This is a genomic window from Nonomuraea sp. NPDC049784 (assembly GCF_040659615.1).
GTDB lineage: Bacteria > Actinomycetota > Actinomycetes > Streptosporangiales > Streptosporangiaceae > Nonomuraea.
Window position 1 is genome coordinate 1 of the sequence record NZ_JBFAMX010000023.1, and the last position, 47,985, is coordinate 47,985.

58 protein-coding genes are annotated in these 47,985 nt (G+C 67.8%); 49 read left to right on the forward strand and 9 right to left on the reverse strand.

Going from position 1 to position 47,985, the window contains the following annotated elements; translation table 11 throughout:
* Positions 1-140: 140 nt before the first annotated feature.
* From AB0J09_RS08555 to truA, 39 genes are all read left to right on the forward strand, one after another.
* Entirely contained in the window at positions 141-4,016 is a 3,876-nt protein-coding gene (locus AB0J09_RS08555; protein WP_360687268.1) for a DNA-directed RNA polymerase subunit beta', read from the forward strand.
* Between the two features lie 763 nt (positions 4,017-4,779).
* Positions 4,780-5,154 carry a 30S ribosomal protein S12 gene (gene rpsL / locus AB0J09_RS08560; protein ID WP_020542315.1) on the forward strand — a complete coding sequence of 125 codons (375 nt, stop codon included), beginning with the start codon at positions 4,780-4,782 and terminating at the stop codon, positions 5,152-5,154.
* 2 nt (positions 5,155-5,156) lie between these two features.
* Positions 5,157-5,627, forward strand: coding sequence for a 30S ribosomal protein S7 (rpsG, locus tag AB0J09_RS08565; RefSeq protein ID WP_138670613.1), 471 nt, complete (start codon positions 5,157-5,159; stop codon positions 5,625-5,627).
* Between the two features lie 33 nt (positions 5,628-5,660).
* A complete protein-coding gene (gene fusA / locus AB0J09_RS08570) occupies positions 5,661-7,760 on the forward strand; it encodes an elongation factor G (RefSeq protein ID WP_360687273.1) in 2,100 nt (699 codons plus the stop codon).
* Between the two features lie 181 nt (positions 7,761-7,941).
* Positions 7,942-9,135 carry an elongation factor Tu gene (gene tuf / locus AB0J09_RS08575; RefSeq protein WP_360687276.1) on the forward strand — a complete coding sequence of 398 codons (1,194 nt, stop codon included), beginning with the start codon at positions 7,942-7,944 and terminating at the stop codon, positions 9,133-9,135.
* A gap of 252 nt (positions 9,136-9,387) precedes the next feature.
* Positions 9,388-9,696, forward strand: coding sequence for a 30S ribosomal protein S10 (gene rpsJ, locus AB0J09_RS08580; RefSeq protein ID WP_012887830.1), 309 nt, complete (start codon positions 9,388-9,390; stop codon positions 9,694-9,696).
* A gap of 14 nt (positions 9,697-9,710) precedes the next feature.
* Positions 9,711-10,364: a 50S ribosomal protein L3 gene (rplC, locus tag AB0J09_RS08585; protein ID WP_360687279.1), complete on the forward strand. Its 654-nt coding sequence runs from the start codon at positions 9,711-9,713 to the stop codon at positions 10,362-10,364.
* Positions 10,361-11,011 (forward strand): 50S ribosomal protein L4, encoded by a 651-nt coding sequence (rplD, locus tag AB0J09_RS08590; RefSeq protein ID WP_360687282.1) that lies wholly within the window; start codon positions 10,361-10,363, stop codon positions 11,009-11,011. Before rplC ends, rplD begins: the two co-directional genes overlap by 4 nt.
* Entirely contained in the window at positions 11,011-11,313 is a 303-nt protein-coding gene (gene rplW / locus AB0J09_RS08595) for a 50S ribosomal protein L23 (protein ID WP_080043238.1), read from the forward strand. The genes rplD and rplW overlap by 1 nt, the downstream gene beginning before the upstream one ends.
* A 103-nt stretch (positions 11,314-11,416) precedes the next feature.
* A complete protein-coding gene (gene rplB / locus AB0J09_RS08600) occupies positions 11,417-12,253 on the forward strand; it encodes a 50S ribosomal protein L2 (RefSeq protein ID WP_080043237.1) in 837 nt (278 codons plus the stop codon).
* Positions 12,254-12,264: 11 nt separating this feature from the next.
* On the forward strand, positions 12,265-12,543 hold the full coding sequence (rpsS, locus tag AB0J09_RS08605; protein WP_026214153.1) for a 30S ribosomal protein S19: 279 nt from the start codon (positions 12,265-12,267) through the stop codon (positions 12,541-12,543).
* Between the two features lie 24 nt (positions 12,544-12,567).
* Positions 12,568-12,921: a 50S ribosomal protein L22 gene (gene rplV, locus AB0J09_RS08610; protein WP_020542306.1), complete on the forward strand. Its 354-nt coding sequence runs from the start codon at positions 12,568-12,570 to the stop codon at positions 12,919-12,921.
* Positions 12,921-13,766 (forward strand): 30S ribosomal protein S3, encoded by an 846-nt coding sequence (rpsC, locus tag AB0J09_RS08615; RefSeq protein ID WP_185070622.1) that lies wholly within the window; start codon positions 12,921-12,923, stop codon positions 13,764-13,766. Before rplV ends, rpsC begins: the two co-directional genes overlap by 1 nt.
* A gap of 2 nt (positions 13,767-13,768) precedes the next feature.
* Entirely contained in the window at positions 13,769-14,188 is a 420-nt protein-coding gene (gene rplP, locus AB0J09_RS08620; RefSeq protein ID WP_344997584.1) for a 50S ribosomal protein L16, read from the forward strand.
* On the forward strand, positions 14,188-14,424 hold the full coding sequence (rpmC, locus tag AB0J09_RS08625) for a 50S ribosomal protein L29 (RefSeq protein ID WP_106253417.1): 237 nt from the start codon (positions 14,188-14,190) through the stop codon (positions 14,422-14,424). The genes rplP and rpmC overlap by 1 nt, the downstream gene beginning before the upstream one ends.
* Positions 14,417-14,710: a 30S ribosomal protein S17 gene (gene rpsQ, locus AB0J09_RS08630; protein WP_360687291.1), complete on the forward strand. Its 294-nt coding sequence runs from the start codon at positions 14,417-14,419 to the stop codon at positions 14,708-14,710. The genes rpmC and rpsQ overlap by 8 nt, the downstream gene beginning before the upstream one ends.
* A 192-nt stretch (positions 14,711-14,902) precedes the next feature.
* Positions 14,903-15,274 carry a 50S ribosomal protein L14 gene (gene rplN / locus AB0J09_RS08635; RefSeq protein WP_043623452.1) on the forward strand — a complete coding sequence of 124 codons (372 nt, stop codon included), beginning with the start codon at positions 14,903-14,905 and terminating at the stop codon, positions 15,272-15,274.
* Between the two features lie 8 nt (positions 15,275-15,282).
* Positions 15,283-15,576, forward strand: coding sequence for a 50S ribosomal protein L24 (rplX, locus tag AB0J09_RS08640; protein ID WP_360687383.1), 294 nt, complete (start codon positions 15,283-15,285; stop codon positions 15,574-15,576).
* Positions 15,576-16,151: a 50S ribosomal protein L5 gene (gene rplE, locus AB0J09_RS08645; RefSeq protein ID WP_125644668.1), complete on the forward strand. Its 576-nt coding sequence runs from the start codon at positions 15,576-15,578 to the stop codon at positions 16,149-16,151. Before rplX ends, rplE begins: the two co-directional genes overlap by 1 nt.
* A 4-nt stretch (positions 16,152-16,155) precedes the next feature.
* Positions 16,156-16,341 carry a type Z 30S ribosomal protein S14 gene (locus tag AB0J09_RS08650; protein ID WP_020542298.1) on the forward strand — a complete coding sequence of 62 codons (186 nt, stop codon included), beginning with the start codon at positions 16,156-16,158 and terminating at the stop codon, positions 16,339-16,341.
* A gap of 217 nt (positions 16,342-16,558) precedes the next feature.
* Positions 16,559-16,957 (forward strand): 30S ribosomal protein S8, encoded by a 399-nt coding sequence (gene rpsH / locus AB0J09_RS08655; protein WP_360687295.1) that lies wholly within the window; start codon positions 16,559-16,561, stop codon positions 16,955-16,957.
* A 16-nt stretch (positions 16,958-16,973) separates the two neighbouring features.
* Positions 16,974-17,516, forward strand: coding sequence for a 50S ribosomal protein L6 (rplF, locus tag AB0J09_RS08660; protein WP_360687298.1), 543 nt, complete (start codon positions 16,974-16,976; stop codon positions 17,514-17,516).
* A 2-nt stretch (positions 17,517-17,518) separates the two neighbouring features.
* On the forward strand, positions 17,519-17,902 hold the full coding sequence (gene rplR, locus AB0J09_RS08665; RefSeq protein WP_185070632.1) for a 50S ribosomal protein L18: 384 nt from the start codon (positions 17,519-17,521) through the stop codon (positions 17,900-17,902).
* 25 nt (positions 17,903-17,927) lie between these two features.
* The gene (gene rpsE, locus AB0J09_RS08670; protein WP_091090115.1) at positions 17,928-18,557 is read left to right on the forward strand and encodes a 30S ribosomal protein S5; all 630 of its coding nucleotides are present in this window, start codon (positions 17,928-17,930) and stop codon (positions 18,555-18,557) included.
* Positions 18,558-18,559: 2 nt separating this feature from the next.
* Entirely contained in the window at positions 18,560-18,742 is a 183-nt protein-coding gene (gene rpmD / locus AB0J09_RS08675; protein ID WP_080043226.1) for a 50S ribosomal protein L30, read from the forward strand.
* 2 nt (positions 18,743-18,744) lie between these two features.
* Positions 18,745-19,200 carry a 50S ribosomal protein L15 gene (gene rplO / locus AB0J09_RS08680; protein ID WP_357616913.1) on the forward strand — a complete coding sequence of 152 codons (456 nt, stop codon included), beginning with the start codon at positions 18,745-18,747 and terminating at the stop codon, positions 19,198-19,200.
* Positions 19,201-19,367: 167 nt separating this feature from the next.
* The gene (gene secY / locus AB0J09_RS08685; RefSeq protein ID WP_360687303.1) at positions 19,368-20,672 is read left to right on the forward strand and encodes a preprotein translocase subunit SecY; all 1,305 of its coding nucleotides are present in this window, start codon (positions 19,368-19,370) and stop codon (positions 20,670-20,672) included.
* Entirely contained in the window at positions 20,672-21,322 is a 651-nt protein-coding gene (locus AB0J09_RS08690) for an adenylate kinase (RefSeq protein ID WP_360687306.1), read from the forward strand. The genes secY and AB0J09_RS08690 overlap by 1 nt, the downstream gene beginning before the upstream one ends.
* Positions 21,323-21,434: 112 nt before the next feature.
* Positions 21,435-22,244 (forward strand): type I methionyl aminopeptidase, encoded by an 810-nt coding sequence (gene map, locus AB0J09_RS08695; RefSeq protein ID WP_360687386.1) that lies wholly within the window; start codon positions 21,435-21,437, stop codon positions 22,242-22,244.
* Positions 22,245-22,262: 18 nt separating this feature from the next.
* Positions 22,263-22,694, forward strand: coding sequence for a DUF1707 domain-containing protein (locus AB0J09_RS08700; RefSeq protein WP_360687309.1), 432 nt, complete (start codon positions 22,263-22,265; stop codon positions 22,692-22,694).
* Positions 22,695-22,797: 103 nt separating this feature from the next.
* Positions 22,798-23,193, forward strand: a complete 396-nt coding sequence (locus AB0J09_RS08705; protein WP_360687312.1) for a hypothetical protein — start codon at positions 22,798-22,800, stop codon at positions 23,191-23,193.
* Positions 23,194-23,477: 284 nt separating this feature from the next.
* Positions 23,478-23,699 (forward strand): translation initiation factor IF-1, encoded by a 222-nt coding sequence (gene infA / locus AB0J09_RS08710; protein ID WP_012887858.1) that lies wholly within the window; start codon positions 23,478-23,480, stop codon positions 23,697-23,699.
* Positions 23,700-23,723: 24 nt separating this feature from the next.
* Positions 23,724-23,837, forward strand: a complete 114-nt coding sequence (rpmJ, locus tag AB0J09_RS08715; RefSeq protein ID WP_003956441.1) for a 50S ribosomal protein L36 — start codon at positions 23,724-23,726, stop codon at positions 23,835-23,837.
* A gap of 222 nt (positions 23,838-24,059) precedes the next feature.
* Positions 24,060-24,440 carry a 30S ribosomal protein S13 gene (rpsM, locus tag AB0J09_RS08720; protein ID WP_043623489.1) on the forward strand — a complete coding sequence of 127 codons (381 nt, stop codon included), beginning with the start codon at positions 24,060-24,062 and terminating at the stop codon, positions 24,438-24,440.
* A 42-nt stretch (positions 24,441-24,482) separates the two neighbouring features.
* Positions 24,483-24,887 (forward strand): 30S ribosomal protein S11, encoded by a 405-nt coding sequence (rpsK, locus tag AB0J09_RS08725; RefSeq protein ID WP_020542285.1) that lies wholly within the window; start codon positions 24,483-24,485, stop codon positions 24,885-24,887.
* Positions 24,888-24,910: 23 nt separating this feature from the next.
* Positions 24,911-25,537: a 30S ribosomal protein S4 gene (rpsD, locus tag AB0J09_RS08730; protein WP_360687316.1), complete on the forward strand. Its 627-nt coding sequence runs from the start codon at positions 24,911-24,913 to the stop codon at positions 25,535-25,537.
* A 98-nt stretch (positions 25,538-25,635) separates the two neighbouring features.
* On the forward strand, positions 25,636-26,652 hold the full coding sequence (locus AB0J09_RS08735; RefSeq protein ID WP_138670590.1) for a DNA-directed RNA polymerase subunit alpha: 1,017 nt from the start codon (positions 25,636-25,638) through the stop codon (positions 26,650-26,652).
* 156 nt (positions 26,653-26,808) lie between these two features.
* Positions 26,809-27,351, forward strand: coding sequence for a 50S ribosomal protein L17 (gene rplQ / locus AB0J09_RS08740; protein WP_360687319.1), 543 nt, complete (start codon positions 26,809-26,811; stop codon positions 27,349-27,351).
* A gap of 73 nt (positions 27,352-27,424) precedes the next feature.
* Complete coding sequence (gene truA, locus AB0J09_RS08745; protein ID WP_360687322.1) at positions 27,425-28,324, forward strand: tRNA pseudouridine(38-40) synthase TruA; 900 nt, start codon at positions 27,425-27,427, stop codon at positions 28,322-28,324.
* Here the strand turns inward: truA and AB0J09_RS08750 are convergent.
* The 3 genes from AB0J09_RS08750 to AB0J09_RS08760 all read right to left on the reverse strand — a co-directional run bounded on the left by AB0J09_RS08750 (position 28,289) and on the right by AB0J09_RS08760 (position 32,644).
* The gene (locus tag AB0J09_RS08750; protein ID WP_360687325.1) at positions 28,289-30,541 is read right to left on the reverse strand and encodes a hypothetical protein; all 2,253 of its coding nucleotides are present in this window, start codon (positions 30,539-30,541) and stop codon (positions 28,289-28,291) included. The two genes, truA and AB0J09_RS08750, sit on opposite strands and share 36 nt — an antisense overlap.
* A gap of 105 nt (positions 30,542-30,646) precedes the next feature.
* Positions 30,647-31,810, reverse strand: a complete 1,164-nt coding sequence (locus AB0J09_RS08755) for a hypothetical protein (RefSeq protein ID WP_360687328.1) — start codon at positions 31,808-31,810, stop codon at positions 30,647-30,649.
* A gap of 75 nt (positions 31,811-31,885) precedes the next feature.
* A complete protein-coding gene (locus AB0J09_RS08760) occupies positions 31,886-32,644 on the reverse strand; it encodes a CAP domain-containing protein (protein ID WP_360687331.1) in 759 nt (252 codons plus the stop codon).
* Positions 32,645-32,950: 306 nt separating this feature from the next.
* Between AB0J09_RS08760 and rplM the strand changes: the two genes are divergently transcribed.
* The 3 genes from rplM to glmM are packed head-to-tail and all read left to right on the forward strand — an operon-like array spanning position 32,951 to position 35,294.
* Complete coding sequence (rplM, locus tag AB0J09_RS08765; RefSeq protein WP_360687334.1) at positions 32,951-33,394, forward strand: 50S ribosomal protein L13; 444 nt, start codon at positions 32,951-32,953, stop codon at positions 33,392-33,394.
* A 26-nt stretch (positions 33,395-33,420) separates the two neighbouring features.
* Positions 33,421-33,945 carry a 30S ribosomal protein S9 gene (gene rpsI / locus AB0J09_RS08770; RefSeq protein WP_360687340.1) on the forward strand — a complete coding sequence of 175 codons (525 nt, stop codon included), beginning with the start codon at positions 33,421-33,423 and terminating at the stop codon, positions 33,943-33,945.
* A gap of 2 nt (positions 33,946-33,947) precedes the next feature.
* Positions 33,948-35,294 (forward strand): phosphoglucosamine mutase, encoded by a 1,347-nt coding sequence (gene glmM / locus AB0J09_RS08775; RefSeq protein WP_360687343.1) that lies wholly within the window; start codon positions 33,948-33,950, stop codon positions 35,292-35,294.
* Positions 35,295-35,339: 45 nt separating this feature from the next.
* Here glmM and AB0J09_RS08780 read toward each other — a convergent pair whose 3' ends face one another.
* From AB0J09_RS08780 to coaA, 6 genes are all read right to left on the reverse strand, one after another.
* Complete coding sequence (locus AB0J09_RS08780) at positions 35,340-36,056, reverse strand: ABC transporter permease subunit (protein WP_360687346.1); 717 nt, start codon at positions 36,054-36,056, stop codon at positions 35,340-35,342.
* Positions 36,056-36,970, reverse strand: a complete 915-nt coding sequence (locus tag AB0J09_RS08785) for an ABC transporter ATP-binding protein (RefSeq protein WP_360687349.1) — start codon at positions 36,968-36,970, stop codon at positions 36,056-36,058. Before AB0J09_RS08785 ends, AB0J09_RS08780 begins: the two co-directional genes overlap by 1 nt.
* On the reverse strand, positions 36,967-37,827 hold the full coding sequence (locus AB0J09_RS08790; RefSeq protein WP_360687352.1) for an ABC transporter permease: 861 nt from the start codon (positions 37,825-37,827) through the stop codon (positions 36,967-36,969). Before AB0J09_RS08790 ends, AB0J09_RS08785 begins: the two co-directional genes overlap by 4 nt.
* Complete coding sequence (locus AB0J09_RS08795) at positions 37,820-38,728, reverse strand: ABC transporter ATP-binding protein (RefSeq protein ID WP_360687355.1); 909 nt, start codon at positions 38,726-38,728, stop codon at positions 37,820-37,822. The genes AB0J09_RS08790 and AB0J09_RS08795 overlap by 8 nt, the downstream gene beginning before the upstream one ends.
* 39 nt (positions 38,729-38,767) lie before the next feature.
* Positions 38,768-39,694 carry a DUF389 domain-containing protein gene (locus tag AB0J09_RS08800; protein WP_360687358.1) on the reverse strand — a complete coding sequence of 309 codons (927 nt, stop codon included), beginning with the start codon at positions 39,692-39,694 and terminating at the stop codon, positions 38,768-38,770.
* A gap of 187 nt (positions 39,695-39,881) precedes the next feature.
* The gene (coaA, locus tag AB0J09_RS08805) at positions 39,882-40,784 is read right to left on the reverse strand and encodes a type I pantothenate kinase (RefSeq protein WP_360687389.1); all 903 of its coding nucleotides are present in this window, start codon (positions 40,782-40,784) and stop codon (positions 39,882-39,884) included.
* 195 nt (positions 40,785-40,979) lie between these two features.
* On the opposite strand from coaA, the gene AB0J09_RS08810 reads away from it, so the two are divergent.
* The 7 genes from AB0J09_RS08810 to AB0J09_RS08840 all read left to right on the forward strand — a co-directional run bounded on the left by AB0J09_RS08810 (position 40,980) and on the right by AB0J09_RS08840 (position 47,937).
* A complete protein-coding gene (locus tag AB0J09_RS08810; RefSeq protein ID WP_360687361.1) occupies positions 40,980-42,383 on the forward strand; it encodes an alkaline phosphatase PhoX in 1,404 nt (467 codons plus the stop codon).
* Between the two features lie 13 nt (positions 42,384-42,396).
* Entirely contained in the window at positions 42,397-42,747 is a 351-nt protein-coding gene (locus tag AB0J09_RS08815; RefSeq protein WP_360687364.1) for a holo-ACP synthase, read from the forward strand.
* A gap of 116 nt (positions 42,748-42,863) precedes the next feature.
* A complete protein-coding gene (locus AB0J09_RS08820) occupies positions 42,864-44,375 on the forward strand; it encodes an NAD(P)H-hydrate dehydratase (protein WP_360687367.1) in 1,512 nt (503 codons plus the stop codon).
* A 29-nt stretch (positions 44,376-44,404) separates the two neighbouring features.
* Entirely contained in the window at positions 44,405-45,538 is a 1,134-nt protein-coding gene (alr, locus tag AB0J09_RS08825) for an alanine racemase (protein ID WP_360687370.1), read from the forward strand.
* A 45-nt stretch (positions 45,539-45,583) separates the two neighbouring features.
* Positions 45,584-46,714 carry an alpha/beta hydrolase gene (locus AB0J09_RS08830; protein ID WP_360687373.1) on the forward strand — a complete coding sequence of 377 codons (1,131 nt, stop codon included), beginning with the start codon at positions 45,584-45,586 and terminating at the stop codon, positions 46,712-46,714.
* On the forward strand, positions 46,711-47,169 hold the full coding sequence (gene tsaE, locus AB0J09_RS08835) for a tRNA (adenosine(37)-N6)-threonylcarbamoyltransferase complex ATPase subunit type 1 TsaE (protein ID WP_360687377.1): 459 nt from the start codon (positions 46,711-46,713) through the stop codon (positions 47,167-47,169). Before AB0J09_RS08830 ends, tsaE begins: the two co-directional genes overlap by 4 nt.
* Positions 47,170-47,337: 168 nt before the next feature.
* A complete protein-coding gene (locus tag AB0J09_RS08840; RefSeq protein ID WP_360687380.1) occupies positions 47,338-47,937 on the forward strand; it encodes a hypothetical protein in 600 nt (199 codons plus the stop codon).
* Positions 47,938-47,985: the final 48 nt, after the last annotated feature.

Sequence of the window (47,985 nt, forward strand, 5' to 3'; positions counted from 1 at the left end):
GTGCTCTCCAGCGACGGCATGTCCATCGAGATGCGCGACACCGACGAGGACGTCTTCCGCGCCGCGGAAGAGCTCGGCATCGATCTGTCCCGGCGTGAGCCGAGCAGCGTGGAAGAAGTCTGAGGGGGAGATCGCACAAAATGCTAGACGTCAACTTCTTCGACGAGCTCAGGATCGGCCTCGCGACGGCCGACGACATCCGTCAGTGGTCGCACGGCGAGGTGAAGAAGCCCGAGACCATCAACTACCGCACCCTCAAGCCGGAAAAGGACGGACTCTTCTGCGAGAAGATCTTCGGTCCGACCCGCGACTGGGAGTGCTACTGCGGCAAGTACAAGCGCGTCCGGTTCAAGGGCATCATCTGTGAGCGCTGTGGCGTCGAGGTGACTCGCGCCAAGGTGCGCCGCGAGCGGATGGGCCACATCGAGCTGGCCGCGCCGGTCACGCACATCTGGTACTTCAAGGGCGTCCCGTCGCGCCTCGGCTACCTGCTCGACCTCGCCCCGAAGGACCTGGAGAAGGTCATCTACTTCGCGGCGTACATGATCACGCATGTCGACACCGAGATGCGTGAGCGTGACCTGCCCTCGCTGGAGGCGAAGATCTCCGTCGAGCGGCAGCACATCGAGCAGCGCCGCGACGCCGACGTCGAGGCCAGGCAGAAGAAGCTCGAGGGCGACCTGGCCGAGCTCGAGGCGGCCGGCGCCAAGGGCGACCAGCGCCGCAAGGTCCGCGAGGGCGCCGAGCGCGAGATGCGTCAGCTCCGCGACCGGGCCCAGCGTGAGCTGGACCGGCTCGAGGAGGTCTGGAGCCGCTTCAAGAACCTCAAGGTCCAGGACCTCGAGGGCGACGAGCTGCTCTACCGCGAGATGCGCGACCGCTTCGGCCGCTACTTCAAGGGCGGCATGGGCGCGCAGGCGATCCAGGACCGCTTGATCTCCTTCGACCTCGACGCCGAGGCCGAGAACCTGCGCGAGACCATCCGCAGCGGCAAGGGCCAGAAGAAGGCCCGTGCGCTCAAGCGGCTCAAGGTCGTGTCGGCGTTCCTCAACACCACCAACTCGCCGCGCGGCATGGTGCTCGACTGCATCCCGGTCATCCCGCCGGACCTGCGCCCGATGGTGCAGCTCGACGGTGGCCGGTTCGCGACCTCCGACCTCAACGACCTCTACCGCCGGGTCATCAACCGCAACAACCGCCTCAAGAGGCTTCTCGACCTCGGCGCGCCCGAGATCATCGTGAACAACGAGAAGCGGATGCTGCAGGAGGCCGTCGACGCGCTGTTCGACAACGGCCGCCGCGGTCGCCCGGTCACCGGTCCCGGCAACAGGCCGCTGAAGTCCCTGAGCGACATGCTCAAGGGTAAGCAGGGCCGTTTCCGCCAGAACCTGCTGGGCAAGCGAGTCGACTACTCCGGCCGTTCGGTCATCGTCGTCGGTCCGCAGCTCAAGCTGCACCAGTGCGGTCTGCCCAAGCAGATGGCGCTGGAGCTGTTCAAGCCGTTCGTGATGAAGCGGCTGGTTGACCTCAACCACGCCCAGAACATCAAGTCGGCCAAGCGGATGGTCGAGCGCGCCCGCCCCGTGGTGTGGGACGTGCTCGAAGAGGTCATCACCGAGCACCCGGTGCTGCTCAACCGTGCTCCGACGCTCCACCGCCTGGGCATCCAGGCGTTCGAGCCGCAGCTGGTCGAGGGCAAGGCCATCCAGATCCACCCGCTCGTCTGCACCGCGTTCAACGCGGACTTCGACGGCGACCAGATGGCCGTGCACCTGCCGCTGTCGGCTGAGGCCCAGGCCGAGGCACGCATCCTGATGCTCTCGACCAACAACATCCTCAAGCCGGCCGACGGCAAGCCCGTGACGATGCCCACCCAGGACATGGTCATCGGCCTCTACTGGCTGACCACCATGAAGGAGGGCGCGCAGGGCGAAGGCCGTGTGTTCGGCTCGATCGCCGAGGCGCAGATGGCCTTCGACCGCCGCGAGCTGGAGATTCAGGCGAAGATCCAGATCCGGCTGAAGGACGTTCTGCCGCCGCGCGAGTGGGTTGCGCCCGAGGGCTGGGAGCAGGGCGACCCGATCAGGCTGGAGACGACGTTCGGCCGGTGCCTGTTCAACCAGACGCTGCCCGACAGCTACCCGTTCGTCGACTTCCAGGTCGGCAAGAAGCAGCTGTCCACGATCGTGAACGAGCTGGCGGAGACCTACCCCAAGATCGAGGTCGCCGCGTCGCTCGACGCGCTCAAGGACGCCGGCTTCCGCTGGGCGACGCGCTCCGGTGTCACGATCTCGATCGAGGACGTCGTCGCGCCCCCGAACAAGACCGACATCATGGAAAACTACGAGCGCCGGGCCGACAAGGTCCAGCGTGAGTACGAGCGCGGTCTGATCACCGACGAGGAGCGCCGTCAGGAGCTCATCGAGATCTGGACGCACGCGACGGCCGACGTCGAGACCGACATGGTCAACGCCTTCCCGGCGACCAACCCGGTCTGGATGATGGTCAACTCCGGCGCCCGTGGTAACAAGATGCAGGTCCGGCAGATCGCCGGCATCCGCGGCCTGGTGTCCAACACCAAGGGTGAGACGATCCCGCGGCCGATCAAGGCCTCGTTCCGCGAGGGCCTGTCGGTGCTGGAGTACTTCATCTCAACCCACGGTCAGCGGAAGGGTCTGGCCGACACCGCTCTGCGTACCGCCGACTCGGGTTACCTGACCCGTCGTCTGGTGGACGTGGCGCAGGACGTCATCGTGCGCGAGATCGACTGCGGCACCGACCGTGCGGTCCCGCTGCACGTGGGTGAGCGCGACGGGTCGGGCAACCTGGTCAAGGCCGAGAACGCCGAGTCCAACGTGCACGGCCGCATCCTGGCCGAGGACGTCGAGGTCGACGGCAAGGTCATCGCGGCGGCGGGTGTCGACATCAACGACATTCACGTGACCAAGCTGGTCGAGGCCGGCGTCGAGACCGTGCGCACCCGTAGCGCGCTCGTCTGCGAGGCCAAGATCGGTGTCTGCGCGACCTGCTACGGCCGCTCGCTGGCCACCGGCAAGCTCGTGGACGTCGGCGAGGCGGTCGGCATCATCGCCGCCCAGTCGATCGGTGAGCCCGGCACGCAGCTGACCATGCGTACGTTCCACACCGGTGGTGTGGCCGGCGCCGACATCACCCACGGTCTGCCCCGTGTCACGGAGCTGTTCGAGGCGCGCATCCCCAAGGGTGTCGCCCCGATCTCCGAGGCCGAGGGCCGGGCCCGCATCGACGAGACCGACAAGACCAGGAAGATCGTCATCACTCCGGACGACGGCTCGGAAGAGATCGCCTACCCGGTGTCGATGCGCTCGCGCCTGCTCGTGCAGGACGGTCAGCGGGTCACGGTCGGGCAGCAGCTCGTCGCCGGTGCGGTCAACCCCAACGAGGTGCTGCGCATCCTCGGCCCGCGGGCCGTGCAGCTGCACCTGGTGGCGGAGGTCCAGCAGGTCTACCGGTCGCAGGGTGTGTCGATCCACGACAAGCACATCGAGATCATCGTGCGGCAGATGCTCAAGCGCGTGAACGTGCTGGAGTCCGGTGACACCGACCTGCTGCCCGGCGAGCTCGTGGAGCGGCCGCGCTTCGAGCTGATGAACCGCGAGACGGTGGCGGAGGGCGGCTCGCCGGCCGCCGGTCGTCCGGTGCTCATGGGCATCACGAAGGCGTCGCTGGCCACCGAGTCGTGGCTGTCGGCGGCCTCCTTCCAGGAGACGACCAGGGTGCTGACGGACGCGGCGATCCACGCCAAGTCCGACTCGCTGCTGGGCCTGAAGGAGAACGTCATCATCGGTAAGCTCATCCCGGCCGGCACCGGCATGCCGCAGTACCGGAACATCCGGGTCGAGCCGACCGAAGAGGCGAAGGCCGCCATGTACACCGTGGGTGGCTACGACGGCTCCGCCGCCGACTACACCTTCGGCACCGGCAGCGGCGAGGCGGTTCCTCTCGAGGAATACGACTTCGGCCAGTACAACCGGTGATGCCCTACTAGGTCGCCGTAGCGCGCCCGGGCCCTGTCTTACAGAGGCCCGGGCGCACTGCTTTCTCCGGCCCTATCCGTTACGGCTGCGCCACCGTGGCGCCACCCGCCGTACGGGGCTGAGGGCCCTCCAGGAGACGCCTACTGACCTTCACCGGCCGGCCGCCGTAACGGCGCATCGTTGACCGGCTCCGTGGTTTCCCGTCGTGCTCGTTGCGCTGAGCTCCGCCGTTCCCCCTCCCGCCGCCGTTCCACCCGCTGGCCTCGCTGTGCGTGGGGGCCGTTGTGCGGGCGCATGGGGCCCCGCGAAACGTCGGTAGGTCCCGATTACGCCCGATGGCCGCCGCGCCGGCGTAGGGAGGGTTTGGGAAGGGCGCAGGAGGGTTTGGGAACGTCGTGCGGAGTGGTCGGGTGGCCCGATATCATGGCGTCCGGAGCTGTAGATGGGCTGGATGAAGTAGGCCCCAGCGGTATGGAGTGGCAAGGCTTGTCCGCTTTGTCGCGCCGTTTTGACGTGTCGCATGGGCCTGGGTAGTCTTGTGCATCGTGCCCGTCTCTATGCGGGCTCTCGACCGTGCGCTCATTACGGGCGTAGGACGGCTTCCTGGCTCGTAAACCTCGCGGGACGTCTGCGTGAACAGCGCGACACGCCCGAGCGCGGGGGCGCCGAGTCGAGAAACAATCAGCAGGTCATGACACCGGCAGCACCTGCGAAATGCACCACAACTGACGTAGCACCGGCCAAGGCACGAAACGGAGTGGCAGTGCCCACTATTCAGCAGTTGGTCCGCAAGGGCCGGCAGGACAAGGTCTCCAAGACCAAGACTCCTGCCCTCAAGGGGAGTCCGCAGCGGCGCGGCGTGTGCCAGCGCGTTTACACCACGACCCCGAAGAAGCCCAACTCGGCACTGCGCAAGGTGGCCCGCGTTCGGCTCACGAACGGCATTGAGGTCACGGCCTACATCCCCGGTGTGGGTCACAACCTGCAGGAGCACTCCATCGTGCTCGTGCGTGGCGGTCGTGTGAAGGACCTGCCTGGTGTTCGCTACAAGATCATCCGCGGTTCGCTCGACACCCAGGGTGTCCGCAACCGCAAGCAGGCCCGTAGCCGCTACGGCGCGAAGAAGGAGAAGAGCTAACAATGCCTCGTAAGGGTTCTCCTGGCCGTCGTCAGCTCATGTCTGACCCGGTTTACAGCTCGCCGCTGGTGACCGCCCTGATCAACAAGGTGCTTCTGGACGGCAAGCGCTCCATCGCGCAGTCGATCGTCTACGGCGCCCTCGAGGGCTGCAGGGACAAGACCGGCAACGACCCGGTCGTCACCCTGAAGCGCGCGCTTGACAACGTCAAGCCGACCCTCGAGGTCCGCAGCCGTCGCGTCGGTGGCGCGACCTACCAGGTGCCGGTCGAGGTGCGCGCCGCGCGCAGCACCACCCTGGCCCTGCGCTGGCTGGTGCAGTACTCCCGCGCCCGCCGCGAGAAGACCATGACTGAGCGCCTCATGAACGAGCTCCTCGACGCCAGCAACGGCCTTGGGGCGAGCGTCAAGAAGCGCGAGGACACCCACAAGATGGCCGAGTCCAACAAGGCCTTCGCCCACTACCGCTGGTAGTGGATCCGACGAGACGACGAGGACGCGAGAGAAGTGGCCACCACGACCGCTCTTGACCTGGCCAAGGTCCGCAACATTGGGATCATGGCCCATATCGACGCGGGCAAGACCACCACGACCGAGCGCATCCTGTTCTACACCGGTATCAACTACAAGATCGGTGAGGTCCACGAGGGCGCTGCCACGATGGACTGGATGGAGCAGGAGCAGGAGCGCGGCATCACGATCACGTCTGCCGCGACGACCTGTGAGTGGCTCGGTCACACCATCAACATCATCGACACTCCGGGTCACGTCGACTTCACCATCGAGGTGGAGCGTTCGCTCCGCGTCCTCGACGGTGCCGTCGCCGTGTTCGACGGCGTGGCGGGTGTCGAGCCGCAGTCGGAGACGGTGTGGCGCCAGGCTGACCGCTACGACGTCCCCCGCATCTGCTTCGTGAACAAGATGGACCGGGTCGGCGCGGAGTTCCACCGCTGCGTCGAGATGATGATCAGCCGTCTGGGTGCGACCCCGGCTGTCGTCCAGCTTCCGTGGGGCGTTGAGGCCGACTTCAAGGGCGTCATCGACCTCATCAAGATGAAGGGCTACATCTGGAGCGCCGAGGCGGCCAAGGGCGAGATGTACGACACCGTCGACATCCCGGCCGACCACGCCGAGGCCGCTCGCGAGTGGCGTGACCGCCTCATCGAGACGGTCGCCGAGAACGACGACGAGCTGATGGAGCTCTTCCTCGAGGGCGTCGAGCCCACCGAGGAGCAGCTGATCGCGGCCATCCGCCGCGCGACGCTGTCCAGCGCCATCAACCCGGTGCTGTGCGGCACGGCGTTCAAGAACAAGGGCGTTCAGCCCCTGCTCGACGCGATCGTCGCCTTCCTCCCCGCGCCGACCGACATCCCGGCCTTCAAGGGCCACGCGGTCGGCAACGAGGACAAGGTCGTCGAGCGGCACGCCGACCCGACCGAGCCGTTCTCCGCTCTGGCCTTCAAGATCGCCAGCGACCCGCACCTGGGCAAGCTCACCTACATCCGCATCTACTCGGGCACGCTCGAGACCGGTTCACAGGTCGTCAACTCTGTGAAGGGTAAGAAGGAGCGGATCGGCAAGATCTACCAGATGCACGCCAACAAGCGCGAGGAGCGCCCGACGGCGATCGCCGGCCAGATCGTCGCGGTCATGGGTCTGAAGGACACCACGACCGGCGACACGCTGTCCGACCCGTCGAACCAGGTCGTGCTCGAGTCGATGACGTTCCCGGCTCCGGTCATCAACGTCGCGATCGAGCCCAAGACCAAGGGCGACCAGGAGAAGTTGTCGACTGCCATTCAGCGGCTGGCCGAGGAGGACCCGTCCTTCCAGGTGCGCCGCGACGAAGAGACCGGTCAGACGGTCATCTGGGGCATGGGCGAGCTTCACCTGGAGATCCTCGTCGACCGTATGCGTCGCGAGTTCAAGGTCGAGGCCAACGTCGGCCGTCCGCAGGTGGCCTACCGCGAGACCATCCGCCGCAAGGTGGAGAAGCTCGACTACACCCACAAGAAGCAGACCGGTGGTTCCGGCCAGTTCGCGCGGGTGATCATCAACCTCGAGCCGCTGGGTGAGGGCAACGACGGTTACGAGTTCGAGAACAAGGTCACGGGCGGCCGTGTGCCGAGGGAGTACATCCCCTCGGTCGACGCGGGTGCTCAGGAGGCCGCCGAGTTCGGCGTGCTGGCCGGCTACCCGATGGTGGGCGTGAAGGTGACGCTCATCGACGGTGCCGCGCACGACGTCGACTCCTCTGAGATGGCGTTCAAGATCGCCGGCTCGATGGCCTTCAAGGAGGCCGCGCGCAAGGCCGACGCAGTGCTTCTCGAGCCGATGATGGCCGTTGAGGTCACCACGCCCGAGGACTACATGGGTGACGTCATCGGTGACCTCAACGGTCGCCGCGGGCAGATCCAGTCCATGGACGAGCGGGCCGGCGCCCGTGTCGTCACGGCGCTCGTGCCGCTGTCTGAGATGTTCGGCTACGTGGGTGACCTGCGTAGCAAGACGCAGGGGCGCGCGAGCTACAGCATGCAGTTCGACTCCTACTCGGAGGTGCCTCCGGGCATCGCCAAGGAGATCGTCGCGAAGGCCCGGGGCGAATAACTCCAGGTCCCGAGGTGGCTGGGCTCGGCGGAGATCGTCGCCCCGCTGCCGAGGGGCCCGGGGCGAATAGTCCTGGGGTCCCTGGTGGGGTGGTGTGAGCCACCCCGCCGCCAAGGGGTTCGGGAGTTCCCGGGCCCGAGTGTGTAGACGAAAGTCAGTCAGATTCTCAAGGAGAGAACCAGTGGGCAAGGCCAAGTTCGAGCGGACTAAGCCGCACATGAACATCGGCACCATTGGACACATCGACCACGGCAAGACCACGCTGACCGCGGCGATCACCAAGGTGCTTCACGACCGTTACCCCGAGCTGAACAAGGCGACCCCGTTCGACAAGATCGACAAGGCGCCCGAGGAGAAGGCTCGCGGCATCACGATCTCGATCGCGCACGTCGAGTACCAGACCGAGAAGCGTCACTACGCTCACGTTGACTGCCCCGGTCACGCCGACTACGTGAAGAACATGATCACCGGTGCCGCTCAGATGGACGGCGCCATCCTGGTGGTCGCCGCCACCGACGGCCCGATGCCGCAGACGAAGGAGCACGTCCTCCTGGCCCGCCAGGTCGGCGTTCCCTACATCGTCGTGGCCCTCAACAAGGCCGACATGGTCGACGACGAGGAGATCCTCGAGCTCGTCGAGCTTGAGGTCCGTGAGCTCCTGTCCGCTCAGGAGTTCCCCGGCGACGACCTGCCCGTCGTCCGCGTCTCCGCGCTCAAGGCTCTTGAGGGCGACGAGAAGTGGGCCGACAGCATCGTCGAGCTGATGAACGCCGTGGACGAGAACGTGCCCGAGCCTCCGCGTGACACGGAGAAGCCGTTCCTCATGCCGGTCGAGGACGTCTTCTCGATCACCGGTCGCGGCACCGTTGTCACCGGTCGTATCGAGCGCGGCATCGTCAAGGTCAACGAGCAGGTCGACATCATCGGCATCAAGCCGGAGAAGACGACCACCACCGTCACCAGCATCGAGATGTTCAACAAGATGCTCGACGAGGGTCACGCCGGCGACAACGCCGCCCTGCTGCTCCGTGGCATCAAGCGCGACGACGTCGAGCGCGGCCAGTGCATCATCAAGCCGGGCACGACGACGCCGCACACCGAGTTCACCGGCCAGGTCTACATCCTGTCCAAGGACGAGGGCGGCCGCCACACGCCGTTCTTCAACAACTACCGCCCGCAGTTCTACTTCCGTACGACTGACGTGACCGGCGTCGTGAACCTCCCCGAGGGCACGGAAATGGTCATGCCGGGCGACAACACCGAAATGCGCGTTGAGCTGATCCAGCCCATCGCCATGGAGGAAGGCCTCAAGTTCGCGATCCGTGAGGGTGGCCGCACCGTCGGCGCCGGTCGGGTCACGAAGATCATCAAGTAGCTAGACCGTCGGGGCGGCGGTCGGCCCCGAGTCTCGGAGCCGACCGCCGAACCACGTTCGAGCCTCACGGATAGCGCCGTGATCCAGCAGTTGCTTCGGCCGAGTGACCGAAGTCACTGCCGGATCACGGAAGAAATGGCAGATCGACTGTGTCTGCCTCGTGGGGTCACGCAGGCTTCGACCTGCACCAATACAGCGGCAAAAGGCCGCACGATACTTTTTCAGACGACAGCGAAGGACACCGAGGCCACTATGGCGGGACAGAAGATCCGCATCCGGCTTAAGGCCTATGACCACGAGGTCATCGACAGCTCGGCCAAGAAGATCGTCGAGACGGTGACGCGGACTGGCGCGAAGGTCGCGGGCCCGGTGCCGCTGCCGACCGAGAAGAACGTGTACTGCGTCATCCGCTCGCCGCACAAGTACAAGGACAGCCGCGAGCACTTCGAGATGCGCACGCACAAGCGGCTGATTGACATCATCGACCCGACCCCCAAGACGGTTGACTCGCTCATGCGGCTCGACCTCCCCGCGGGTGTCGACATTTCGATCAAGCTCTGAGGGAACGCACTGACATGGCTAAGACGATCAAGGGCGTCCTGGGCAAGAAGCTCGGCATGACCCAGGTCTTCGACGCGGACAACCGGATGGTTCCGGTGACCGTGGTCGAGGCCGGTCCGTGCGTGGTGACCCGCGTCCGCACTCCTGAGAAGGACGGCTACTCCGCCGTTCAGCTCGGCTTCGGGCAGGTCGACCCCAGGAAGGTCAACAAGCCGCTCGGCGACTACCTGCGTAAGCACGACATCACCCCGCGCCGTTACTTCGCGGAGATCCGCACCGACGACGCGAACGACTACACCCTGGGCCAGGAGCTGCTGGCCGACACCTTCGAGGCCGGCCAGTTCGTCGACGTGACGGGCAAGAGCAAGGGCAAGGGCTTCGCCGGTGTCATGAAGCGGCACGGCTTCGGTGGTCTGGGCGCGTCGCACGGTACGCAGCGCAAGCATCGTTCGCCGGGTTCCATCGGTGGCTGCGCCACCCCGGGCCGCGTTTTCAAGGGTCTGCGCATGGCTGGTCGGATGGGTAACGTCCGCACCACTGTGCAGAGCCTCAAGGTTCACTCCGTCGACGTCGAGAAGGGTCTCATCCTGATCAAGGGTGCGATCCCCGGCGCCAACGGCAGCCTGGTCCTCGTCCGCACCTCTGCCAAGAAGGGGGCTGCCAAGTGAGCACCACCATTGACGTCCTCGACGCGAGCGGGGCGAAGGCCGGCACCGTAGAGCTGCCGGACGACGTGTTCGGCGCCAAGGTCAACGTGCCGCTGATCCACCAGGTGGTCGTGGCCCAGCTCGCCGCTCGCCGGCAGGGCACGCACAAGGCCAAGACCCGCGGTGAGGTCTCCGGCGGTGGCAAGAAGCCGTACCGCCAGAAGGGCACCGGTCGCGCCCGCCAGGGCTCGACCCGTGCGCCGCAGTTCACCGGCGGTGGCACCGTCCACGGCCCCGTGCCGCGCGACTACTCCCAGCGCACGCCCAAGAAGATGAAGGTCGCCGCTCTGCGCGGGGCCCTCTCCGACCGGGCCGGCGGCGGCCGCGTCCACGTGGTCAGCTCGCTGATCGCAGGCGAGACGCCCAAGACCAAGGCCGCCCTCGAGGCGCTGCGCAAGGTCACCCAGGCTCCGCGCGTCCTCGTCGTGGTCGACGAGGCCGACGAGCTGACCTGGCTGAGCCTGCGCAACGCGCCTGAGGTCCACCTGCTGGACGCCGGGCAGCTCAACACGTACGACGTGCTCGTGGCCGACGACGTGGTCTTCACCCAGGAGGCGTATGACCAGGTCATCGCTCGCCTGAGCAACAGCGGGAAGGAAGAGGCCTGATGGAGAAGATCGCCGACCCGCGCGACATCATCATCAAGCCGGTCGTCTCTGAGAAGAGTTACGGCCTGATCGATGAGAACAACAAGTACACGTTCCTGGTGAAGAAGACCGCGAACAAGACCCAGGTCAAGATCGCCGTCGAGCAGATCTTCGGGGTCAAGGTCACCAGCGTGAACACGATCAACCGGCAGGGCAAGCGCAAGCGTACCCGTACCGGTTACGGCAAGCGTCCCGACACCAAGCGCGCGATTGTGAGCCTGGTCGAGGGCGATCGGATCGACATCTTCGGTCAGATCGGCTAGCAGCCATAGATAGTGAGCGGGCCGCTAGGCCCGCGGGGCTGAGACCGTCGCACTTCGGTGCGGCGGGCTCACCCATGTAACCGACGAAGGATGAACGAAAAAGATGGGCATCCGTAAGTACAAGCCGACGACTCCGGGTCGCCGCGGGTCGAGTGTCTCGGACTTCTCCGAGATCACCCGCAGCACGCCTGAGAAGTCGCTGCTTGCGCCCCTTCACAGCAAGGGCGGCCGCAACGTACACGGCCGAGTCACCGCTCGCCACCAGGGCGGCGGTCACAAGCGCGCCTACCGGATCATTGACTTCCGTAGGCATGACAAGGACGGCATCCCGGCCAAGGTCGCTCACATCGAGTACGACCCGAACCGCACCGCCAATATCGCTCTGCTCCACTACGCCGATGGCGAGAAGCGCTACATCATCGCGCCGACGGGCCTCAAGCAGGGCGACCGAATCGAGAACGGCCCCGCTGCCGACATCAAGCCGGGCAACTGCCTGCCGCTGCGCAACATCCCGACCGGTACCTTCATCCACGCGGTGGAGCTCCGTCCGGGCGGCGGCGCCAAGCTCGGCCGCTCCGCGGGCGCTCAGATCCAGCTGCTCGCCAAGGAAGGCCAGTACGCCACCCTGCGTATGCCGTCCGGTGAAATGCGCATGGTCGACGTGCGCTGCCGGGCGACGGTCGGCCAGGTCGGCAACGCCGAGCAGGCCAACATCAACTGGGGCAAGGCCGGCCGTATGCGGTGGAAGGGCAAGCGCCCGACCGTTCGCGGTGTCGCGATGAACCCCGTCGACCACCCGCACGGTGGTGGTGAGGGCAAGACCTCTGGTGGTCGCCACCCGGTGAACCCGAAGGGCAAGCCCGAGGGCCGCACCCGTCAGGCCAACAAGGCCAGCGACCGGCTGATCATCCGGCGTCGGAGCAAGAGGAAGAAGCGGTAGGAGCAGCCGAAATGCCACGTAGCCTTAAGAAGGGTCCCTTCGTGGACGATCACCTTCAGAAGAAGGTCGACGTCCAGAACGAGAAGGGCACCAAGAACGTCATCAAGACGTGGTCGCGGCGCTCCATGATCGTTCCCGACATGCTCGGGCACACGATCGCCGTGCACGACGGCCGCAAGCACGTCCCGGTCTTCATCACCGAGTCGATGATCGGCCACAAGCTCGGAGAGTTCGCTCCCACGCGGACGTTCCGCAGCCACGTCAAGGAAGACCGCCGCAGCCGGCGGTAAGCGTCCCGGAAGTAGGAGAAAGCGATGGAAGCCAGGGCTCAGGCGCGGTTCGTCCGCGTCACGCCCCAGAAGGCCCGCCGTGTGGTGGACCTCATTCGCGGGCTGCCCGCTTCGGAGGCGCAGGCCGTGCTGCAGTTCGCTCCCCAGTCGGCGAGCGAGCCGATCTACAAGGTGCTCAGCAGCGCCATGGCGAACGCGGAGCACAACTTCGACCTCGACCCGCAGACGCTCGTCGTCAGCCGGGCATGGGTCGACGAGGGCCCGACGCTGAAGCGGTTCCGTCCGCGTGCACAGGGTCGTGCCTATCGGATCAACAAGCGGACGAGCCACATCACTGTGATCGTGGAGTCCCGCGAGCCGAAGGGAAGGACCCGATAGTGGGCCAGAAGGTTAACCCGCACGGGTTCCGCCTCGGCATCACGACCGACTTCAAGAGCCGGTGGTACGCCGACAAGCTGTACAAGTCGTACGTCGCCGAGGACGTGGCGATCCGCCGCATGCTGCAGAAGGGCATGGAGCGGGCCGGCATCTCCAAGGTCGAGATCGAGCGCACGACGGACCGCGTGCAGGTGGACATCCACACCGCGCGTCCCGGCATCGTGATCGGCCGCCGCGGCGCCGAGGCGGACCGTATCCGTGGCGACCTGGAGAAGCTGACCAAGAAGCAGGTTCAGCTCAACATCCTCGAGGTCAAGAACCCGGAGATTGACGCGCAGCTCGTCGCGCAGGGCGTGGCCGAGCAGCTGTCCAGCCGTGTCTCGTTCCGCCGTGCCATGCGCAAGGCGATGCAGTCCGCCATGAAGTCGGGCGCCAAGGGCATCCGTGTCCAGTGCTCCGGCCGTCTGGGCGGCGCTGAGATGTCGAGGTCGGAGTTCTACCGCGAGGGCCGTGTGCCGCTGCACACGCTCCGCGCGGACATCGACTACGGCTTCTACGAGGCCCGCACGACCTTCGGCCGCATCGGCGTGAAGGTCTGGATCTACAAGGGCGAGGCTCCGACCAGCCGCGCCGAGCGCGAGGCGGCCGCTGCCGGCGCCCGTGCCGGCCAGCGTCGCGAGCGTGACGACCGTCGTGGTGGCGGCGGCGACCGTCCGCGTCGTGGTGGCGGTGACCGTCCCCGTCGTGGTGGCGGTCGTGGCGACCGCGCCCCCCGCACTGAGGCGGCCTCGCAGGCCGCCCCCGAGACCGGCCCGGCTGCGCAGCCGGGTGCTGAAGGGAGCTGACCATGCTGATCCCGCGCAGGGTCAAGCACCGCAAGCAGCACCGGCCCGACCGCAGCGGAGCCGCCAAGGGCGGCACCAGGGTCACGTTCGGCGAGTTCGGCATCCAGGCGATTGAGCACTCCTACGTGACCAACCGCCAGATCGAGTCCGCACGTATCGCCATGACCCGTCACATCCGCCGTGGCGGCAAGGTGTGGATCAACATCTACCCCGACCGTCCGCTCACCAAGAAGCCTGCCGAGACCCGCATGGGTTCCGGTAAGGGTTCGCCGGAGTGGTGGATCGCCAACGTCAAGCCCGGACGCGTGATGTTCGAGCTGTCCGGCGTGGCGGAGCCGATCGCCCGCGAGGCGCTTCAGCGTGCGATCCACAAGCTCCCGATGAAGTGCAAGATCGTTAAGCGTGAAGTGGGTGAGGCGTGATGGCTAAGGGCCTGACCGCCGGCGAGCTGCGGCTCGAGGACGAGGACACCCTCGTCCAGAAGCTGAAGGAGGCGAAGGAGGAGCTGTTCAACCTCCGCTTCCAGGCGGCGACCGGTCAGTTGGAGAGCCACGGGCGGCTGCGCGCCGTCCGCCGCGAGATCGCCCGTATCTACACCGTGATGCGCGAGCGCGAGCTGGGCATCGTCACGGTCGAGAAGGAGACGAGCGATGGCTGAGACCGAGACCACCGAGACCACCGAGACGGCGAACCAGCGGAACTTCCGCAAGGTTCGTGAGGGCCTCGTCGTGAGCGACAAGATGGACAAGACCGTCGTCGTCGCCGTCGAGGACCGCGTCAAGCACCGTCTGTACGGCAAGGTCATCCGCCGTACGACCAAGTACAAGGCGCACGACGAGGCCAACGCCTGTGGCGTGGGTGACCGCGTGCTGCTCATGGAGACCCGCCCCCTCTCCGCCACCAAGCGGTGGAGGGTCGTGGAGATCCTCGAGAAGGCCAAGTAAGCCCTCTCGACATATACCGCGCCTCGTGGGGGCTCTCAGAGCCCCCATGACGGCGTCCAAGGACGCGGGGCCAACGGCCTCGCGTCGCCTGCGGTGCGGCTCTCTGAGGAGGGCTGTGGCCGTGGGAACAAGACAACGACAGGTTCCGCCAGGCTCAGAAATGAGAACCGGCGCGACTAACAGGAGTTCAACGTGATCCAGCAGGAGTCGCGGCTCAAGGTCGCCGACAACACAGGGGCGAAGGAAATCCTTTGCATCCGTGTGCTCGGCGGCTCGGGCCGACGCTACGCCGGTATCGGCGACGTCATCGTCGCCACTGTCAAGGACGCGCTGCCCGGCAGCACGGGCGTCAAGAAGGGCGACGTGGTCAAGGCCGTCGTCGTCCGCACGGTCAAGGAGCGCCGCCGGCCCGACGGCTCCTACATCCGCTTCGACGAGAACGCCGCCGTCATCATCAAGGACAGCGGTGACCCTCGCGGCACTCGTATCTTCGGCCCGGTCGGCCGTGAGCTGCGTGACAAGAAGTTCATGCGCATCATCTCGCTCGCTCCGGAGGTGCTGTGATGTCGAAGCTGTCCGTGAAGAAGGGTGACCTGGTTCAGGTCATCGCCGGCAAGGACAAGGGTGCCAAGGGTCGCGTCATCGCCGCGCTCCCGCGCGAGGACCGCGTGGTGGTCGAGGGCGTCAACATGATCAAGAAGCACACGAAGGAGACCCACCAGGGTCCGCGCGGCGCCAAGACCGGCGGCGTGCAGACCATGGAGGCTCCGATCCACGTTTCGAACGTGAAGAAGCTCAAGGACGAGAAGCCCGCCGACAAGAAGGCCGACGAGAAGAAGGCCGACGAGACGGGTGAGGACAGCTGATGACTGCCACGACCACTGAGACCGAGCGCCCGACGCCGCGACTCAAGACGAAGTACCGCGAGGAGATCGCGGCCCAGCTTCGCGAGCAGTTCGGCATCGAGAACGTCATGCAGATCCCCGCGCTGACCAAGATCAAGGTCAACATGGGCGTCGGCGAGGCGGCTCGCGACTCCAAGCTCATCGAAGGTGCCGTCCGCGACCTCACCGTGATCACCGGCCAGAAGCCGGCCGTCGTCCGGGCGCGCAAGTCCATCGCCCAGTTCAAGCTGCGCGAGGGCATGCCGATCGGTGCGCACGTCACGCTGCGCGGCGACCGCATGTGGGAGTTCCTCGACCGGCTGCTGGCGCTGGCCCTGCCCCGTATCAGGGACTTCCGCGGCCTGTCGCCCAAGCAGTTCGACGGCAACGGCAACTACACGTTCGGTCTGACCGAGCAGGTCATGTTCCACGAGGTCGACCAGGACAAGGTGGACCGTCCGCGGGGCATGGACATCACGATCGTGACCACCGCGACGAACGACGACCAGGGCCGGGCGCTGCTGAAGCTCCTCGGCTTCCCCTTCAAGGAGGCCTGATCCAATGGCGAAGAAGTCGCTGATCGCCAAGGCGGGGCGCAAGCAGAAGTTCGAGGTCCGGGCGTACACCCGGTGCTCGCGTTGTGGCCGGCCGCGCGCCGTCTACCGCAAGTTCGGGCTCTGCCGCGTGTGCTTCCGCGAGATGGCGCACCGGGGCGAGCTGCCCGGCATCACCAAGTCGAGCTGGTAGATAACCTAAGGGGCGGCCTCGAGTCGCCCCTTGGGGTGATCGCCCGCCACACATATTCATGTAGGAAAAGGACGCACCCGCGTCCGTGACCACGCCGAAGGTCCACCGGCAGAGCACGGAGAGGTAGCCGAAGCGGCCCCCTGGGGCGAGCTGAGGCGGACTCGACCATGAACGCTGCTTGGCCGACTGGAAACCGCGGCGAGGAAGGCCACTGGCCATGACGATGACCGACCCGATCGCAGACATGCTGACACGTCTGCGTAACGCGAATTCGGCATACCACGACAGCGTGACGATGCCGTACTCGAAGATCAAGGCGCACATCGCCGAGATCCTCCAGCAGGAGGGTTACATCCAGTCCTGGAGCGTCGAAGACGCCAAGGTTGGTAAGAACCTCGTGGTGGAGCTCAAGTTCGGGCCTACCCGTGAGCGTTCGCTCGCGGGCCTGCGCCGGGTTTCCAAGCCCGGTCTGCGGGTTTATGCGAAGAAGGACAATCTGCCTCGAGTCCTGGGCGGGCTGGGCGTCGCGATCATCTCGACGTCCGCCGGGCTCATGACCGACAAGCAGGCCGGCAAGCGTGGTGTGGGCGGGGAAGTCCTCGCCTACGTCTGGTAGAGGGGAGGAACACAGCATGTCGCGAATCGGACGGCTGCCCATCCCTGTGCCCGGCGGCGTAGACATCACGATCGACGGTCAGGATGTCCAGGTCAAGGGCCCGAAGGGCACGCTCAATCACAGGGTCGCCGACCCCATCACGGTCGCTCGTGACGAGGACGGCGCCATCGCCGTCGCCCGCCCGAACGACGAGAACAAGGTCCGTGCGCTGCACGGCCTGTCCAGGACGCTGATCGCCAACATGGTGCAGGGCGTCACCCAGGGGTACTCCAAGTCCCTGGAGATCGTCGGAGTCGGTTACCGCGTCCAGGCCAAGGGCCCGACGCAGCTGGAGTTCTCACTGGGCTTCAGCCACCCGGTCATCGTGGACGCCCCCGAGGGCGTCACCTTCCGCGTCGAGAAGCCGACCCTGTTCCACGTGGACGGCATCGACAAGCAGAAGGTCGGCGAGGTCGCGGCCAACATCCGCAAGCTGCGCAAGCCCGACCCGTACAAGGGCAAGGGCGTGCGCTACCAGGGAGAACAGATCCGCCGCAAGGTCGGAAAGGCTGGTAAGTAGGCATGGCTCCGAAGACTGCGTTCAGCAAGCACACGGCTGCCCGCACCGTCTCGCGGGCCCGCCGTCACCGCCGCGTCCGCAAGTTCGTCGTCGGTACGGCCGAGCGTCCGCGCCTGGTCGTCAACCGCTCGACGCGTCACATGTTCGTCCAGATCGTGGACGACTCCGTCGGCCACACGCTGGTGAGCGCGTCCACCATGGACGCGGCGCTGCGCACGCTGGAGGCGGACAAGACCGAGAAGGCGAAGAAGGTCGGCGAGCTCCTCGCTCAGCGGGCCAAGGAAGCCGGGATCACCAAGGTCGTCTTCGACCGCGGTGGCAACCGCTACGCCGGCCGTATCGCGGCTCTGGCGGACAGCGCCCGCGAAGGCGGGCTCGAGTTCTGATGGCAACTGAGAAGAGGAACCACTGATGGCTGCAGCTCCGCGTCGCGGTGGCGGCACCGGTGGCGAGCGGCGGGACCGTCGTGACGATCGCCGCGGTGGCGCCGCCGACAAGGGCGTCTCGTACATCGAGCGCGTAGTGAAGATCAACCGAGTGGCCAAGGTCGTGAAGGGTGGTCGTCGCTTCAGCTTCACCGCCCTCGTCGTCGTCGGTGACGGCAACGGCCTGGTCGGCGTCGGCTACGGCAAGGCCAAGGAAGTGCCCGCGGCCATCGCCAAGGGCGTCGAAGAGGCCAAGAAGCACTTCTTCAAGGTGCCTCGGATCCAGGGCACCATCCCGCACACCGTGCAGGGCGAGGAGGCGGCCGGTGTCGTCTTCCTGCGTCCGGCCTCGGCCGGTACCGGCGTCATCGCCGGCGGTCCGGTGCGTGCGGTGCTGGAGTGCGCCGGCATCCACGACGTGCTGTCGAAGTCGCTCGGCTCCGACAACCCGATCAACATCGTGCACGCCACCGTGGCGGCTCTGAAGGGCCTCTCGCGGCCCGAGGAGATCGCCGCCCGCCGTGGCCTGCCGATCGAGGACGTCGCCCCGGCCCGGATGCTGAAGGCTCAGCGCGAGGGTCTCGCCGAGGCGGCGGCCGCGAAGGCGGTGAGCTAGTCATGGCACGCCTGAAGATCACTCAGGTTCGCTCGAAGATCGGTGGCAAGCAGAACCAGCGTGACTCGCTGCGTTCGCTTGGCCTGAAGCGAATCGGCGACGTCGTCGTCAAGGAGGACCGGCCCGAGATTCGCGGGATGGTCTCCGTGGTGACGCACCTCGTCGAGGTGGAAGAGGTCGACTAGTCATGACTGACAAGGCTCCGCTCAAGATTCACGACCTGCGTCCCGCCCCCGGCGCCAACAAGGCCAAGATCCGCAAGGGTCGTGGCGAGGCGTCGAAGGGCAAGACCGCCGGTCGCGGCACCAAGGGCAGCCACGCCCGTACGACGGTCCCCCTCGGCTTCGAGGGTGGCCAGGTGCCGCTGCAGAGGCGTCTGCCGAAGCTCAAGGGCTTCTCCAACGCGCTGTTCAAGACGACCTACCAGGTCGTCAACCTGGACAGGCTCGGCGAGCTGTTCCCCGAGGGTGGCGAGGTCACCGTCGAGGCGCTGGTCGCCAAGGGTGCTGTCCGTAAGAACCAGCTCGTGAAGGTGCTCGGCACCGGCGAGATCTCCGTTGCGGTGAACGTTCAGGCTCACGCCTTCTCGTCCTCCGCGAAGGAGAAGATCGCGGCTGCCGGTGGTTCCGTTACCGAGCTGTAAGAGCTATTACGCGGCGTGGGGGCTTTGACAAATGCCCCCACGCCCGTAGTGCGTTAGAGTTCGCGAGACGGCAGGCTTCTGTCCGGCTCGTTAGACCTAAGACTTGAGATGGCAGATCCCCGCACCATCGCATACTCACACCGCCGTAAAGGCGCGCAGGAGGGACCGTGCTGACCGCGTTTACCCGGGCGTTCCGGACACCGGACCTGCGCAAGAAGTTGCTCTTCACGCTGGGCATCATCGCGCTTTTCCGTCTCGGCTCGGTTCTTCCGACTCCGGGAGTTCACGTCCAGAACCTCGCGGCCTGTTTCGAGCAGGCCCGTAACGGAGCCGCCGGCAACATCTACGGGATGGTGCAGCTTTTCAGCGGTGGTGCGCTCCTGAAGCTGTCGGTGTTCGCGCTGGGCATCATGCCGTACATCACCGCGAGCATCATTCTCCAGCTGCTCGTCGTCGTGATTCCACGCCTCGAGGCATTGAAGAAGGAGGGGCAGGCCGGCCAGGCCAAGATCACGCAGTATACGCGTTATCTGACCATCGGGCTCGCCGTCCTGCAGTCGACCGCCTTCATCGCGCTGGCCCGCACCGGCCAGCTCTTCCCGAACTGCCAGCAGGACGTCCTGCGCGACCCCGACAACATCTTCTCGATCGTCACGATGGTGGTCATCATGACCGCCGGCACGTCGGTGATCATGTGGCTCGGTGAGCTCGTCACCGACCGCGGCGTCGGCAACGGCATGTCCATTCTGATCTTCACGCAGGTCGTCGCGGTCTTCCCGTCCGAGCTGACCAACATCTTCCAGGCGAACAAGTTCACCTTCACGGTGGTCATGGTCGTCGGCATCTTCATGATCGCCGCGGTGGTCTTCGTCGAGCAGGCGCAGCGTCGCATCCCCGTCCAGTACGCCAAGCGGATGGTCGGGCGCAGGATGTACGGCGGCACGTCCACGTACATCCCGCTGAAGGTCAACCAGGCCGGCATCATCCCGGTCATCTTCGCGTCCTCGCTGCTCTACCTGCCGCAGCTGCTCACGTCGCTCTTCCAGTCCACCGACAACGCGGCTATCCGCTGGATCTCCCAGAACCTGGCCACGGGCGACACCCCGATCTACATGGGCACGTTCTTCGTGCTGATCATCTTCTTCACGTACTTCTACGTGTCCATTACGTTCAACCCCACTGAAGTCGCCGACAACATGAAGAAGTACGGTGGTTTCATTCCGGGCATCCGCCCCGGCCGGCCGACGGCTGAATACCTGAACTTCGTGCTCACTCGTCTGACCGCGCCGGGCTCGCTCTATCTGGGTCTGATCGCCATGGTCCCGATCATCGCGCTGGCGGTGTCCGGTGCGAGCCAGAACTTCCCGTTCGGAGGGACGAGTATTCTGATCATGGTAGGCGTCGGTCTGGACACCGTTAAGCAGATCGAGAGCCAGCTGCAGCAGCGTAACTACGAAGGTTTCCTGCGGTAGTGCGTCTCGTTCTGGTCGGGCCCCCCGGAGCGGGTAAGGGGACGCAGGCCCAGTACATCGCATCGAACCTGTCTATCCCGAAGATCTCGACAGGTGACATTTTCCGTGCCAACGTCTCGGGGGGCACGGAGCTTGGCAAGCTGGCCAAGACGTACATGGACCGTGGCGACCTGGTGCCCGACGAGGTCACCATCGCCATGGTCCGTGACCGTCTGGGCGAGGAGGACGCGCAGGACGGGTTCCTGCTCGACGGCTTTCCGAGGAACGTGGCGCAGGCCGAGATCCTGCGCGACATGCTCAAGGACTGGGGCCTGGCGCTCGACCTCGTGCTCGAGCTCGTCGTCGACGACGACGAGGTGGTCAGGCGGCTGGCGGGCCGGCGCACCTGCAGCCAGTGCGGCCGTATCTGGCACGTCGAGTTCGACGACAAGAAGGACGACAAGTGCGACGCGTGCGGGGGCACGCTCTTCCAGCGTGACGACGACAAGGAGGAGACCGTCAGGCATCGCCTGGAGGTCTACCAGGAGCAGACGGCGCCCTTGGTCTCCTACTACGCCGACGAGGACATTCTCGTGGGTGTGGACGCGACGGGCCCGGTCGAGGAGGTCACTCAGCGGGCCATGGAGGCGATCCGCCCGTTCATGGGTTAGTACCAAGTACGACCGATTTGCGGAGGTGGCACGGGTTTCCGTGCCACCTCGCGGTTATTGTGGGGGAATTGGGCTCCCAGGTGGCCCGTTGAGTGACCCAGGGGGGCAGAAGATGTTCAAACGCAACAAACACGGCATCCAGATCAAGTCGCAGGAGCAGCTGGAGAAGATGCGGGCGGCGGGCCTGGTGGTCGGGCGCACGCTCGACCTGCTCAGGCGCTCGGTCGAGCCCGGCATGACGCCGCTCGACCTCGACGTCATCGCCGAGAAGGCGATCAGGGACGAGGGAGCGGTCCCGTCGTTCAAGGGCTACCAGGGCTTTCCCGCGACGATCTGCGCGTCGGTCAATCACGAGGTGGTGCACGGCATCCCGACGAACGCCCGCAAGCTGTGCGAGGGCGACATCATCTCGATCGACTGCGGCGCGATCCTGGACGGCTGGCACGGCGACTCGGCCGTCACCGTCCCGGTCGGCGAGGTGGACACGAAGCTCACCGAGCTGATGCGGATCACGGAAGAGGCCATGTGGCGCGGCATCGCCGCGCTGAAGATCGGCCGCAACCTCTCCGACATCGGCTACGAGGTGGAGCGGTACGTCAAGTCGCAGGGCCGCTACGGCATCCCTCCGGAGTACGGCGGCCACGGCATCGGCACCGAGATGCACATGGACCCGTGGATCGCCAACCACGGCAGGCCCGGCCGGGGCCCGGCGCTGGAAGAGGGCATGTGCCTGGCGATCGAGCCCATGGTGAACCTGGGCACCGAGCGCACCCGCGTGCTGGCCGACGACTGGACCGTGGTGACGATCGACGGCAAGCACTCCGCACACTTCGAACACAGCGTCGCGGTGACACATAATGGTCCTTGGGTGCTAACCGCCCTGGACGGGGGCAAAGAGCGCCTGTCCCAACTGCAGAACTGACCCCCGGGAGTGGGTGGGATGGCGAACAGCCCCGAGATGCGAGCCTCCGACGCCGATCGCGACCGCGTCGCCGCCATCCTCCGCGAGCACGCCGCGCAGGGCCGCATCACGATGGACGAGTTCAACGAGCGGCTCGAACAGCTCTACACGAGCAAGACGTACGGGGAGCTGGCCAAGCTGACGTCCGACCTGCCGGACGTGGACCTGCGCCACCCGCCCGCCAAGGTGTCCAAGAGCCCCGAGCGGCGCGGCGGCATGCATCCCGGCATGAAGGCCGCCTGGGGCGCCTGGGCCACGGCCAGCGGCGTCAACTGGGTGATCTGGCTGATCGTGAGCATCACGGCGGAGCACGTGATCTATCCCTGGCCGCTGTGGGTGATGGGCCCGTGGGGCGTCATCCTCCTGGTCAGCACCGTCTTCGGCGGTCCTCCGCCCAAGAAGCACCGGTAGGGCTTTGTGCACTAGTGCACTGTGTGCATTCCTCCGCAGTACGGATATGTCTGGATTTCTAACGTGAGTGGTGTCGAGAACACGACTCACGGAGGAAATCCAAATGCGCAAGGTCCTCGCAGCCGCCGCCCTCGCCGGCTCGATCGCCGTCACCGGCCTCGCCGTCGCCCCCGCCGCCCAGGCGGCCACCCAGTCGACCACCGGGTCGATCAGCAGCTGGGGCAAGTACTACTCGAGCAACCACAAGGCCTACACCTACGGCAAGACCTGGAAGCAGAACGGCAAGGTCTACACCCACTGGTACGGCAAGGAGGCCACCCCGAAGAAGGGGTACGTCTGGTTCAAGTACTACTCCGGCGGCAGCTGGCACAAGTTCTACCAGGGGTGGGACGGCTCGTACCAGGCGACCTGGTCGAAGTACGGGATCAAGAAGCTGTACACGTACACCTGCTGGGGGAGCCCGTCCACGTACTGCGGGCCGGTGCACCGCATCTACTGAGTCCTCTGTCCCCCTGAAAGCCCGCCGGGATCTCTCCCTCGGCGGGTCTTTCGCTGCCGGGGACTGTAGGGCGCGAAGGTGGGGTAAACTCTCACATGGTTGTGTCAGGACGCCTGGCACGCGTTTCGCGTTTTGAGCTCAGGTGTCGTACACTCCTTAGTCGGCTCACTATGACTATCACGCGTCGGTGACCGTTGCCGGTCGCCGCTCTCTCCGAAGCGTGAGGTCGCGGCTGCTTAGTGAACCGCAGCCTCAGACGATCGATCAGTGAAACGCGAGGAATTTTGGCCAAGAAAGACGGCGCCATCGAGATCGAGGGCACTGTGGTCGAGTCGCTCCCGAACGCGATGTTCCGGGTGCAGCTCGACAACGGCCATAAGGTCCTGGCCCACATCAGCGGGCGGATGCGGATGCATTACATCCGGATCCTGCCGGACGACCGGGTAGTCGTTGAACTGAGCCCCTACGACCTGAGTCGTGGGCGGATCGTCTACCGATACAAGTAAGACGTCTGAGGAATCAGAAGGACAATGAAGGTAAAGCCGAGCGTCAAGAAGATCTGCGACAAGTGCAAGGTGATCCGCCGGCACGGTCGCGTCATGGTGATCTGCGACAACCTGCGCCACAAGCAGCGCCAGGGCTAGTCGCCGCAAGGCTTCTCCGAGTCCGCCCCGACATGAGGGAGCGGACTCGACGCATGAGAAGCCTGAGTCAGTAATCGCGTCTCACACTTGAGCAGGCGGGCTCTTTCGAGGGTCCGAACCACTCGGGAAACCCCCGGTCGGAGGCCGGGGCCCTCACCCCGGGCATTGGGGAGGGGTAGTGCGGCGCAAGACCTCCGCCACAAAGAAGGAGAATGCCCGACCATGGCTCGCCTGGTTGGCGTCGACCTCCCCCGCGACAAGCGGCTGGAGATCGCTCTCACCTACATTTACGGAATCGGCCGCACCCGCGCCCAGGAGATCCTCCAGGCCACCGGTGTCAGCGGCGACCTCCGCGTCCACCAGCTCTCCGACACCGAGCTCGTCCCGATGCGTGACTACATCGAGGCGAACTTCAAGATCGAGGGTGACCTGCGCCGCGAGGTCCAGGCCGACATTCGTCGCAAGATCGAAATCGGTTGCTACCAGGGCATCCGGCACCGCAAGGGCCTGCCCGTCCACGGTCAGCGCACGCAGACCAACGCGCGCACCCGCAAGGGCAAGAAGAAGACCGTGGCCGGTAAGAAGAAGCCCGGTAAGAAGTAGTCCACAGCCGCGGACCGAAGACCTCAGGAGTAATGGCAAGCAATGCCTCCTAAGAGCCGTCAGGGCGCGCCCAAGAAGGTGCGCCGCAAGGAGAAGAAGAACGTCGCTCACGGGCACGCCCACATCAAGAGCACGTTCAACAACACGATCGTTTCGATCACGGACCCCAACGGGAACGTGATCTCCTGGGCCAGCGCCGGCCACGTGGGTTTCAAGGGCTCCCGTAAGTCCACCCCGTTCGCCGCGCAGATGGCCGCGGAAAACGCCGCCCGCCGCGCCATGGAGCACGGCATGCGCAAGGTCGACGTCTTCGTCAAGGGTCCCGGCTCCGGCCGTGAGACCGCGATCCGCTCGCTGCAGGCCACCGGCCTCGAGGTGGGTTCGATCCAGGACGTCACCCCGGTTCCGCACAACGGGTGCCGTCCGCCGAAGCGCCGCCGCGTCTGAATTAGCCCAGGAGATACAGAGAAATGGCTCGTTACACGGGCGCGGACTGCAAGCTCTGCCGTCGCGAGAAGACCAAGCTCTTCCTCAAGGGCAGCAAGTGTGAGTCCGCCAAGTGCCCCATCGAGATCCGTCCTTACCCGCCGGGTGAGCACGGCCGCGGACGTCCCAAGGAGTCCGAGTACCAGCTTCAGCTTCGCGAGAAGCAGAAGACCCGCCGCATCTACGGCGTCCTCGAGAAGCAGTTCCACAACTACTACGAGGAGGCCGCGAGCAAGACCGGCAAGTCGGGTGAGGTGCTGCTCCAGATCCTGGAGAGCCGGCTCGACAACGTGGTCTACCGCGCCGGTTTCGCGCAGTCGCGTGACGCCGCCCGCCAGCAGGTCCGTCACGGGCACTTCCTGGTGAACGGCAAGAAGGTCGACATCCCGTCGTACCGCGTTCGCGAGCACGACATCATCGAGGTCCGCGAGAACAAGCGCAACCTGATGCCCTATGAGGTCGCTCGGGCGACTGCGGGCGAGCGCACCGTTCCCGCGTGGCTCGGCGTCGTGCCGGAGAAGCTCCGCGTCCTGGTTCACCAGCTGCCGGTTCGCCAGCAGATCGACACCCAGGTCCAGGAGCAGCTCATCGTCGAGTACTACTCGAAGTGAGCCTGAGTTGAGGTGCGGATTTCCGCACCTCAACTACGCTGTTTATCGGAGTGGCGTCATATAGCGGGCGCCACACGAAAAAAAGGGGAGACCCACACATGCTGATCGCTCAGCGCCCGACTCTTCTCGAAGAGTCGATTGACGACACCCGGTCCCGGTTCGTCATCGAGCCGCTGGAGCCGGGCTTCGGCTACACCATCGGCAACTCGCTCCGTCGCACGCTGCTGTCGTCCATTCCGGGCGCGGCCGTGACGAGCATCCGCATCGAGGGCGTGCTGCACGAGTTCTCGACCGTCCCCGGGGTCAAGGAAGACGTCACCGACATCATCCTCAACCTCAAGGAACTGGTCGTCTCCTCCGAGCACGACGAGCCGGTCGTGATGTACCTGCGCAAGCAGGGCCCGGGTGAGGTCACCGCCGCCGACATCGCGCCGCCGGCCGGTGTCGAGGTGCACAACCCCGAGCTCCGCATCGCCACGCTCAACGGCAAGGCGAAGCTGGAGATGGAGCTGACCGTCGAGCGCGGTCGCGGCTACGTCTCCGCCGCCCAGAACAAGCAGCCGGGCCAGGAGATCGGTCGCATTCCGATCGACTCGATCTACTCGCCGGTGCTCAAGGTCACCTACAAGGTCGAGGCGACCCGAGTCGAGCAGCGCACCGACTTCGACCGCCTCATCCTCGACGTCGAGACCAAGCCGGCCATGAAGCCCCGCGACGCGGTGGCCTCCGCCGGTAAGACCCTCGTCGAGCTCTTCGGCCTGGCCCGCGAGCTCAACGTCGAGGCCGAGGGCATCGACATCGGCCCGTCGCCGACCGACGCGGCCCTGGCCGCCGACCTGGCGCTGCCGATCGAGGAGCTGAACCTCACCGTTCGCTCCTACAACTGCCTCAAGCGCGAGGGCATCCACACTGTGGGCGAGCTCGTCGCCCGCAGCGAGCAGGACCTGCTCGACATAAGGAACTTCGGCGCCAAGTCGATCGAAGAGGTCAAGCAGAAGCTGCACGAGATGACGCTGGCGCTCAAGGACTCCCCGCCCGGGTTCGACCCGAGCGCGGTGGCTGGGGGCGGCTACGACGACGACGACAGCGCTTACGTCGAGACCGAGCAGTACTGATACTTCCCGCGGTCCTGTCCGCGCGCCTTTCGGAGGGCTGAGGTCCCCGAGGCGATGGGATGCGGGTGAACGTAACGGCGTCGCAGAGAAGCTGCGGCGCCGGCCCGACTTCGGTACCTGGTACGGCCGGGGCGGGTTAACCACAAGGAGAATGAAATGCCCAAGCCCACCAAGGGTGCACGTCTTGGCGGCAGTCCGGCGCACGAGCGGCTGATCCTGGCCAACCTGGCCACCGATCTGTTCCGCCACGGCAAGATCCGCACGACGGTGACCAAGGCCAAGCGCCTGCGTCCGCTGGCGGAGCGCCTGATCACCAAGGCGAAGAAGGGCGACATTCACAACCGTCGCCTGGTCCTGACCGTCGTCAAGGACAAGGGCGTCGTACACCACCTCTTCACCGAGATCGCGACGACGTTCGCCGAGCGTCCGGGTGGCTACACCCGGATCACCAAGGTCGGTCCGCGTAAGGGTGACAACGCCCCGATGGCGGTCATCGAGCTGGTGACCGAGCCGCTGAACGCCGTCACGACCCGCCGCACCGAGGTTCCGGCCGCCGCTACGGCCCCGGCGCCCGCCGCGGAGGAGACCGAGGCCCCCAAGGCCGAGGAGGCCGCTGAGGCTCCCGAGGCCCCCGCCGCGGAGACCGCCGCGGAGGAGGCTCCGGCCGCCGAGGCTGAGGCGAAGAAGGACGAGGCCTGATCTTTCAGGCCAGATAAGACGGGCCCGGACCCCAGTGGGGTGCGGGCCCGTTTTCAGTTGAAGGAGGATCATCGTGGTACGGCTCCGCCTAGACCTCGCGTACGACGGGACCGACTTCTCCGGATGGGCCAGGCAGCCGGGACGCCGCACGGTCCAGGGCGAGATCGAGCAGGCGCTGGGCCGGATCCTGCGCCTCGAAGAGCCCGCCATGCTGACGGTGGCCGGCCGTACCGACGCCGGGGTGCACGCGCGCGGCCAGGTCGCTCACGTGGATGTGCCGGAGGGCTCGCTGGCCGAGCTCGACGGGAACCGCGGGCCGCTGAGCGTCGATGAGCGGCTCTCTGCGCTTGTCAGGCGGCTGGGTGGGGTACTGCCCCCGGACGTACGCGTATTTCGCGTCTCCGTGGCTCCTGAGGGCTTTGACGCACGTTTCTCGGCGATGTTCCGGCGGTACGCGTACCGGGTGAGCGATGCGGCGGGCGGCGTGGACCCGCTGCGGCGGCATGAGGTGGTCTGGCACAACCGGTCCCTGGACGTCGGCGCGCTGAACGCGGCGGCGGCGCGGCTGCTCGGGGAGCACGACTTCGCGGCGTTCTGCAAGAAGCGCGAAGGGGCCACCACGATCAGGGAGCTACAGCGGCTGGAGTGGGTGCGCGAGCCGGACGGGGTGCTGGTGGCGACCGTCGTGGCGGACGCGTTCTGCCACTCGATGGTGCGGGCGCTGGTCGGGTCGCTGCTCTCGGCGGGCGACGGCAGGCGGCCCGCGGAGTGGCCGGGCGAGGTGCTGACGCGGGCCGTACGCGACTCCGGGGTGCACGTCGCGCCCGCGCACGGGCTGTGCCTGGAAGAGGTGGGCTACCCGGCGGAGGCGGAGCTCGCCGCGCGGGCCGAGGCCACGCGGCGAGTGCGTACTGCGTCTGATCGCCGTGAGCCGCAGTCAGCCCTTGGTGACGCGACGTTCCAGGACGAGTGACGTCTGGTCGCGCAACGCCCCGCTGACCTTGGGCAGCGTCTTGTCCTTGGACTCGGGCGTGTGGCCGTCGGCGTACGTGGCGTAGCTGAAGACGATGTAGCGGCCCCACACCAGGCCGGAGGCGTAGCCGCCGGCGATGTGCACGCGTTCGCCGCCCGAGCCCGCGCCGCCGGGGAGCGGACGGAACCAGATGTTGTGTGAGAGGTCCTTGGCCTGGTCGGCGGCGGCGGCCGCGTCCTTGTCCGGGAGGACCGCTATGCCCGTGGTGACGGCGTAGCGGCGCTTGCTGTCGACGTACGTGGCCCTGAGCACGCGGCCGCACTTCTGCTTCCGCAGCGCGTCGGCGAAGGCCCCCGTGGCGACCTTGTCGCAGCTCGTCTCCACGTCGGCCTTGACCCTGGTGAACGTCGTGCCCGCCGCGCTCACCTTCTTCTTCGGGAACGCCTCGGAGAGCGACAACTTCTGCGGGTCGGTCCGCTCGGAGTTGAGGATCGACGTGCCGCCGGGCGCGTCGGTGGGCGCCGCGGACGGTGCGGCGGATGGCGGCTCGGAACTCGCCTGCTCGGACGCGCTGGGCCGGGCCGCGGCCGTGGTGGGCGTCGGGGAGCTCACGGCCTGGTAGGCGAAGAAGCCGCCGGTTGCCACCCCGGCCAGGGCGAGGGCGCCCAGCGTGACGAACAGGGCGCGCTTGCTCCTGCCGGGCGGGGCGGGCGGCGGGGGCGGGGTCTGGAACGGGGGCTGTTTGAACGCTCCACTCGGGAACGCGGGGCCGCCTCCCGGGGGGAGGGACTTCTGGCCCCAGGTGTCGCGGGGGAACGGGAGGTCGGGCAGTTTGGCCTCGGCCGGGGGGTTGGGCGGCCAGACGGGTACGTCGCCGGGCTCCGCCGGGCGGCCCGACGGGTTGGCAGGGTCGGAGAGCGAGACCGGCGGGGTGTCGCGTTCGGCGGCCTTGGGGTCGAAGTAGTGGGCGGGTTGCTTGGTGTCGTGAGGGGACTGCGCCGGTGGCCTTGCGGTGCCCTCGTGGGCGAGTGGCCGGGTCTCCTCCTGCGGCGGGGCGATGGGGGCCGGGAGGGGGGCTCTCGCCTGCTTGGACGGCGGGGCGTCGGCCGGCTTGGCGGCGCTGGAGGCAGGCGGGTGCTGGGCGCCTTCCCGCTGCTGCGGGGGGACGGCTCCCGGCCGCGTGGCTTCCGGCTGCTCAGCCGCTTCCCTTCGCGCTGTTTCCGGGTCGAAGTAGTGGGCCGGGCGGGTGAAGCCCTCCGGGTTGGTGGCGTTCGGGTCGAAGGGGGCGTTCGGGTCGTCGTTGTCGGGCTCGGCCACCAGCTCGCCCGTCGCGGCGGGCCACGGCGGCATGGCGCGCGGGTCGCTGACGGGCGCGGGCCACACCGGCATGCCCGCGGCGGCGGCGGTGAACGCCGGCGGGGGCTCCCAGGGCGGCGCGCCGGGCACGACCGGCTCTACCGGCCAGGCGTCGGGCTCCGCCTCCGCCTCCGGCTCGTCCCAAGGCCGGATCGCGCGTACGTGGCCGGCCCGCGTCTGGTCGGCCCGCTCCGACTCGACCGGCGGATGCTCCGCTTGTCCGAAAGGTGCGCGGCCCAGGTGGTCCGGCTCGGCGGATGGCCGGTCGGCTGGCGGAAGGCCAGATCGGTTCAGCTCGGCGGGTGGCTGGGCGGCCGGTGGAAGGCCAGGGCGGTCTAGCTCGGCGGGTGGCCGGCTGGCCGGTGGAAGGCCCGGGCGGGTCTCGTCGGAGAGCGGGACGAGCGGCCGTAGCCCGCCCGGTCGGGTGGGCTCGGCCTCGTCGAACCAGTCGTACGGCGCGGCGTCGTCTCCGGAGACCTCCCACGGCTGCGCGCCGGGCGCCTCGTCCGGGTCGGGCAGGTTCGGCGGCGGTCCATGGAAGACGGGGATGGCAGGCCGTCCCTCGGCGCCCGCGGACGCCGAGGGGCTGAAGGGCGCCTGCGCCGCGTCGTCGTGCGGCGCGGATGCCGGCCGGCCGGACGAGGCGGACGTCACGTCGTCGGCCGAGCCACGTGCTCTGCCATCGGCGGAGTCACGTGCCTCGCCGTCGGCGGAGCCACGCGCCGCCTCGTCGGCAGGGGCGAACGCCGATGGCGCGTCTTGCTCGCTGATCTGCCCGAAGCTCGGCGGTGGCGTCGCTGGGGCGGCCGAGCTGTCGGCTTCCCTGCGATCGTGCTCGGACCCGGGTTCCTGGCCACGCATAGGGGGGAGCCTAGCGAGAGTAGCGAGATCGTTATGTCGGTATGGGCGTTCCCAGTGGGATCCCGCATCCCGTTTGGCCGCCTAACGCGCACAAAGCCCGTTTTGCTAGAGGGGGCTTCCGGTCAGCGTGCGGTTGTCCAGGGCCTTGAAGACCGTCGCCTTGGTGATGTCGTTGATCGCGGCGAAGACCTGCTTGGAGCCCTTCTTGTCCGGCTTCGTGCCGTCCTTGTTCTGGAACCAGACCATGATCGCGTAGTGGCCGTGCGTCCAGATCTTGGCGCCACCGGCGCCCGAACCGAGCTGTTTGGTGACACTGTCCTTGCCCGCCAGCGGCTTCACGTAGTTGGTCGTGCTGCCGACCTTGGCCACCTTGGCGGCCGACTTGCTGGACTTGAGGTTGGCCACGCCGATCGTGCCGATCACCTTGCCGGCCTTGTCGCGGAAGCTCGCGCGTACGAGCTGGGTGCATTTGCCGTCACTGAGCGCCTTCTTCAGGGCGTCGCCCAGAGCGCCGTCACTGCACTTCTTGTCCTTGCTGGTGACCGTCATCTCGTACGACCGGCCCGAGACGCTGAACCTCCCCTTCTTGCCGAAGATCTCCTTGACCGTGATCGGCTCGGGGTCCGTGGAGCGCTCGGCTGCGAAGCCGTACTTGCCGGGCGGTGCTGACGGGAGCGGCGCGGCGGTCTGGCGCGGGGCGGCGGTCTGGGCGGTGACGGGCTCGTCGGCGTTGTACATCAGCACCAGGCCGCCGCCGAGCAGGCCGAGCACCGCGATGCCGCCGATGGCGAACCACAGCGGGGCGCGCGAGCGCGGGCCCTCGTCGTACGGGCTCCAGCCGATCCGGCTCTGCGGCGCCTTCTCGGGCTTGCTCTGCGGCTCCTTGCCGGAGTCATCGGCGGCGCGGTCGGAGTCATCGACGGCGCGCCTCTTGCGGGAGCGACGGGAACCGCGCGGAGCGTCGGCGTCGCCGGGGGCATCCGGCCCGCCCGGAGCGCCCGGGCCCTCCGGGCCGCCGGGTGCGGCCGGACCGGCGTGAGCACCTCGAGTGCCAGGGCCGCCGGCGTCGCCGGGGCCCCCCGGGCCGCCGGGAAAGCCGGGACCTCCCGGGCCGCCGGGAAAGCCCGGAACTCCCGGGCCGCCGGGAAAGCCTGGACCGCCTTGCGCAGGGGGACCACCCGGACCGCCCTGAGCAGGAGGACCACCCGGATCGCCCTGAGCGCGGCGGCGGCCTTGAGCACCCTGAGCGCCGCCCGCGGGTTGGAACATGCTCCCCATCCCGTAGGGGGCGCCGTTTTCACGTCCTTCGGGAAAACCCATGCGGCGACATTACCGTGATGTGCGTCATCGGGTTCCGAAGTCCTGAGTCCACCATGGCCCGTCCGGGCCGGACGCGACGCCCACGCCGATGGCCTTCAGGCCGCAGTCGAGGATGTTCTTGCGGTGGTCAGGGCTGCCGAGCCAGCCGCTTACCGCCTCTTCGGGGGTGCTGTACCCGGCGCCGATGTTCTCCGCGGCGCCCCAGTGGTATCCGGCGCGCTCCATCCGGTCCCACGGCGAGGAGCCGTCGGGGGAGTTGTGGGCGAGTTGCCTGGTGCGCGCCATCTCCAGCGAGTGCGTACGCGCGGAGCGGGTCAGCCCTCCGTCCACCCTGAGCGCGCCGCAGCCGTGCTTGGACCTGGCGGAGTTGGTGAGCGAGACGACCTTGGCCGCCAGGCCGGGCATCACCTGCACGCCGGTGCTGCCGTCGCTGAGCATCGCCGGGTTGTCCTGGGTGTTGAACCCGGGGATCTGGCCGTCGGGCGTCCTGGTGGCCCTGGGGGTGGTCCTGCCGCGCGGCTGGGCCTTGGTGGTGAGCGTTCTGGGGATCATCTCGGTCTGCTGCTGCGCCTTCTTGGCCGTCGTCGGCGCGGGGTTGGCGGTGGCGGCCGCGGGCGGGATGGTCTCGTTGAGGTAGACGTGGCGGCTCGGCTCGGTGTCGTCGGTCAGCCGGCCGATCAGTACGCCCGTGAACAGCACGGCCATGAGGCAGGCGAGCACCCCCAGGTGATTCCGGCGCCGAGCGCCCTGCTGGGTTTGCCGGGGGTGAGAGTTCTGCCGCATACCGCCGCTAACGATAGGGATGTCTGGTCCTGGGAAAGAAGGGGTCCCAGGGAAACGAAACCGAACCGTTCTGCGGTCAGGTAAGCTCACATCGGGTTACCGGTCATTTTGACCTGTGCGCCGTTGGGCGGGTAGCTTAGGTTCGTTGTGTGCATAGGTCCGTGAGACCAATGCGCGGCGCGTCCGGCGTCATCTCCCGTGTTGAGGAGACGGAAGGTCCGGGCCGTCGTGTGCCCGCACCGACCGACCAATGTAGCTGTCACTTCCGACAGCGCCGAAGACGCGAGCATAAAGAAGGCTACGACCGTGCGCACGTACTCACCGAAGCCCGCCGACGTCCAGCGTCAGTGGTACGTCATCGACGCGACCGATGTCGTGCTGGGCCGGCTGGCCAGCCACGTCGCGACCCTGCTCCGCGGCAAGCACAAGCCGATCTTCGCTCCTCACGTCGACACCGGTGACTTCGTCATCGTCATCAACGCGGACAAGATCGCGCTCAGTGGCAACAAGCTTGAGCAGAAGAAGGCGTACCGCCACTCGGGCTACCCGGGCGGTCTGCGTTCCGTCACGTACGGCGAGCTCATGGAGAAGCGGCCGGACAAGGCCGTCGAGAAGGCCGTGAAGGGCATGCTTCCCAAGAACTCCCTCGGCCGGAAGATGGCGAAGAAGCTGAAGGTCTACGCGGGTCCTGAGCACCCGCACCAGGCCCAGCAGCCGGTGCAGTTCCAGATCACCCAGATCGCCCAGTAGTAGTTCGAAAGATTTAGAGGAGAACCGTGGCTGAGCCCACCGGTGTCGAGACGGCCGTCGTCGAGGCCGAGCTGGAGGACCTCTCCGGCGAGGACTTCCCGTCCGAGTACACCACCGAGTCCGCCGCCAGCGCCGATGTGCCCGTGCGCAAGCCCGTCACTACGGGCAACTCGTACGGCACCGGCCGCCGTAAGGAGGCGATCGCCCGCGTGCGCATCGTCCCCGGCACCGGCAAGTGGACGATCAATGGTCGTTCGCTGGACGTCTACTTCCCGAACAAGGTCCACCAGCAGATCGTCAACGAGCCCTTCGTGGTGCTCGGCGCCGAGGAGGCGTTCGACGTCATCGCGCGCATCGACGGCGGCGGCGTGACCGGCCAGGCCGGCGCGCTGCGCATGGGTCTGTCGCGCGCCCTGGCGATCCTGGACGTCGAGGTCAACCGCCCGCCGCTGAAGAAGGCCGGCTTCCTCACCCGTGACGCCCGCGCCACGGAGCGGAAGAAGTACGGCCTCAAGAAGGCCCGCAAGGCTCCGCAGTACAGCAAGCGCTAAAGTTGGCGCGCCTTTTCGGCACCGACGGGGTCCGTGGGGTCGCCGGCCGCGACCTCACGGCGGAGCTCGCCATGGACCTGTCGGTCGCGGCGGCTCACGTCCTCGGCGATGCCGGCGCGTTCGCCGCCACCGGGCGCCGACCGGTGGCGGTCGTAGGCCGGGACCCGCGTGCCTCGGGAGAGTTTCTCGAGGCCGCCGTGGTCGCCGGCCTCGCGGCGTCTGGTGTGGACGTGCTGCGCCTCGGCGTGCTGCCCACCCCGGCCGTCGCCCACCTCACCGCCGCGCTCGGCGCCGACCTCGGCGTCATGCTGTCGGCCTCGCACAATCCGGCGCCTGACAACGGCATCAAGTTCCTGGCCCGTGGCGGCTTCAAGCTGTCCGACGCGGTCGAGGACGAGATCGAGCGGCGCCTGGGCGAGGAGTGGACCTTTCCCATCGGCTCTGGCGTGGGCCGGGTGCGGGAAGCGTACGGTGAGGCCAACCGGTACATCTCTCACGTGCTGACCACGATGAACGCCGCGCTCGACGGGCTCAACATCGTGGTCGACTGCGCGCACGGGGCCGCGCACATGGTGGCTCCTGAGGCGCTGGTGCGGGCGGGCGCCAGGGTCGAGTCCATCGGCGCCAGGCCCGACGGCCTCAACATCAACGCCGGCCACGGCTCCACCCACCTGGACAAGCTCCAGCAGGTGGTCGTGTCGCGCGGGGCCGACCTGGGCGTGGCCTACGACGGCGACGCCGACCGCTGCCTGGCGGTCGACCACACGGGCGCGATCATCGATGGCGACCACATCATGGCCATCCTCGCCGCCGCCATGCACGGCGAGGGTCTGTTGGCCAAGGACACCGTGGTGGCGACCGTGATGTCCAACCTGGGCTTCAAGCTGGCCATGCGCGATGCGGGCATCACCGTGGTGGAGACCGCGGTGGGCGACCGCTACGTGCTCGCGCGCATGAAGTCCGAGGGCTACAACCTGGGCGGGGAGCAGTCGGGCCACGTCATCATGCTCGACCACGCGACCACCGGCGACGGCCTGCTCACCTCGCTCCACCTGCTGGGCGTGGTGGCCAAGTCGGGCGTTTCGCTGAAGGAGCTGGCCTCGGTGATGACGCCGCTGCCGCAGATCCTGATCAACGTCAAGGGCGTGGACAAGGGCAAGTCCTCGGCTCCCGACCTGCTGGCCGCCGTCGCGGCGGCGGAGGCGGAGCTGGGGGAGACCGGCCGGGTCCTGATCAGGCCGAGCGGCACGGAGCCGATGATCCGGGTCATGGTGGAGGCCGCGTCGGAGGAGCACGCCACCCAGGTGGCGGACCGCCTCGCCGACGTCGTACGTACGGCCTGCGCCTGAGCGACGCTTCGAACGGCCCGCGGGGTGACCCCGCGGGCCGTTCGCTTATTCGTCCCCGGTGAGCGAGAAGACCCGGAGTCGCCGGCCGGCCCACATGACGCCGACGACCGTGACGACGACGAGGGCGGGTACGGCGAAGCTCAGGGCGACGTCGGTCTTGAGAAAGGCCGAGTCGGAGATCTGGTCGGCGACCGATTGGCCCCACTGCTGGATCGAGAACTTGCGTGCGCCCGGGATGAACCCGCCCACCACGCTCTCCCAGACCAGCGCGTAGATGATGCCGATCGTGACCGCGTGCCGGGTGATGACGCCCAGCAGGAGGAAGACGGCGGCGTAGGCGACGCCGGCCACCAGGGCTCCCAGCGCGAAGCCCGGGGCGATGCCGTCCTCGTTGCCGGCCAGGATCCAGGCCGCCAGATATGTGGGCACGGCGCCGAACAGGGCCATCAGCGAGGCCGCCACCAGGAACTTCGTCTGGACGATGACCGGACGGGAGATCGGCTTGGACATCAGATGGATGATCGTGCCGTCGTCGATCTCCGGGGCGATGACGCCCGTGCCGGCGATCAGGCCCAGCAGGGGGAGCACGGTGCTGATGGCGAAGCTCTGCATCAGGTTGACGGCCATTCTCTGGTCGTCTCCGCCGAGTATGCGGAAGAGCACCGCCAGGCCGATCAGGGCCAGCGGAAGCAGGAGGAGCAGGATGATCCGTCGGCGTCCGAGCAGGGCCCGATAGGTGATCCCCGCGACTATTGGATTCATCAGGTGCTCCGGTTGATCAGGTAGGAGAAGACGCTCTCCAGGTCCTCGTCCGCCGGGGAGACCTGGTGCAGGTGTACGCCTTCCGCCTGAGCCACCCGGGGGAGGAGCCGGGCGAAGCGGCGGAACTCGGCGGCCTGGACCTCCAGGCCGTCCGGGCGAAGGGTGATGCCGCCCGTCGATTGGTCGCGGATGAGGGCGGCGGCGAGCTTCCTGTCGTCGCTCGAACGGATCATGAACAGGTGGGGCCTGTCGGTCATCAGGCGCCTGATCTCGCGGAAGTTGCCCGACGCCGCGTGCCGCCCCGCCACCAGGACCTCGATGTGCTGGGCGACCCGTTCGACCTCCTCCAGGATGTGGGAGCTGAACAGGATCGTCTTGCCCGCCGTGCCCATGGCCCGGATCAGGTCCATGAGGTGGAGCCGCTGGCGCGGGTCCATGCCGTTGAACGGCTCGTCGAGCAGGAGCACCGGCGGGTCGTGGACGAGCGCCGCGGCCACTTTGACGCGCTGGCGCATGCCCTTCGAGTACGTCTCCACGCGGCGGTCCTTGGGCTCCTCCATCTCGACCGTGGCCAGGGCCTTGCGGGCCGCCTCGACCGGGTCGCTCAGTCCGTGGAGGCGGGCGGCGGAGAGGACGAACTGCCAGCCGGTGAGGAAGCCATACACGCCCTCCCGTTCCGGGACCAGACCGATATTTCGGTAAATGTGATGGTTCTTCCAAACCTGGGTCCCGTCCAGCGTGACCGAACCGCTCGACGGGGCCAGGAAGCCCGCCATCATGTGGAGGAGCGTGGACTTGCCCGCTCCGTTGGGGCCGAGCAGGCCAGTGACGCCGGGGCCGATCGTCATCGTGACGTCGTTGACCGCCACCACGTTGCCGTACCAGCGGGAAACCTGCGACAGCTCGATCTTCACCGTGAGGCCGCCTTCCTGTAGCGCAGCGCGAGGGCGACCAGGGCGAGCCCCACCAGCACCACGAGGATCGCCGCCGAGGCCGGGCCACTTGGGTAGGCGGCGCTCTCGATGGAGTGCGGCGGGGTGTTGAACAGCCAGGACTGTACGGAGTCCACCAACCAGAACGGGTTGGCCAGCCAGGCCCAGGCGGCCGCGGACTCGTAGCCAGAGGAGTAGAGCGTCCCGTAGATCAACGGCACCGACGCCGACGACAGCAGGTAGACGACGATCACCGAGGCCACCCCGAGCCCGCGCCGAGGCGTGAACGAGGCCAGCGCCAGCCCGAACGCCGACAGCAGCACCGCCAGCACCAGTGCCATGACCAGCGCGCCGAGGAACTCCCCGGTGGCCGGTGGCCCGGGCATGTCCACCACCAGTTCGCCGACGTAGATCAACGTCAGCGGCACGGCCAGCAGCAGGAACAGCGCCACGGTCATCGCCGCCACCTTGGCGCCCACGTACTCGGCGATCGAGACCGGACGCGACAGGTAGAGCGGCAGCACGCGGTAGCGCAGGTCGGGCGCGACGACGGTGGGCGCCTGTGAGGCCAGGAAGACCGCCACGACGGCCTGCATGATGACGGCGTAGGCGCTGTAGGGGAGGATGCGCTGCTGGGCCAGGGCCATCGTCGCGACGGACACGACCGCCGGCAGGAGCATGATGACGAAGAGGGAGAACGGCATGATCTTGCTGCGGGCGGTGCGCCCGAGCCCGAAGATGCCGCGCAGGCTGTGCACGGCCAGCGCGCGCGTCGAGTGGCCGCGGCCCAGCCGGACCCCGTCGTAGTGGCGGTAGCCGATGTCGTAGATCTCAGACACCTGCGACCTCCTCCCTGAAGACGTCCTCGATGCGGTGGCGTCCCTGCTCGAGGCGGATGAGGCAGAGGTCCAGGTCGACGGCCGCGTCCCTGATCGCGTCGAACGTCTCGGGCCCGAGCACCTTGACCACCAGCATGCGGCCCTGCTGCGAGACCGTCTGCCCGACCTCGGTCAGGCGGGCGGCCAGCGGCTCCAGGCCCTCATCGACCTCGACCGTGACGGTCTGCGTGGCCTGGGTGAACTCGCCGATCGCGGACGAGCGCAGCAGCCGCCCGGCGTCGATGACGATCACGTGGTCGCAGATGCGTTCGAGCTCGCCCAGCAGGTGGGAGGTGACCAGCACGCTGATGCCGAACTCGGTGCCGATGCGCCTGATCAGCGTCAGCATCTCGTCGCGGCCGCGCGGGTCGAGGCCGTTGGTGGGCTCGTCGAGGAAGATCAGCTTGGGGTCGTGCACGAGGGCCTGGGCCAGCTTGACGCGCTGCTTCATGCCCGTGGAGTAGCCCCCGACGGCACGGTAGCGCTCTTCTGCCAGGCCGACGTGGCGGAGCACGTCGGCCGCGCGCTCGCGGGCGGCAGCGCGCGGCAGGCCGGACATCTGTGCGAGGTGGACGACTAACTCGGTGGCGGAGACGTCGGGCGGGAGGCATTCGTGCTCGGGCATGTAGCCGACGAGCCTGCGAATCTCGGCGCCCTGCGCGGTCACGTCGAGATCGAGCACCTTGGCGGTGCCGCTGGTGGGCGGCAGCAGACCGAGCAGGATCTTGATCAGTGTCGACTTGCCCGCGCCGTTCGCCCCGACCAGACCGGTGACCCCGGGTCCCACGGTGACCGTGAGTTGATCGACCGCGGTGACGGTGGGGAAGCGTTTGGTCAGCCCCTCGGTGGCGAGGATGTGCATGTGCCTGACCGTACCCGGCGCGCGGGGCCGACGCCTCGTTCAGACGGATGAACGCCGTCCTACTTGAGGCCAGAATTTCCGCTGGACCAGCAGCGTGCCGGTGCCCGCGATGACCATGCCGAGGATGTTGACCGCCAGCTGCGACACCGAGCCGGAGACCTCGTTCCAGTCGCCCAGTGCCAGCGCGACGGCCACGTAACCGGCCGCGGGCACCGTGGTGACCGAGATGAAGACGCCGACCAGGGCCGACGACTTGCCCGCCGTGATCGACAGCACCCCGGCCGCGCCGGCCAGCAGCGCCACGATGAACGACCACCGGTCCGGCTTGACGATGAACTGGACCTCCTCGTTCCTGGCGAGGTTGCCGATGTCGATCCAGCCCAGCCAATTAGAGACCAGCGCGCAGGCGAACGTGATCGCGATCGCCGCCGCGAACCCGACGACGAGCGTCCTGAACGAGGCGATGATCAGGTGCCACCTGGCGTGCAGCAGGCCGAAGCAGATGGCCGCGACCGCGCCGAACTCCGGCCCGAGCACCATCGCGCCGACGATCAGGATGGGCGAGTTCTGCAGGATGCCGATGCCCGCGATCTGGGTGGCGATGGCCAGGAACGTGAGGTACGCCCACGTGATGCGGGAGTCGGCGCGCACCTTGTGCGCTAGTTCCTCCCACACCACGGCGTCGTCGGGGTCGCCCGGCGCCTCGTCCACCGCGTGGGTCGCGGCGCTGGACAGCGACAGGTCCACCTGCTCGATGGCGATGGAGCCCTCCGTCTCCAGCCACTTGAGTCTGCCCAGCACCTCGTTCGCCGACTCGCGTGCCGCGTCGCAGAGGATCAGGTCGCCGCTCGGCTCGCGGGCCGCGCCGGGCAGGACGACGATGTTGGTGACGCCTGGGCAGTCCTCCAACACCGTCGTCGCCTCTTCGGTGCGTGCGGCGGGGCTGATCAGTCGGAGATGAAGCACGCACGCCATTGTGGTCTATCGCGGTTGATGCCGTATTGACCCATCCGTGCCCGCCTTCCTGTCCCTTCTGTACTTCGGCAGGCGTCCTTTGGGCGGGGAAGGGAGGCGGGACGTGTCTCGTGGACCGTCAGTACTCCGGCTGGGCCCCTTTGGTGGCGGGTGGCGTTCGGGACGCGTAAGGAGGTCGTCAGGTCTGGCGGAGGCGTACTCGTCTGACCGAGTGGTCGGCGCCCTTCTTGAGCACGAGGTCGGCGCGGCCCCTGGTGGGGGCGATGTTCTCGACCAGGTTGCGCTCGTTGATGTCGCGCCAGACGTTGACCGCGAAGGCCGTGGCCTCGTCGTACGAAAGCTCCGCGATGTACCGGAAGTACGACTTCGGGTCCTCGAAGGCGGTGCGGCGGAGCTTGTGGAAGCGGTCGACGTACCAGGTGCGGATGTCCTCGACCTTGGCGTCCACGTAGATGGAGAAATCGAAGTAGTCGTTGACCGCGAGGGAGGTGGGCGGGGCCGGTTGGAGGACGTTGAGCCCTTCGATGATCAAGATATCCGGATTTTTCACGATTTGGGTGACGCCGGGCACGATGTCGTACTCCAGGTGGCTGTAGACCGGCGCGTGCGCCTCCGCCGACCCCGCCTTCACCTCAGCCACGAACCTGACCAGCGCCCTGCGGTCATAGCTCTCCGGGAAGCCCTTGCGATGCATGATGCCCTTGGCCTCCAGCATCGCGTTCGGATAGAGGAAGCTGTCGGTGGTGATCAGCTCCACGTGCGGGTGCTCGGGCCAGCGGGCCAGCAGCGTGTGCAGCAGCCGCGCCGTCGTCGACTTGCCCACGGCGACGCTGCCCGCGATGCCGAGGATGTACGGCACGCGCTGCTCGGGATGGCCGAGGAACGCGCTCAGCACGCTGCTGCGCTGCTTGGACCCGGTGAAGTGCAGGTTGAGCAGCCGGGTGAGGGGGAGGTAGATGTCGGTGACTTCGGTGAGATCGATGGGATCGTCGAGGCCGCGTAGCTCTTCCAGCTCGTCTGCGGTGAGAGTCAAGGGCGTGTTCTTGCGGAGCTCGCTCCACTGCTCCCTGCTCAGTTCCACGTAGCCGTTGTTCACCTAGGCAGCGTAGCGATGAGGAACAAACCGGATCATGGTCGGGGCTCTCCCCACGAGATCCACAGCCTGTGGATAAAGACGTGGGATTACCGAGACTCAGTTCGGGGAAGGAAGATGCGCCTTGGCGAATGGCGGATATGAGGCTGTGCCTGAGGCTACTGTTCGGGGCTGGGAGGTCTCATGGACCGTCGTCGCTTCATCGCCAATGTGTTCGCCGTCGCCGGGCCTTTCGCCGGAGTCGCCTGCGCGGGAGCGCAGGGAGGCGTCAAGCCGGTACAGGGGTACGGGCGGCTGAGGCCCGTAAAAGATCTACGTGACGGAAAGGTGCGGCTGCACCTGCCCGACGGGTTCAAGTACCGCTCCTTCAGCGCCGCGGGCGAGAAGTTCAGCGACGGATCGGCCGTGCCGGGCAGGCACGACGGCATGGCGGCCTTTTCCGGGCCGCACGGCAGCGCCATCCTCATCCGCAACCACGAGGTCAACGGCCCCGTCGGCGCGTTCGGCGACAAGAACAAGGCGTACGACCCGATGGCCGGGGGCGGCACCTCGACACTACGCGTCACCCGATACGGCGAGGTGATCCAGAGCGCTCCCTCGCTGAACGGCACCATGATGAACTGCTCGGGCGGCCCCATGGCGTGGCGGGCATGGGTGAGCTGCGAGGAGACGGTCAACGGCCCCGACGTGGCCGGCGACTTCTCCGGCGGCGACAACTCCAAGCTCACGCAGAAGCACGGCTACATCTTCGAGGTGCCGGTCAACGGCGCCGCGACCGCCAGGCCGATCAGGTCGGCCGGCCGGTTCCCGCACGAGTCGGTGGCGTTCGACCCCTCGACGGGCGCGCTCTACATGACCGAGGACAACTTCTCCTTCCCCTCTGGGTTCTACCGGTACCTGCCACCGAAGCACCCCGTACAGGCCGGGCGGCTGCTCGACGGGGGCAGGCTGCAGATGCTCGCCGTCAAGGGCGCCAAGCGCAAGGACCTGTCCGTGGGACAGCAGCCGGGGACGGCGTACGAGACCGTCTGGGTGGACATCGACGAGCCTGACCCGACCTTCACCGGCAGGCCGGATTACGACGAGGCTGTACAGGCCGTGGGCCGGCAGGGGCGCGAGGCGGGGGCGGCCATCTTCTCCAGGCTGGAGGGGACCGTCTTCCATCAGGGCGTCGTGTACTTCGTCTCCACTCAAGGCGGGGCCACCGCGCAGGGCGACACGCCGCCGGCCGGGTTCGGGAAGGGGCGGGGGCAGGTGTGGGCGTACGAGACGTGGAGCGGGCGGCTCAAGCTCGTCTACGAGTCGCCGCGCTCGGCCGTGCTCGACCTGCCGGACAACGTGACCGCCAGCAGGCGCGGCACGCTCGTGCTGTGTGAGGACGGCGACGGCGACAACTACCTCCGCGGGCTCACGAAGTCGGGGGAGATCTTCGACTTCTGCCGCCTGGAGCCGATCTCCGGCGATCCTGGTGCGGAGTTCGCGGGCTCGACGTTCGGGCCCGGCGGTCACACGCTGTACGTCAACGTGCAGGCCAAACAGGGCAGGTCCTTCGCCATCTGGGGTCCGTGGGAGCGAGGGCTGTTCTGAGTACGCTTGGGTGATGATCCTGGGCATCGGCGTGGACGTTGTGGACATCGCCCGCTTCGAGGCGTCGCTGGAGCGGACACCGCGGCTCAGGGAGCGGCTGTTCACCGAGGCCGAGCGGGAGCTGCCGGTGCAGTCGCTGGCCGCCAGGTTCGCCGCCAAGGAGGCCGTGGCCAAGGCGCTCGGCGCCCCGGCGGGGCTGGACCACCGCGAGGCCGAGGTGCGCCGCGACGAGGCCGGCAAACCGGAGCTGCGGATCACCGGCAGGGCCGCGGAGGTCGCGTACGACCTCGGGGTGAAGCGGTGGCACATCTCACTCAGCCACGACGCGGGCGTGGCCGTGGCCTATGTGATCGCGGAGGGATAGCTTCGGATCATGCGCGCGAAGGAGTGCCGTCGCCTGGAGGAGCGGCGGGAGCGAAGCGACCAGAGCGGGGGAAGGCGGCGGCATATGGCGACCGAGCAGCCGAACGGAGTGAGGCCATGAAGACTGCCTACACCGCCGACCAGATCCGGGGCGCCGAGCACGAGTTGATGGCGCGGCTGCCCCCGGGCACGCTCATGCAGCGAGCCGCCTCGGGGCTCGCCGCCGTCTGCGCCGACCTCTTGGGCAGGGTGTACGGCAAACGCGTCGTGCTCCTCGTCGGCAGCGGCGACAACGGCGGTGACGCGCTCTACGCGGGCGAGCGCCTGGCCAGACGCGGCGCCTGGGCGGGCGCGATCCTGGCCGGGTCGAAGACGCACGAGGCCGGGCTCGCCGCGTTCCGTCAGGCCGGGGGGCGGGTCGTCGACCGGGCCTCTCTGGAGGACGCGGACCTGATCATCGACGGGCTCGTCGGGATCGGGGCCACTGGGGCGCTGCGGGAGCCGTACCGGGAGCTCGTCGAGGAGGCGAACGCGGCCCGCGGCCTCATCGTGGCGGTGGACGTGCCCAGCGGGGTGGACGCGAGCAGCGGGCGGGTGGACGGCACGGCGGTGCGGGCCCGGGTGACCGTGACCATGGGGGCGTACAAGACGGGGCTGCTCGTCGATCCGGGCGCCGAGCAGGCGGGGAGGGTCGAGCTCGTGGACATCGGGCTTGGCGCGTACCTGCCCGACCCCGACGTCGCGGCGCTGACCTCGGCCGACGTGGACGTCATGCTGCCGCGTCCGGGCAAGGAGTCGGACAAGTACCGCAGGGGTGTGCTGGGCGTCGCGGCGGGGAGCGACCTGTTCACCGGTGCCGCCGTGCTGGCCGTGGGGGGCGCGCTGCGGGCCGGGGCGGGGATGGTGCGGTACGTGGGGCCGAGCGCGCCGGTCGCGCAGGTGCGTTCGCACTGGCCCGAGGCGGTGGTCACCGAGCTGGACCGGCCTTCGATCGACGACGTGGGGCGGGTGCAGGCCTGGGTGATCGGGCCTGGGCTGGGCACCGGGGAGTGGGCGCACGAGCTGGTCGCCGGCGTGCTCGCGTCCAACGTGCCCGTGCTGATCGACGCCGACGGGCTGACGGTGGTGGCCCGGGATCGGGCGCTGCTGCGGCGGTCCGCGCCTGTCTTGATCACGCCGCATGCCGGGGAGCTGGCGCGGCTCATCCGCGTCGACCGCGACGCCATCGAGGCGGCCCGGCTGGAGCACGCTCGGCGGGCCGCGGGCGAGCTGGGGGTGACCGTGCTGCTCAAGGGATCCACCACGGTGGTGGCCGAGGACTCCCGGCCGGTGCGGGTGAACGCCACCGGCACGTCCTGGCTGGCCACCGGGGGGACCGGTGACGTGCTGTCGGGTGTGGCGGGGGCACTGCTCGCCCAGGGGTTGAGCTGTTACGACGCGGGGTCTTGCGGGGCATACCTGCACGGGCTCGCCGGCCGCCTCGCCGCCGACGGCGCCCCCCTGGCCGCCGCCGATGTGGCCTCGGCGGTCCCGGAGGCGATTCGCTTGATGAGCGGCGCGAAGACAGGGGTGGAAGTCGGTCGTCATGGGGGCGTCAGGGGTGGAAATCGCGCTCGACCACGTGCGTGAGCTGCCACACTAGAAGGATGTACTCCCCGATGGCCACCCCAGCCGAGGCACGGGTCGACCTGGACGCGATCAGGCACAACGTGGCCCTGCTCAAAGAACAGGCCGGCGGCGCTGAGTTGATGGGCGCTGTCAAGGCCGACGCGTACGGGCATGGCCTCGTGCCGGCGTCCGAGGCCGTGCTGGAGGGCGGGGGGAGCCGGCTGGGCACCGCCTTCGTCAGGGAGGCGCTCGCACTCAGAGAGGGCGGCGTGACCGCGCCGATCCTGGCGTGGCTCATCACGCCGGGCGAGCCGCTGGACGAGGCGCTCGCCAACGACATCGAGCTGTCGGCCTCCGACGAGAAACTGCTCGCGGAGATCGCCGCGGCGGCCCGGCGTACGAGGCGCGTCGCCAAGCTGCATCTGGAAGCGGACACCGGTATGAGCAGGGGCGGCGCCCCGCTGGCCGGCTGGCCGGGGCTGCTGGATCAGGCGATGCGGCTGCGGGCCGAGGGCGTGATCGAGATCGTCGGGCTCTGGTCCCACTTCGCGTGCGCCGACATCCCCGGCCACCCGTCGATCGGGCAGCAGCTGGAGGCGTACAAGACGGCGCTGAAGATGGCCGAGCAGGTGGGCGCGGCGGGCTCCGACGTGATCAGGCACCTCGCCAACTCGGCCGCCACCGTGACCCTCCCCGAGGCGCACTTCGACATGGTCAGGACGGGCATCGCGATGTACGGCCTGAGCCCCATCCCCGAGCTGGGCGACTTCGGCCTCCGGCAGGCGATGACGCTCGTGGCGCAGATTGGCCTGGTCAAGCGGGTGCCGGAGGGTTCGGGTGTGTCATACGCTCACCTCTACGTCACCGAGCGCGAGACCACGCTGGGCCTCGTGCCGCTCGGATACGCGGACGGCATTCTCAGGCACGCGACGGGGCGGGCCGAGGTGCTGGCGGGCGGGCGGCGCAGGTTGATCGCCGGCCGGGTGTGCATGGACCAGTTCATGATCGACATGGGGGACGACCCCCTGTCGGCAGGGGACGAGGTCGTGCTGTTCGGGCCAGGTGACGGGGGCGAGCCGACCGCTCAGGAGTGGGCGGATACTCTCGGCACGATCACGCATGAGATCGTGACCAGGATCGGCTCGCGCGTGCCGCGGGTCTACGAGCACAGGCGTTCGGAGTGACGACGGGCACCTCCCGGCGGGCATGAGCGGAGAAGGATCGGGGACATGACGACGACGACAACACGGCGCAGGGTAGGAATCGCCGGCGCGCTCGTCGGTGCGGCTTCCGCCGGTGTCGCGGCGGCGGCGCTGGCCAAGCGCTACGCGGTCGGCCGGATCAGGCTGCGCCCCGACGCCGAGGCCAGCGAGCCGTTCGGTGAGCTGCGGGGGAGGGAGCGCACGCTCGTCACCTCCGACGGTAGGGCGCTGCATGTAGAGATCGACGGGCCCGAGGAGCGAAGGAGCTCGGGGGGAGAGAGCGAGAGTAACGATGCCAACGAGCCCCGAAGCGGTCGCGACCATGAGGACGACGCGGCGTTGACCGTCGTGCTCTGTCACGGCTACTGCCTCAGCCTGGAGTCCTGGCACTACCAGCGCAAGGACCTGCGCGAGAACTACCGCATCGTGCTGTGGGACCAGCGCTCCCACGGGCGCTCGGAGCGCGCGGGCGCCGACGGCAGCACGATCGACCGGCTGGGCGACGACCTGGCCGAGGTGATCGAGCGGTTCGTGCCGGGCCCGTGCGTGCTGGTCGGCCACTCCATGGGCGGCATGACGATCATGGCGCTGGCCGACCGCCATCCCGGGCTGTTCGAGGACAAGATCCGCGGTGTGGCGCTCATCGCCACCTCGGCGGGCAAGCTGGCCGAGCTCACGCTGGGCCTGCCCGCGATGGTGTCCAAGGCGGTGCACAAGATCGCGCCCACCACGATCTCGATGCTGGGCAAGCGCGGCGCACTGGTCGACCGCACCCGTAGCGTGGGCAGTGACATCGCGTTCCTGATGACCCGCTACATGGGCTTCGGCGACTCCAAGAACGTCAGCCCGACCGTGGTCGACTTCGCCGAATCGATGATCAGGGCGACGCCGACCGAGGTGTTCGCCGACTTCTACCCCGCGCTGATGAACCACGACAAGCTCTCCGCGCTCCACATGCTCGACTCGGTGCCCACCGCGATCCTGGTGGGCGAGCGCGACTGGCTGACCCCGCCCGACCACAGCAAGGCCATCGCGGCCGCGCTGCCGAAGGCGCACCTCACCGAGGTGCCCGACACGTCCCATCTGATTCAGCTGGAGCGGCCGGGCGTGGTCAACGACGCGCTGCGCGACCTGCTCAAGAGGGTGGAGTTGCAGTGAGGCTCGCGACCGCCGAGGACATGCGCGCGTACGGCGCTCGACTGGCCGCGCTGCTGCGCCCGGGAGACCTGCTCATCCTGTCGGGCTCGCTCGGCGCGGGCAAGACCACGCTCGTGCAGGGCATCGCCGAAGGGCTCAAGGTACGCGGCCCCATCACGTCGCCCACGTTCGTGATCGCCCGGGTGCATCCTTCGCTGCGCCAGGGGCCGCCGCTCGTGCACGTGGACGCGTACCGGCTGGGCGGCGACCTCGAGGTGGACGACCTCGACCTGGACGCCTCGCTGGAGGAGTCCATCACCGTCGTCGAGTGGGGCGAAGGGCTGGTCGAGGGCCTGGCCGACGACTGGCTGGAGATCCACATCGACCGCGAGGCCGGCGAGGAGGCCCGCCTCGTGACTCTGCGAGGCGTGGGCCCCAGGTGGGCCGACACGCCGTCTGAACCGCTGGAAGACTAAAACGCCGGTCATTTTTCGGCAATCCTGGCACCCTTGACGTACCAGGCCAACGACATAAATCATGATCGTTGGTCAGGGATTGGCCCAGATTTTCTGGGTATCAGGAGGGGCGACATCCATAGTTTTGGTGGATGCTGGGTTGCAAAACGGCAAAGTGGGGTGCGGCCGGTGCTCGGGATCAGGCGAGTCGCTTACGCGGGAGCCATCGTCGTGGTCGGTCTGACCGGCTGCGCGGCCTCCGCCGAAACCAATCCAACAGGCACACCCACGGCCACCCCCACAGCCGGGGGCACAGCCACGCCGACCGCCACCACGACGAGCAGCCCGCAGCCCACCGTCACCAGGCAGACCATCTCGGTCCAGCTCAACCCCGACCGCATCACCGCCGGCGAGACCTCCAAGGTGTGGATCCTGGCCAACTGCCCCGTCCCGACCGGTGGCCCCGCGCACACCGGCACCGCGACGTCCAAGGCGTTCATCAACGGCGTCGTGCTCAACCCGGTCCCCGCGGCGTCGGTCACACCCACCGCGACAGCCACGCCCGCCAACGGCTCGCCCTGGGTACGCGGCGAGGCGCAGGTCTCAGGAACGGTCCGGCGCGGCTCCTACCGGGTCGACGTCAAGTGCGACGGCACCAACGACATGGGCCGGGCCACGCTCAGAGTCGCCGCGGCCGAGCCCGTATCGTCCACCGTGCCGAGCAAGGCGCCCAAGGCGGGCGTCCGACTTCTTCCGCAATGTCGTCATCTGAACGAGCTCTTCGCATAAATCGTCGAATAACCGGTATACCCATCTGTTTGGATCACCGCTTGTGGT

Excerpts from the sequence above, each read along its gene's own strand:
- AB0J09_RS08760 (WP_360687331.1), bottom strand. The coding sequence starts at position 32,644 with ATGCGGCAGAACTCTCACCCCCGGCAAACCCAGCAGGGCGCTCGGCGC.
- rplQ (WP_360687319.1), top strand. The coding sequence starts at position 26,809 with ATGCCCAAGCCCACCAAGGGTGCACGTCTTGGCGGCAGTCCGGCGCAC.
- rplE (WP_125644668.1), top strand. The coding sequence starts at position 15,576 with ATGACTGCCACGACCACTGAGACCGAGCGCCCGACGCCGCGACTCAAG.
- rpsD (WP_360687316.1), top strand. The coding sequence starts at position 24,911 with ATGGCTCGTTACACGGGCGCGGACTGCAAGCTCTGCCGTCGCGAGAAG.
- AB0J09_RS08650 (WP_020542298.1), top strand. The coding sequence starts at position 16,156 with ATGGCGAAGAAGTCGCTGATCGCCAAGGCGGGGCGCAAGCAGAAGTTC.
- AB0J09_RS08820 (WP_360687367.1), top strand. The coding sequence starts at position 42,864 with ATGAAGACTGCCTACACCGCCGACCAGATCCGGGGCGCCGAGCACGAG.
- rplW (WP_080043238.1), top strand. The coding sequence starts at position 11,011 with ATGGAGAAGATCGCCGACCCGCGCGACATCATCATCAAGCCGGTCGTC.
- AB0J09_RS08755 (WP_360687328.1), bottom strand. The coding sequence starts at position 31,810 with ATGTTCCAACCCGCGGGCGGCGCTCAGGGTGCTCAAGGCCGCCGCCGC.
- rpmC (WP_106253417.1), top strand. The coding sequence starts at position 14,188 with ATGGCTAAGGGCCTGACCGCCGGCGAGCTGCGGCTCGAGGACGAGGAC.
- AB0J09_RS08830 (WP_360687373.1), top strand. The coding sequence starts at position 45,584 with ATGACGACGACGACAACACGGCGCAGGGTAGGAATCGCCGGCGCGCTC.
- rplB (WP_080043237.1), top strand. The coding sequence starts at position 11,417 with ATGGGCATCCGTAAGTACAAGCCGACGACTCCGGGTCGCCGCGGGTCG.
- rpsH (WP_360687295.1), top strand. The coding sequence starts at position 16,559 with ATGACGATGACCGACCCGATCGCAGACATGCTGACACGTCTGCGTAAC.
- AB0J09_RS08780 (WP_360687346.1), bottom strand. The coding sequence starts at position 36,056 with ATGAATCCAATAGTCGCGGGGATCACCTATCGGGCCCTGCTCGGACGC.
- rpsE (WP_091090115.1), top strand. The coding sequence starts at position 17,928 with ATGGCTGCAGCTCCGCGTCGCGGTGGCGGCACCGGTGGCGAGCGGCGG.
- AB0J09_RS08750 (WP_360687325.1), bottom strand. The coding sequence starts at position 30,541 with ATGCGTGGCCAGGAACCCGGGTCCGAGCACGATCGCAGGGAAGCCGAC.
- rpsG (WP_138670613.1), top strand. The coding sequence starts at position 5,157 with ATGCCTCGTAAGGGTTCTCCTGGCCGTCGTCAGCTCATGTCTGACCCG.
- rplF (WP_360687298.1), top strand. The coding sequence starts at position 16,974 with ATGTCGCGAATCGGACGGCTGCCCATCCCTGTGCCCGGCGGCGTAGAC.
- AB0J09_RS08705 (WP_360687312.1), top strand. The coding sequence starts at position 22,798 with ATGCGCAAGGTCCTCGCAGCCGCCGCCCTCGCCGGCTCGATCGCCGTC.
- alr (WP_360687370.1), top strand. The coding sequence starts at position 44,405 with ATGGCCACCCCAGCCGAGGCACGGGTCGACCTGGACGCGATCAGGCAC.
- AB0J09_RS08700 (WP_360687309.1), top strand. The coding sequence starts at position 22,263 with ATGGCGAACAGCCCCGAGATGCGAGCCTCCGACGCCGATCGCGACCGC.
- rpsS (WP_026214153.1), top strand. The coding sequence starts at position 12,265 with ATGCCACGTAGCCTTAAGAAGGGTCCCTTCGTGGACGATCACCTTCAG.
- rplP (WP_344997584.1), top strand. The coding sequence starts at position 13,769 with ATGCTGATCCCGCGCAGGGTCAAGCACCGCAAGCAGCACCGGCCCGAC.
- map (WP_360687386.1), top strand. The coding sequence starts at position 21,435 with ATGTTCAAACGCAACAAACACGGCATCCAGATCAAGTCGCAGGAGCAG.
- rpsQ (WP_360687291.1), top strand. The coding sequence starts at position 14,417 with ATGGCTGAGACCGAGACCACCGAGACCACCGAGACGGCGAACCAGCGG.
- rpmJ (WP_003956441.1), top strand. The coding sequence starts at position 23,724 with ATGAAGGTAAAGCCGAGCGTCAAGAAGATCTGCGACAAGTGCAAGGTG.
- rpmD (WP_080043226.1), top strand. The coding sequence starts at position 18,560 with ATGGCACGCCTGAAGATCACTCAGGTTCGCTCGAAGATCGGTGGCAAG.
- rplC (WP_360687279.1), top strand. The coding sequence starts at position 9,711 with ATGGCTAAGACGATCAAGGGCGTCCTGGGCAAGAAGCTCGGCATGACC.
- AB0J09_RS08555 (WP_360687268.1), top strand. The coding sequence starts at position 141 with ATGCTAGACGTCAACTTCTTCGACGAGCTCAGGATCGGCCTCGCGACG.
- rpsJ (WP_012887830.1), top strand. The coding sequence starts at position 9,388 with ATGGCGGGACAGAAGATCCGCATCCGGCTTAAGGCCTATGACCACGAG.
- rpsM (WP_043623489.1), top strand. The coding sequence starts at position 24,060 with ATGGCTCGCCTGGTTGGCGTCGACCTCCCCCGCGACAAGCGGCTGGAG.
- rplO (WP_357616913.1), top strand. The coding sequence starts at position 18,745 with ATGACTGACAAGGCTCCGCTCAAGATTCACGACCTGCGTCCCGCCCCC.
- rplV (WP_020542306.1), top strand. The coding sequence starts at position 12,568 with ATGGAAGCCAGGGCTCAGGCGCGGTTCGTCCGCGTCACGCCCCAGAAG.
- AB0J09_RS08815 (WP_360687364.1), top strand. The coding sequence starts at position 42,397 with ATGATCCTGGGCATCGGCGTGGACGTTGTGGACATCGCCCGCTTCGAG.
- AB0J09_RS08810 (WP_360687361.1), top strand. The coding sequence starts at position 40,980 with ATGGACCGTCGTCGCTTCATCGCCAATGTGTTCGCCGTCGCCGGGCCT.
- rplR (WP_185070632.1), top strand. The coding sequence starts at position 17,519 with ATGGCTCCGAAGACTGCGTTCAGCAAGCACACGGCTGCCCGCACCGTC.
- rpsK (WP_020542285.1), top strand. The coding sequence starts at position 24,483 with ATGCCTCCTAAGAGCCGTCAGGGCGCGCCCAAGAAGGTGCGCCGCAAG.
- AB0J09_RS08795 (WP_360687355.1), bottom strand. The coding sequence starts at position 38,728 with ATGCACATCCTCGCCACCGAGGGGCTGACCAAACGCTTCCCCACCGTC.
- AB0J09_RS08735 (WP_138670590.1), top strand. The coding sequence starts at position 25,636 with ATGCTGATCGCTCAGCGCCCGACTCTTCTCGAAGAGTCGATTGACGAC.